General features: G+C 63.2%; 47 protein-coding genes and 2 pseudogenes (1 of these 49 running past the window's edge). 20 read left to right on the top strand and 29 right to left on the bottom strand.

The features are described 5' to 3' along the window. Positions 1-295: 295 nt before the first annotated feature. The 4 genes from B9A15_RS16135 to B9A15_RS16120 all read right to left on the bottom strand — a co-directional run bounded on the left by B9A15_RS16135 (position 296) and on the right by B9A15_RS16120 (position 4,962). A complete protein-coding gene (locus B9A15_RS16135) occupies positions 296-916 on the bottom strand; it encodes a PQQ-dependent catabolism-associated CXXCW motif protein (RefSeq protein WP_084411543.1) in 621 nt (206 codons plus the stop codon). Further along, positions 913-1,881, bottom strand: a complete 969-nt coding sequence (locus tag B9A15_RS16130) for a substrate-binding domain-containing protein (protein ID WP_084411542.1) — start codon at positions 1,879-1,881, stop codon at positions 913-915. Before B9A15_RS16130 ends, B9A15_RS16135 begins: the two co-directional genes overlap by 4 nt. A gap of 1 nt (position 1,882) precedes the next feature. After that, positions 1,883-2,677 (bottom strand): c-type cytochrome, encoded by a 795-nt coding sequence (locus B9A15_RS23460; protein WP_244556991.1) that lies wholly within the window; start codon positions 2,675-2,677, stop codon positions 1,883-1,885. Between the two features lie 440 nt (positions 2,678-3,117). Continuing rightward, positions 3,118-4,962, bottom strand: a complete 1,845-nt coding sequence (locus B9A15_RS16120; RefSeq protein ID WP_084411541.1) for a methanol/ethanol family PQQ-dependent dehydrogenase — start codon at positions 4,960-4,962, stop codon at positions 3,118-3,120. Between the two features lie 761 nt (positions 4,963-5,723). Here B9A15_RS16120 and B9A15_RS16115 point away from each other — a divergent pair. Further along, positions 5,724-6,659, top strand: a complete 936-nt coding sequence (locus B9A15_RS16115) for a quinoprotein relay system zinc metallohydrolase 2 (RefSeq protein ID WP_084411540.1) — start codon at positions 5,724-5,726, stop codon at positions 6,657-6,659. Between the two features lie 233 nt (positions 6,660-6,892). Then, complete coding sequence (locus tag B9A15_RS16110) at positions 6,893-7,762, top strand: quinoprotein dehydrogenase-associated SoxYZ-like carrier (protein WP_244556990.1); 870 nt, start codon at positions 6,893-6,895, stop codon at positions 7,760-7,762. 135 nt (positions 7,763-7,897) lie between these two features. On the opposite strand, the gene B9A15_RS16105 is transcribed toward B9A15_RS16110, so the two are convergent. Together B9A15_RS16105 and B9A15_RS16100 are read right to left on the bottom strand one after the other, a co-directional pair. Then, positions 7,898-8,866, bottom strand: coding sequence for an exopolyphosphatase (locus B9A15_RS16105; protein WP_084411538.1), 969 nt, complete (start codon positions 8,864-8,866; stop codon positions 7,898-7,900). 164 nt (positions 8,867-9,030) lie between these two features. Next, positions 9,031-9,408 carry a DMT family transporter gene (locus B9A15_RS16100; RefSeq protein ID WP_425292965.1) on the bottom strand — a complete coding sequence of 126 codons (378 nt, stop codon included), beginning with the start codon at positions 9,406-9,408 and terminating at the stop codon, positions 9,031-9,033. Between the two features lie 168 nt (positions 9,409-9,576). Between B9A15_RS16100 and B9A15_RS16095 the strand changes: the two genes are divergently transcribed. The 3 genes from B9A15_RS16095 to B9A15_RS16085 all read left to right on the top strand — a co-directional run bounded on the left by B9A15_RS16095 (position 9,577) and on the right by B9A15_RS16085 (position 13,803). Then, positions 9,577-11,238, top strand: coding sequence for an electron transfer flavoprotein-ubiquinone oxidoreductase (locus B9A15_RS16095; RefSeq protein WP_084411537.1), 1,662 nt, complete (start codon positions 9,577-9,579; stop codon positions 11,236-11,238). Between the two features lie 218 nt (positions 11,239-11,456). Further along, on the top strand, positions 11,457-12,788 hold the full coding sequence (locus B9A15_RS16090) for a UDP-glucose dehydrogenase family protein (RefSeq protein WP_084411536.1): 1,332 nt from the start codon (positions 11,457-11,459) through the stop codon (positions 12,786-12,788). A gap of 13 nt (positions 12,789-12,801) precedes the next feature. Then, a complete protein-coding gene (locus B9A15_RS16085) occupies positions 12,802-13,803 on the top strand; it encodes an NAD-dependent epimerase/dehydratase family protein (protein WP_084411535.1) in 1,002 nt (333 codons plus the stop codon). Positions 13,804-13,873: 70 nt separating this feature from the next. Here the strand turns inward: B9A15_RS16085 and B9A15_RS16080 are convergent, their stop codons facing one another. The 11 genes from B9A15_RS16080 to gltX all read right to left on the bottom strand — a co-directional run bounded on the left by B9A15_RS16080 (position 13,874) and on the right by gltX (position 28,548). After that, positions 13,874-16,321, bottom strand: a complete 2,448-nt coding sequence (locus tag B9A15_RS16080) for a methyl-accepting chemotaxis protein (RefSeq protein ID WP_170923333.1) — start codon at positions 16,319-16,321, stop codon at positions 13,874-13,876. 278 nt (positions 16,322-16,599) lie between these two features. Next, positions 16,600-17,826, bottom strand: a complete 1,227-nt coding sequence (locus B9A15_RS16075) for an extensin-like domain-containing protein (RefSeq protein ID WP_244556989.1) — start codon at positions 17,824-17,826, stop codon at positions 16,600-16,602. Between the two features lie 125 nt (positions 17,827-17,951). Next, positions 17,952-18,590 (bottom strand): histidine phosphatase family protein, encoded by a 639-nt coding sequence (locus B9A15_RS16070; RefSeq protein WP_084411532.1) that lies wholly within the window; start codon positions 18,588-18,590, stop codon positions 17,952-17,954. Then, on the bottom strand, positions 18,587-19,408 hold the full coding sequence (gene fabI / locus B9A15_RS16065; RefSeq protein ID WP_084411531.1) for an enoyl-ACP reductase FabI: 822 nt from the start codon (positions 19,406-19,408) through the stop codon (positions 18,587-18,589). Before fabI ends, B9A15_RS16070 begins: the two co-directional genes overlap by 4 nt. A gap of 269 nt (positions 19,409-19,677) precedes the next feature. Further along, positions 19,678-20,664, bottom strand: a complete 987-nt coding sequence (locus B9A15_RS16060; protein WP_084411530.1) for a DnaJ C-terminal domain-containing protein — start codon at positions 20,662-20,664, stop codon at positions 19,678-19,680. A gap of 177 nt (positions 20,665-20,841) precedes the next feature. Then, entirely contained in the window at positions 20,842-21,744 is a 903-nt protein-coding gene (locus B9A15_RS16055; RefSeq protein ID WP_084411529.1) for an ABC transporter permease, read from the bottom strand. Between the two features lie 4 nt (positions 21,745-21,748). After that, the gene (locus B9A15_RS16050) at positions 21,749-22,714 is read right to left on the bottom strand and encodes an ABC transporter permease (protein ID WP_139798438.1); all 966 of its coding nucleotides are present in this window, start codon (positions 22,712-22,714) and stop codon (positions 21,749-21,751) included. Between the two features lie 4 nt (positions 22,715-22,718). Beyond that, positions 22,719-24,002, bottom strand: a complete 1,284-nt coding sequence (locus tag B9A15_RS16045) for an ABC transporter substrate-binding protein (protein WP_084411554.1) — start codon at positions 24,000-24,002, stop codon at positions 22,719-22,721. Between the two features lie 57 nt (positions 24,003-24,059). Continuing rightward, on the bottom strand, positions 24,060-25,088 hold the full coding sequence (locus tag B9A15_RS16040; RefSeq protein ID WP_244556988.1) for an ABC transporter ATP-binding protein: 1,029 nt from the start codon (positions 25,086-25,088) through the stop codon (positions 24,060-24,062). Between the two features lie 466 nt (positions 25,089-25,554). Then, a complete protein-coding gene (gene gltA, locus B9A15_RS16035) occupies positions 25,555-26,847 on the bottom strand; it encodes a citrate synthase (RefSeq protein ID WP_084411528.1) in 1,293 nt (430 codons plus the stop codon). Positions 26,848-27,126: 279 nt separating this feature from the next. Beyond that, complete coding sequence (gltX, locus tag B9A15_RS16030) at positions 27,127-28,548, bottom strand: glutamate--tRNA ligase (protein WP_084411552.1); 1,422 nt, start codon at positions 28,546-28,548, stop codon at positions 27,127-27,129. Positions 28,549-28,714: 166 nt separating this feature from the next. Between gltX and B9A15_RS16025 the strand changes: the two genes are divergently transcribed. Next, positions 28,715-30,997 carry a ComEC/Rec2 family competence protein gene (locus tag B9A15_RS16025; RefSeq protein WP_084411527.1) on the top strand — a complete coding sequence of 761 codons (2,283 nt, stop codon included), beginning with the start codon at positions 28,715-28,717 and terminating at the stop codon, positions 30,995-30,997. On the opposite strand, the gene lexA is transcribed toward B9A15_RS16025, so the two are convergent. The 6 genes from lexA to B9A15_RS15995 form a co-directional block, all read right to left on the bottom strand. Next, positions 30,991-31,719 (bottom strand): transcriptional repressor LexA, encoded by a 729-nt coding sequence (gene lexA, locus B9A15_RS16020; RefSeq protein WP_084411526.1) that lies wholly within the window; start codon positions 31,717-31,719, stop codon positions 30,991-30,993. The two genes, B9A15_RS16025 and lexA, sit on opposite strands and share 7 nt — an antisense overlap. A gap of 94 nt (positions 31,720-31,813) precedes the next feature. Continuing rightward, on the bottom strand, positions 31,814-33,019 hold the full coding sequence (locus tag B9A15_RS16015; RefSeq protein WP_084411524.1) for a molybdopterin molybdotransferase MoeA: 1,206 nt from the start codon (positions 33,017-33,019) through the stop codon (positions 31,814-31,816). Then, positions 33,016-33,558 carry a cyclic pyranopterin monophosphate synthase MoaC gene (gene moaC / locus B9A15_RS16010; protein ID WP_084411523.1) on the bottom strand — a complete coding sequence of 181 codons (543 nt, stop codon included), beginning with the start codon at positions 33,556-33,558 and terminating at the stop codon, positions 33,016-33,018. The genes B9A15_RS16015 and moaC overlap by 4 nt, the downstream gene beginning before the upstream one ends. Continuing rightward, a complete protein-coding gene (trpC, locus tag B9A15_RS16005; RefSeq protein ID WP_084411521.1) occupies positions 33,555-34,367 on the bottom strand; it encodes an indole-3-glycerol phosphate synthase TrpC in 813 nt (270 codons plus the stop codon). Before trpC ends, moaC begins: the two co-directional genes overlap by 4 nt. Continuing rightward, positions 34,364-35,395 (bottom strand): anthranilate phosphoribosyltransferase, encoded by a 1,032-nt coding sequence (trpD, locus tag B9A15_RS16000; protein ID WP_084411519.1) that lies wholly within the window; start codon positions 35,393-35,395, stop codon positions 34,364-34,366. Before trpD ends, trpC begins: the two co-directional genes overlap by 4 nt. Further along, positions 35,392-37,281: a peptidyl-prolyl cis-trans isomerase gene (locus tag B9A15_RS15995; RefSeq protein WP_084411517.1), complete on the bottom strand. Its 1,890-nt coding sequence runs from the start codon at positions 37,279-37,281 to the stop codon at positions 35,392-35,394. The genes trpD and B9A15_RS15995 overlap by 4 nt, the downstream gene beginning before the upstream one ends. Before the next feature lie 229 nt (positions 37,282-37,510). On the opposite strand from B9A15_RS15995, the pseudogene tpiA reads away from it, so the two are divergent. From tpiA to kdsA, 5 genes and pseudogenes are all read left to right on the top strand, one after another. Next, positions 37,511-38,266 (top strand): annotated as a pseudogene (tpiA, locus tag B9A15_RS15990) (triose-phosphate isomerase); the annotation flags it as partial. A 190-nt stretch (positions 38,267-38,456) separates the two neighbouring features. Then, a pseudogene (gene secG / locus B9A15_RS23455) lies at positions 38,457-38,906 on the top strand (preprotein translocase subunit SecG); the annotation flags it as partial. A 495-nt stretch (positions 38,907-39,401) separates the two neighbouring features. Beyond that, positions 39,402-41,030, top strand: coding sequence for a CTP synthase (locus tag B9A15_RS15980; protein WP_084411511.1), 1,629 nt, complete (start codon positions 39,402-39,404; stop codon positions 41,028-41,030). Between the two features lie 14 nt (positions 41,031-41,044). Further along, positions 41,045-41,890 carry a VOC family protein gene (locus tag B9A15_RS15975; RefSeq protein WP_139798436.1) on the top strand — a complete coding sequence of 282 codons (846 nt, stop codon included), beginning with the start codon at positions 41,045-41,047 and terminating at the stop codon, positions 41,888-41,890. Beyond that, positions 41,887-42,720 (top strand): 3-deoxy-8-phosphooctulonate synthase, encoded by an 834-nt coding sequence (kdsA, locus tag B9A15_RS15970; RefSeq protein ID WP_084411507.1) that lies wholly within the window; start codon positions 41,887-41,889, stop codon positions 42,718-42,720. The genes B9A15_RS15975 and kdsA overlap by 4 nt, the downstream gene beginning before the upstream one ends. A gap of 28 nt (positions 42,721-42,748) precedes the next feature. Here kdsA and B9A15_RS15965 read toward each other — a convergent pair whose 3' ends face one another. Beyond that, positions 42,749-43,927, bottom strand: a complete 1,179-nt coding sequence (locus B9A15_RS15965; RefSeq protein ID WP_084411551.1) for a glycosyltransferase family 4 protein — start codon at positions 43,925-43,927, stop codon at positions 42,749-42,751. Positions 43,928-44,060: 133 nt separating this feature from the next. Here B9A15_RS15965 and B9A15_RS15960 point away from each other — a divergent pair, with 133 nt between their 5' ends. The 5 genes from B9A15_RS15960 to B9A15_RS15940 all read left to right on the top strand — a co-directional run bounded on the left by B9A15_RS15960 (position 44,061) and on the right by B9A15_RS15940 (position 47,745). Continuing rightward, positions 44,061-44,591 (top strand): DUF3429 domain-containing protein, encoded by a 531-nt coding sequence (locus B9A15_RS15960; protein ID WP_084411505.1) that lies wholly within the window; start codon positions 44,061-44,063, stop codon positions 44,589-44,591. A 276-nt stretch (positions 44,592-44,867) separates the two neighbouring features. Next, on the top strand, positions 44,868-45,695 hold the full coding sequence (locus B9A15_RS15955) for a ferredoxin--NADP reductase (protein WP_084411503.1): 828 nt from the start codon (positions 44,868-44,870) through the stop codon (positions 45,693-45,695). Between the two features lie 102 nt (positions 45,696-45,797). Next, positions 45,798-45,962, top strand: coding sequence for a DUF1328 domain-containing protein (locus tag B9A15_RS15950; RefSeq protein WP_084411501.1), 165 nt, complete (start codon positions 45,798-45,800; stop codon positions 45,960-45,962). 310 nt (positions 45,963-46,272) lie between these two features. Then, the gene (locus tag B9A15_RS15945) at positions 46,273-47,217 is read left to right on the top strand and encodes a ring-cleaving dioxygenase (RefSeq protein WP_084411500.1); all 945 of its coding nucleotides are present in this window, start codon (positions 46,273-46,275) and stop codon (positions 47,215-47,217) included. A 306-nt stretch (positions 47,218-47,523) separates the two neighbouring features. Further along, positions 47,524-47,745 (top strand): hypothetical protein, encoded by a 222-nt coding sequence (locus B9A15_RS15940; RefSeq protein WP_084411499.1) that lies wholly within the window; start codon positions 47,524-47,526, stop codon positions 47,743-47,745. A 159-nt stretch (positions 47,746-47,904) separates the two neighbouring features. Here the strand turns inward: B9A15_RS15940 and B9A15_RS15935 are convergent, their stop codons facing one another. From B9A15_RS15935 to B9A15_RS15920, 4 genes are all read right to left on the bottom strand, one after another. Then, positions 47,905-48,504: a glutathione S-transferase family protein gene (locus tag B9A15_RS15935; RefSeq protein ID WP_244556987.1), complete on the bottom strand. Its 600-nt coding sequence runs from the start codon at positions 48,502-48,504 to the stop codon at positions 47,905-47,907. Positions 48,505-48,724: 220 nt separating this feature from the next. Continuing rightward, on the bottom strand, positions 48,725-49,771 hold the full coding sequence (locus tag B9A15_RS15930) for a quaternary amine ABC transporter ATP-binding protein (protein WP_084411550.1): 1,047 nt from the start codon (positions 49,769-49,771) through the stop codon (positions 48,725-48,727). Beyond that, the gene (locus B9A15_RS15925) at positions 49,764-50,651 is read right to left on the bottom strand and encodes an ABC transporter permease (RefSeq protein ID WP_084411496.1); all 888 of its coding nucleotides are present in this window, start codon (positions 50,649-50,651) and stop codon (positions 49,764-49,766) included. Before B9A15_RS15925 ends, B9A15_RS15930 begins: the two co-directional genes overlap by 8 nt. Before the next feature lie 328 nt (positions 50,652-50,979). Further along, complete coding sequence (locus B9A15_RS15920) at positions 50,980-51,978, bottom strand: ABC transporter substrate-binding protein (protein WP_084411494.1); 999 nt, start codon at positions 51,976-51,978, stop codon at positions 50,980-50,982. A gap of 389 nt (positions 51,979-52,367) precedes the next feature. Between B9A15_RS15920 and B9A15_RS15915 the strand changes: the two genes are divergently transcribed. From B9A15_RS15915 to B9A15_RS22645, 4 genes are all read left to right on the top strand, one after another. Next, on the top strand, positions 52,368-52,784 hold the full coding sequence (locus tag B9A15_RS15915; RefSeq protein WP_084411492.1) for a hypothetical protein: 417 nt from the start codon (positions 52,368-52,370) through the stop codon (positions 52,782-52,784). Between the two features lie 235 nt (positions 52,785-53,019). Next, on the top strand, positions 53,020-53,907 hold the full coding sequence (ttcA, locus tag B9A15_RS15910; protein ID WP_084411490.1) for a tRNA 2-thiocytidine(32) synthetase TtcA: 888 nt from the start codon (positions 53,020-53,022) through the stop codon (positions 53,905-53,907). 109 nt (positions 53,908-54,016) lie between these two features. Beyond that, positions 54,017-54,859 (top strand): inositol monophosphatase family protein, encoded by an 843-nt coding sequence (locus B9A15_RS15905; protein ID WP_244556986.1) that lies wholly within the window; start codon positions 54,017-54,019, stop codon positions 54,857-54,859. Between the two features lie 186 nt (positions 54,860-55,045). Continuing rightward, positions 55,046-55,204: a DUF3563 domain-containing protein gene (locus B9A15_RS22645; protein ID WP_139798434.1), complete on the top strand. Its 159-nt coding sequence runs from the start codon at positions 55,046-55,048 to the stop codon at positions 55,202-55,204. A gap of 202 nt (positions 55,205-55,406) precedes the next feature. Here the strand turns inward: B9A15_RS22645 and gap are convergent, their stop codons facing one another. Next, positions 55,407-55,853 carry the end of a type I glyceraldehyde-3-phosphate dehydrogenase gene (gene gap, locus B9A15_RS15900; RefSeq protein ID WP_084411488.1) on the bottom strand. Its footprint extends 561 nt past the window's final position, so only the last 447 of its 1,008 coding nucleotides appear in the window; the start codon falls outside the window, past its right edge — the gene reads right to left on this strand; its stop codon occupies positions 55,407-55,409.

Raw genomic sequence — 55,853 nt, 5'->3', positions numbered from 1 at the left:
GAAAGTCGCAATCATCGCCGTCGCCAGAAAGCTTCTCACCGTCCTCAACGCCATGCAGAGAGACAAAAAGGCCTTCGCATGAACACAGTTGCCATGCCTCTGCGGTGTTCACATCGGTTCACCTTCGCGGCCATGTCGTGACGCTCATCCTCGAACGAACAGTCGCGTCAACGGGTGCGGCATGGGTTCCCGCGCCCTTTGGGCGCGAGGATGACGAAGCGTTGGAGGATTTGCGTTGCTCTGGACGTTCATGGAGCCGCGACGAGGCCACATCCGGGACCGCCGCGCGGCGCGCCTATTCGTCCGGGCGCTGCTTCGGCTCGGCTCGGTCGAGCGGGTAGCCGGCTTCCGCCCAGCCATCGGTTCCATCCGGGTACCAGTGGATGGCCGTATAACCGTCTTTTATGGCGCGTTTGGCGGCGTTCCAGCTCATCCAGCAATCGCGCTGGCAGTAGAGGACGATCGGCTTCGTCTTGTCGCTGCCGGTCACTTCGGCAAGGCCGTCAAAGAGATAGCGTTCCATGACCGGCGCGAGCTCGCCATAGCCGGTATCGACGAGCCAGACCGAGCCGGGAATGTCGTCGCGCGGTTTGGGGCGCCAGACCGTGCCCTCGGGGAGACCCTTCGGCTTCGGCGCCCGGGGCAGAACGTCGACGAAGGGGACACCCTCGTCATGAAGGCGTTTGGCCTCTGCCGTGTCGATGACCGTTCCGCCTTGAAGCGTGGCGGGAACCGGCGCCCGGTATTCGTCCATCCGATAGCCGTCGGGCTCGGCGACGGTTGTCGCTGCTCCCCCTGCCGCTCCGGCCGCATGGGCCGGCGACAGGCTCGCGCCAGCGCCGGCAATGACCCCTGCGAGAAGCAGAAGGGCCGATGCAGTGATGGCGAGAGCCGATTTTGGGGTAGGGCGCTTCATTGCGTCTTCGTTTTGCCTGTCGAGTCGCTACCCGTCTTCGCGGCGGTATCGGTCGCCTGTTCGCTGTCGTTCCCGCTTCCAGTGCCGGCCGCCGCATCCTTGGACGGTTGGATCAGCTGATCGTCTTCGGTCAAAAGCGGCACGCCGTAGGACAAGAGAATGTCGTTGATGGCGTCCTGGTTGTCACGAATGGCGACGTTCAGGGTCCGCTTCCACTGCTGATCGGCGGGCCTGACGCCCATGGTGATGCGGAAGGTAGTCGCAGGACCGGCGCCCTCATGGATCAGCGGAATGACCTTATAGTCCTTGTTAGACTGCTTGGCATACCAGCCTGCCATCGGGCCCCAGAGGGTCGCGGCATCGATATTGCCCTTGTCGAGATCGTCGATCATCGCCTTGGCCGAATTGTCGATCCGCGTGTCCACCATCAGCTGATAGGGCTTGGCTTTGCCGATGAGACCGGCGCGAGCGAGATAGGTCGCCGGGGGTGTGCCCGCGACGACGCCGACTCGCTTGCCCTGGAGCGCTGGGTCCGACAACTTCTCCACATTGGCGAGATCGCCATCGGCCGGGACGACGAGCGCATAAGCCGTGCGGTAATAGGCGTTGGTGTTCTGGACGAGTTCGTCACCCTGCGGATAGCTCATGATCACGTCGCAGAGCTGCGAGCCGAGGGTCATGCGCACGAAGCCGGTCGCCTGGGGAAAATAGGTGTAGGAGACGGAGGAGCGCCCGAGCTTGCCGGCCAGAAGCTCGGCCACCTTCTGCTCGAAACCGGCCTCGGCCTCGTTGGAGAAGGGCATGTTGTTCGGGTCGGCACAGACCCGGAACACCTCCGGATCGACCAATTCGATTTCGCCGCCGAATTCACGATCCTGTGCGGATGCCGGGCCCGAAACGAGGAAGGGGACCGCAAGCGCCAAAGCGCCTGCAATCCCCGATGCGATGATGGAGCGAATGCTCATATTAGAATCCCAGGCAGTTGTATTCTTCCTGCTGCGCAGCCTTCGTCGTGTCGTTATTCTTCGGACGCTTCGGCTCGCCGCGGCCGACCACGCCGTCAGCACGGGCGCGCAGATAGATATAGATCGGGTCTAGCGAGCACATCACATTGGGGTCCTCACCCCAGGCCGGCATGACCGAATTGCCCGACGTGTTCCACTTGTTCTGCTGACCGGACACGATAATGCCGGCGAAATCGAAATAGTTGAGGGTCTGCAGGGACTCGGTCAGATTCGGCGCGAAGGACGAGCCGAGACCATCGGGACCGTGGCACTGCATGCAGTTCGCCATGTACTTCTTGTAGCCGCGCCAGGTATACCAATCGGCGGTGCCGTCGGCCGAAATCTGGTAGGTCGGGTTGCCAGCCGAATCGGTCGCCTTGCCGAGATCGTCGACGCTCGCGACTTCGTTGCCCTCGCTGACCGTATCCTTGGACGGATGGGCGTCGGGCTTCATGACGTCACCGCCAGCCGCTGCCGTCTCGGACTGTGCCGGTTCGCTGGCCTGAGAATCGGCCGCAGCCGTCGCGTCGCCGTTCTGGCCGCTTGATGCCGGCTCGCTCTGTGCGGGGGGAGGGGCGGCTTTGGTCTCTTGCTGAGCTGTCTTTTCCGAGGACTGGGCCTGCGCGACTTCGGTCGTGTCCGTCTGGCCGCCTTGGGCGCTCTGTCCCGCCGGGATGATTGTCGTGCCCGCAGCCAGGACGAGGCCGGAGGTCGAGAGGAGGAGGGCGCCGGCAATGGCGATGGATTTGCTGTTCATCGGTTTCCTCAGTGACGCGAGCTGGGCTGCGATCTGTCTTCTTGGTTATTCTTAGAGCGGGATGTGAAAGGCAGTTCTGATGTCGTTGCTAGCATCGCGCTCGAAACAAGCAGATAGGACTATCTGGCAAGCGTCGCCTATCTTAGTCGGATTCTAGTCGTAGGGCTATCGATCGATAGTGCCAGATGCTTGGGAATTTCTCCCTTCAACGCGCGGTCGGTTAAGAAGCTGCGCGTTTGATCTCACGCTGTCGTGGTCGGCGAGGTTCTCTAACTTAAGCACCGGTCTTACGCAGGCACCGCCTCTGGAGTCGCCTTGGAGCGATGATGCTGATCAGAGCCGTCTGTCATTCCAAAGGTGGCCGCGACAAGCTGCAGCCTAGGCCTATAGATGTGGAAAGCGGCCGGCCGAGCTGAGCTCGGCCGGCCGCGCTTTAAGGCTTAGTTGCTGGAAGCCGTCTGCTCCGGAACGGTGAAGACCGTCAGCTGGCCACCGAGAGCGGTGTATTTCGACAGCGAGGCGTAACCGCCGACCGCGCCGAGACCGGCATTCGGGTCGGTGAGGCCAGCCGCGAGGCCGATGCCGGCCCAGCCGCCGATGCCCGACAGGACGCCGACATACTGCTTGCCGCTATTCTCGTAGGTCATCACGTTGCCGATGATGCCCGACGGGGTCTTGAACTTGTAGAGCTCATCGCCCGTCTTGGCGTCGACAGCCTTCAGATAGCCTTCGAGCGTGCCGTAGAAGACGATGTCGCCAGCGGTCGCCAGAGCGCCCGACCACACCGAGAACTGCTCGGGCAGCGACCAGACGATCTCACCCTTGCCGGCGTCCCAGGCAATGAAGTTGCCCATGCCGCCATGGCTGTTCGGAGCCGGATACATCGATAGGGTCGCGCCGACATAAGGCTGACCGGCCGTGTAGGCGACGCGGAACGGCTCGTAGTCCATGCAGACGTGGTTGGTCGGCACGTAGAACAGCTTGGTCTCCGGCGAATAGGCCGCCGGCTGCTGGTCCTTGGTGCCGAGCGCCGCCGGGCAGATGCCCGTCGTGTTGACGTCTTCGCCGTTCTGCTCGGTCGAGTATTCGGACACGACCTGCGGGCGGCCGTACTGATCCGAATTCGGGTCCATCACGACTTCGGTCGCCCAGTTGACGGCCGGATCGTACTTCTTGGCGACGAGCAGCTCGCCGGTCTCGCGGTCGAGCGTATAGGCGAAGCCGTTACGATCGAAGTGGACGAGGGCCTTGCGGTCCTTTCCGTCGACCGGGATGTCGGCGAGAATCATCTCGTTGACGCCGTCGAAGTCCCACTCGTCATGCGGGGTCATCTGATAGACCCACTTCGCCTCGCCGCTGTCGGCATCGCGTGCGAAGATGGTCATCGACCACTTGTTGTCGCCCGGCCGCTGGGACGGGTTCCAGGTCGAGGGGTTGCCGGAGCCGTAATAGATGAGGTTCAGCTCGGGATCGTAGGAGAACCAGCCCCAGGTCGTGCCGCCGCCGATCTGCCACTGATCGCCTTCCCAGGTCTTCAGCGAGGAATCCTTGCCGACCGGCTTGCCGAGCTCGGTGGTCTTCTCCGGATTCATCAGCATTTCGTCGTCGGGACCGGTCGAATAGGCGCGCCAGGCCTGCGAACCGTCGCTCAGATTATAGGCCGTCACCGAGCCGCGCACGCCGAACTCGCCGCCGGAAATGCCGATCAGAACCTTGTCCTTGAAGACCATCGGAGCGGCCGTGCCGGTCTCGCCCTTGGAGGGATCGCCGTTCTGGACCTTCCAAACTTCTTCGCCGGTCGAAGCGTCGAGCGCGACGACATTGGTGTCGGCCTGATGCAGGATGACGAGATCCTTGCCGTCGACGCCGGGCGCATAGGCGACACCACGGTTGACCGTGTCGCAGCACATCACCGGAATGACGCTCGGGTCCTGCTTCGGCTCATATTTCCACTTGATCGTGCCCTCGTCATTCAGATCGAGCGCATAGACGATGTTGGGGAAGGGGGTGTGGACGAACATCGTGTCGCCGACAACGAGCGGATTGCCCTCATGGCCGCGCAGCACGCCGGTGGAGAAGGTCCAAGCGGGGACCATCTGGCCGACATTGTCCTTGTTGATCATGTCGAGATCGGACCAACGCTGGTTCGCGTAGTTGCCCGTCGGCATGACCCATTGCGCCGGATTCTTGGCGGCTTCCTGCAGATCACCATTCGCATTCGCGACGCCGCCGACTGCAATCAGCAGGCTGGTCGCGAGGGCGGCCTTGGTAAGCGTTTTGATCATCGAGTGTCCTCCCAAAGGAACCGAAGAAGTGAAAGCATTCGAACCGAGAGTTCGCCCCATCGATAGGTGTCGCTTGGGGGCCTGATCAAGGACCGCTTGCATTCTACTTTTTGATTGGGACGGTTTCCGGCAGCGTGTCACGACCGCCAATAGGGGTCTTGGTGGGCACCGTTGAACATTCGCCCTACCGAGGCCTTCGAAAGTCGCTGTGCTCCCAACACTTGTGCGACCTTTGAAGCCGGAAACCATGGTCGTGATGCTAGAGGCGGTTTTCCAAGGACGCAAGCGAAAAGCGGAATTTTTCCTAGCTGCAGTGCAGCAAAACGCGATTGCAATGCGAAAGAGTGCGGTCTGAATCAGTTTTGTTCGCGTGCGTTGCTTTCTTCGCTTCATACTTTGTTGAGGAACTTGTCGAATTTTCGTCCATTTCCTCGCCCATTTATGGCCGCCTATTTTGAGATATGCCACCCAATACCCGATGCAAGTCTGAAGCGAATACTTGAAGGCACGCGGTTTTAGCGGAGAAAATTACGCGTGAAGCCGGCTGGATTCGCCGATGTGAAAGCGATTTCGGCTGGCGCGGGGCGATAAAGACTTTTCGTTCGGTTCCATTTCGTGAAAAAGCACCTTTTGTCGCAATGTTCGACGTTGGGACCTCATGACGGTAACGGTTCGATCAAAAGAATAGGAGTTTATCTGTCTTTCCGTTTGTAAGTGTCGGAACCTGCGAGGCCTACGACAGAATTCGGGAGAAAAGAGTCATGATCAACGCGTGGACGGCCGTCGTTCTAGCCTTTGTACTTTGGTACGATGCGGCAATCGCGCTGGCGGCGGACAGGGTTGCAAGCTTCTACAGCGAGGTCGTACCTGGCGTTTTCGTCCATGAGGGTGAGGTCGCCGAGACAAGCGCCGCCAATCGCGGAGACATCGCCAACATCGGCTTCGTGGTGGGCGATGATGCTGTGGCGGTGATCGATACGGGAGGCAGTGTCACGGAGGCGCAGGAGGCGCTCGCCGCAATCCGCGCGATCACCGACAAGCCGATCGCCTATGCGATCAATACCCACATGCATCCGGACCATCTCTTTGGAAATCAGGTGTTCAAAGCGGCGGGCGCGAGGATCATTGGGCATGAAAGGCTGGCGCCGGCTCTTGCGGCGCGGGCGGAGAGCTATAGGGCCTCGATGCGCGAGCAATTGGGTCCAGAACTCGCCGACGCGGTTACGATCACGCCGCCGGACGAGGGTGTGTCCGCCGAGCGAACCCTGGATCTTGGCAATCGCCCCCTCGTCCTGAAGGCCTGGGACACGGCGCATACGGACAACGATCTGACCGTCTTCGACGAAAGAACGAGAACGCTGTTTGCCGGCGATCTCGTTTTCATGAAGCATCTGCCAGTGCTCGACGGCAGCCTTCTCGGCTGGTTGCGCCAGACGCCGATGCTCGAAGCGATTCCGGCCGAGCGCGTCGTGCCTGGTCATGGGCCCGCCACGGCGCCCTGGCCGGATGCGATCGAGCCGCAAACCGCTTATCTCGAGGCGCTTGCCCGGGATGTGCGCGTCGCGATCGCCTCCGGCCAGAGGCTGAGCGAGACGGCAGAGACTGCAGCCAAGGCCGAAGCCGAGGCCTTCGAGCTCTCGGAGGATTACCGTCGGCGTAACGCGACGGCCGCCTATGCCGAGTTGGAATGGGAATGAGACGCGGGCCTGCTCGGCTGTGAGCGCTCCGAATGACGTGAACGCGGAAAGGCTTGTCGTGCCGGCCCGGCGCGCTCACAATCGGACCTCAGCTTCAGGTCGATGGGGTGGGCAACCGTCCGGCCAAGACTGGCGTTGGCGGAAGAACCGCCGCACGAGCGTGGTCGCAGCCATGACGACGGTCGCCTGCCACGCAAAGGCGATGCGGCCGGACAATCTTTGGGAGGATTGCCATGAAGACGTTACCCTCCGGTATGGGCCGGAATTTGGCGGCGCGGTGGGGGAGGCCCTCGCAGGTCGCCCTGGTCGCCGCAGCACTCAGCTTCGGCGTCACCAGCGTGAGCCTTGCGGCCAGCGAGCCGAGCCCGGAGGAAGCGGCGGCCGCCGCCGATTCGGCGTGGACCGATCTCAAATTCGATCTCTTCGGCGATCGGAAGCTCGTCGAGGGCACGGATGTGGTCTCGCTCGAGGCGCCCAAGCGCGCCGCCGATCCGGCCATCGTACCGATGACCATCCGCCTCGATCCGGAAAAAGACATTCGCAAGGTGACGCTCGTCATCGACGAGAATCCGTCTCCGGTCGCAGGCACCTTCACCCTTGCGAAAGGGGCGGGCGTGACGGAGCTTTCCACCCGCGTCCGCGTCAATGCTTACACGGACGTTCATGTGGTGGCGGAGGCCGCGGACGGCACGCTCTATGTGACCAAGCAATTCGTGAAGGCGGCTGGCGGTTGCGCTGCTCCTGCGGCGAAGGATCCGGAAGTGGCGGCGCGGGAGATGGGGCGCATGAAGCTCCGCGACTTCGGCGAGGTCGAGGGAGCGGCCGACCGCCGAGAGGCCCAGCTTCAGATCCGCCACCCCAACAATTCAGGGCTCCAGAAGGATCAGGTGACGCTTCTTTATATTCCCGCCCATTTCATCACCGATCTTGACGTGGAGCGGGGCGGTCAGCCGGTCTTCTCAATGACCGGCGGCATCTCGATCTCGGAAGACCCGAACTTTCGCTTCACCTATGAGGGGGACAGCGCCGAGCCCTTCCATGTGAAGGCGGTCGATACGGAAGGCAAAGTCTTCGAGGAGACTTTCCCGGTCACGGCATCCTGACCATTTCGGCGTTCTTAGAGCAGACAAAGCCCCAAGCGCTTCAGATCGTCTGAAGCGCTTGGATGTTGGCGACAGCATAAGGCGCACTGCTCGATGGTGCGGGCAGTGGCGTATGCGTGCCCTTGCGCCTTCGTGTTACGCCGAAAGGCGGCCGGGTTCCTCGGCAAGCCCGTTGTCGGAGCCGCTCAGCGCGCCGATCAGCTCGGCCTTCACGCTCTCGGCTTGCTCGTTCGGAACCTGGCAGGTGCCTGCCGCTTCATGTCCGCCTCCGCCATAGCCAAGGCAGAGTTCGCCCACATTGACGCTCGAGGAGCGATCGAGGATCGACTTGCCGATGGCAAAGACCGTGTTCTGCTGCTTCAGGCCCCACAGGACGTGCATCGAGATGTTGCAGCTTGGGTGCAGCGCATAGATCATGAAGCGGTTGCCGGCAAAGATGGTCTCTTCCTGGCGCAGATCGAGCACGACGAGCGGGCCGTGAACCTCGCTGCAATTCAGGAGCTGGGCCTTGAATCGCTCGTCATGGGCGAAATAGAGATCGACGCGTTCCCTGACATCGGGAAGGGCCAGGACCTCCTCCGCGCTGAAGCTGCGGCAGTGGTCGATCAGCTGCATCATCAGCTGATAGTTCGAAATCCGGAAGTCTCGGAAGCGGCCGAGGCCGGTGCGCGAATCCATCAGGAAGTTGAGCAGCGTCCAGCCGGTCGGATTGACGATTTCCATGCGGGTGAAATCCGCCGAATCGGCCTTGTCGACCGCCGTCATGAGATCGGCGCGGATATTCGGAAAGCGCTCCGCGCCCCCGTAATAATCATAGACCACGCGTGCGGCAGAGGCGGCCTTTGGATCGATGACGCGCCTGTCGCGATCGCCGGTTAGGCGAAGCATCTCGCTGGAGTGATGATCGAAGGCGAGGTGGCACCCCTCGACATAAGGCAGGTTGGTCGTGATGTCCCGATCGGTGATCTCGATCTTGCCGTCCTGCATGTCCTTGGGATGGACGAAGGTGATCTCGTCGATGAGGTCGAGCTCCTTGAGAAGCATGCCGCAGACGAGGCCGTCGAAATCGCTTCGCGTGACGAGGCGGTAGCGGTTGGGGGCCATGGATCAGTCTCTTCCAAGGTTCGAATTGGTCGCGACACTACAAGCCTGAAGTTAAGCTCGGGTTGTCGCACATTCCCTTTTTCGCACCATCCTGTTGGAAAATGAACCGACTTAAGGCCGTCGAGCCTCGAAAACGATCTGCCTCGGCGTTTAAGACTTCGCGCTCAATGGGATACGGAGTGGGAGATAAGATTGATGACGAGGACACCGGCAAGGATCAACGCGATGCCAATCAAACCGGGAAGGTCGATCGACGTGCGAAACCAGACGAGATCGATCAGGGCCAGAAGCACGATGCCGGTGCCGGACCAGATGGCGTAGACGATGCCGACCGGCATGGTCTTGAGCGGCAGAGAGAGAAAATAGAAGGCGAAGCCATAGGCGATGATCGTCACGATGGACGGCGCCAGGCGGGTGAATCCCTCGGTCGTCTTGAGCGCGGTCGTCCCGACGATTTCACAGGCGATCGCGATGAGAAGATAGACATAGGTCATGGCGCGCCAGCCTTTCCAGCCGAGACAAAGGACGGTGGAGGCCTGCATGGGGCGGTCGAAAAAGGCAAGGGCAATCCGAGCGCATCGCCGCGCCTGCTCCTCGTTCCGACGCCCCTGGTTTGACGCGCAAGAGGAACAGCTTAGAACCTGACCAGAGACGCGGTTCGATCAGGTCGCAAGGACAGAAGCCGCAGGACGAAGGGGTGCATAGCCAATATGAGCGAAATGGACGAGCTTCCGGAACGCGAATCGATGGAATGCGACGTGGTCATCGTCGGGGCTGGCCCTGCGGGATTGGCCGCCGCGATCCGTCTGAAGCAGATCGATCCCGAGCTCTCCGTCATCGTCCTGGAGAAGGGCGCCGAAGTCGGCGCCCATATCCTGTCTGGCAATGTGCTCGATCCGTCCGCCCTCGACCGCCTTCTGCCCGAATGGCGGGAGGAGGAGACGCCCATCCGCCAAAAGGTCACCGAGGATCGCTTCTTCTTCTATGGGCCGCAGGGCGCGGTGCGCCTGCCCCACGCCTTGATGCCGCCTTTGATGAGCAATGACGGGAATTTCGTCGTCTCCCTCGGCCTCGTCTGCCGCTGGATGGCGGAGAAGGCCGAGGCGCTCGGCGTCGAGATCTATCCCGGTTTTGCGGCGAGCGAACTTCTGCGCAACGAGGATAATGTCGTCATTGGCGTCGCGACCGGCGACATGGGCGTGACGCGCGAGGGCACGCCGGGCACCCAATATCAGCGCGGCATGGCGCTCTACGGCAAATATGTTCTCTTAGGGGAGGGCGTTCGCGGCTCGCTCGCCAAGCAGGCGATCGCGATCTACGGGCTCGACAAAGGGCGCGAGCCTCAAAAATTCGGCCTCGGCATCAAGGAATTGTGGGAGATCGCGCCGGAGAAGTCCCGGCCCGGGCGGGTCGAACATGCCTTTGGCTGGCCCCTCAAGAACGACACAGGCGGCGGCTCCTTCCTCTATCACCTGGAAAACAACCAGGTCTTTGTCGGCTTCGTCACACATCTCAACTACAAGAACCCCTATCTCTCGCCTTTCCAGGAATTCCAGCGCTTCAAGACCCATCCGGACGTCGCCGAGCTCCTCGAAGGCGGCAAGCGCATCGCCTATGGCGCAAGAGCGATCACCGAAGGGGGCTGGCAATCGGTTCCTCGGCTCGACTTTCCGGGCGGGGCGCTTCTCGGCTGCGCGGCCGGCTTCGTGAATGTCCCGCGCATCAAGGGCGCCCACAATGCGATGGCCTCCGGCATGCTGGCGGCCGAGGCTGCGGCCGAGGCGCTCAAGGCCGGCCGGGCGAACGATCGGTTGACGGCCTATGAGAAGGCCTGGCGCGGCTCGTCCATCGGCCGTGATCTCGAACCGGTGCGCAACGTCAAACCGCTCTGGTCGCACTACGGAACGCTTCTCGGCATCGCGCTCGGCGGTCTCGATATGTGGACGAACCAGCTCTTCAAAGTTTCGCTCTTCGGCACCAAGTCCCACGGCAAACCGGATTATGCATGCCTGGAGCCGGCCGAGAGATTCGCCCCGATCGACTATCCCAAGCCCGATGGCGTCCTCACCTTCGACAAGGCCTCCTCGGTCTATCTGTCGAACACCAATCATGAAGAGGATCAGCCGGTCCATCTGAAGGTGAAGGATGCGGGGCTGCAGCACAGCTCGGAATGGGCGGTCTATGGCGGCCCGTCCCAGCGCTATTGTCCGGCCGGTGTCTATGAATGGGTAGTCGAGGACGGCAAGGAGACCTTCGTCATCAACGGTCAGAACTGCGTCCACTGCAAGACTTGCGACATCAAGGACCCAAATCAGAACATCGAATGGGTCCCGCCTCAGGGCGGCGAGGGGCCGGTCTATCAGGAGATGTGATGAGAGCGGACATCTGAAAGCATCGCTTGCGAATGTCCGCTGACAGCCAGAGCGGCGTCTGAGCACCTCGCCGGACGTGGGTCGAGCCGATGGGCCCGCAAGGGCACAGCCGCCCGGAATTCGCCCGCGCTCGGCGCCGCCTCGTTTGACAAGCGCGCCGAAAGCTGGATTGCCCTCCTCTCGAAAGTCAGACGCCTTCGCGAAGAGGAACGCTTTCCATGAAGATCGCCATGATCGGCTGCGGCTATGTGGGGCTCGTCACCGGAGCCTGTTTTGCAAGCTTCGGCTTTTCCGTCGCATCCGTCGACACGGACGAGAGCAAGATCGCCTCACTGAAGGCGGGCGGCGTGCCGATCTACGAGCCCGGGCTCGGCGAGCTTCTGGAGAGGGGCACGAAGCTCGGCCTCGTTTCCTTCACCACCGATCTTGCCGAGGCGGTGCGGGCGGCCGACGTGATCTTCGTCGCAGTCGGAACGCCGTCGCGGCGCGGTGACGGCCATGCCGACCTCGCTTACGTCTTTGCTGCGGCCGAGGAGATCGGGCGCACGATGGCAGCCGAGCCCGAGGGCGGCTATAAGGTCGTAGTGGTCAAGTCGACGGTACCGGTGGGCACCGGCGACGAGGTGGAGCGCATTCTCGCCCGCCACGTTCCGGCGGAGCGCTATTCCGTCGCCTCCAATCCCGAATTCCTGCGTGAAGGCGCTGCGATCGAGGACTTTAAGCGGCCGGACCGGGTCGTGGTCGGCGTCAATGACGAGCGCGCCAAGGAGGTAATGGCCCGAGTCTATCGCCCGCTCTCGCTCAATCAGGCGCCCGTCTTCTACACAGACCGGCGGACGGCGGAGTTGACCAAATACGCCGCCAACGCCTTTCTCGCCACCAAGATCACCTTCATCAACGAGATCGCCGATCTGTGCGAGGCGACAGGGGCGAATGTCCAGGACGTGGCCCGCGGCATTGGTCTCGACCGGCGTATCGGGCCGAAATTCCTTAATGCCGGGCCGGGCTATGGCGGATCCTGTTTTCCGAAGGACACTCAGGCGCTGATCAAGACGGCGCAGGATTTCGGCGCGCCCATCCGCATCGTCGAGACGGTGGCCAGCGTCAACGATCAGCGCAAGCGTGCCATGGCCAAGAAGGTGGTCAAGGCGCTGGGCGGCGAGATTCGCGGCGCGACAATCGCCGTGCTCGGTCTGACCTTCAAGCCCAATACGGACGACATGCGCGACGCGCCCTCGCTGGCCATTGTCCAGGCGCTGAAGGACATGGGCGCTGAGGTGCGAGCCTATGATCCGGAAGGGATGGAGAATGCGCGCCGGATGATGGAAGGGGTCGACTTCGTGACCGACCCTTACGATTGCGCGAAGGACGCCGACGCAGCTGTCATCGTTACCGAATGGGACGTCTTGCGCGCGCTCGACCTCAATCTTCTGAAATCCTCTTTGAAGAACCCGGTCCTGATCGATCTACGCAATGTCTATGAGCCGGGCGAAATGGCCGCGCGTGGGTATCGCTACGTGCCCATCGGGCGTCCGTCGGTCGAGGCGTGAGGCAAGCGGCGCGATGTCGAGCGATACGATTCTCGTCACCGGCGCGGCGGGCTTTATTGGCTTTCATCTGACGCGCCGGCTCTTGGCGGACGGCTTTCGGGTCGTCGGTCTCGACAATCTCGAGCCCTATTACGATGTCGGTTTGAAGAAGATGCGGCTTGACGCCCTATGCGCAGAGGCCAATTTCGCGTTCCACGATCTCGATCTGTGCCATCACGGGGCGGTTCTCGCCCTCTCCGAGGCGACCCGCCCCGCTTTCGTCGTTCATCTCGCCGCTCAGGCCGGGGTGCGCTATTCGATCGAGGCGCCCCACGCCTATCAGCGCGCCAATATCGATGGCTTTCTGTCGGTCCTGGAGGCCTGCCGGCACCACCCGCCACGCCATGTCCTCTACGCCTCGTCGAGCTCGGTCTACGGCGCCAATCGCAAGGTGCCCTTCGCGGAGACCGATCCGGTCGATCTGCCGGTCTCCTTCTATGCCGCCACCAAGCGGTCCAACGAGATGATGGCGCGGTCCTACGCCCACCTCTATCGTCTGCCTCTGTCTGGCCTCCGCTTCTTCACCGTCTATGGCACCCATGGGCGGCCGGACATGGCCTATTGGAGTTTCACCGAGGCGATCCTAAAGGGCGAGCCGGTCACTCTCTTCAACGAGGGGCGGATGCGCCGCGACTTCACCCATGTGAGTGAAGTGGTCTCCGGAATTGCTGGGCTTCTTGCTCATCCGCCGGGGGAGGGGCGCGTGCTGGCCGACGAAGGCGGCGCTCCGCACCGGCTCTACAATCTCGGCAACAATGATCCGGTGGAGCTGTCGCGCTTCGTCGCCGCCATCGAAAGGGCTGCCGGGCGTCCGGCCGAAATTCGCTATCAGCCCATGCCCGCCGGCGATGTGATCGAGACCTATGCCGATATTTCGCGGCTGGCGAACCTGACAGGGTTCCGGCCAGCGATCTCGATCGAGGACGGTATGGCCGAATTCGTGGCCTGGTATCGAGCCTATCGCAGTTTAAATTGACGCGGCTGAAGGCAACTGTCGTGCGCGGAACTGCGTGACGACCTCCATTGCGCGCGTTGCCTGACTGGCCTCAGGCAGCCCGGCCATAGGCTTCGTTGTGACCCGTTTGCCCCGCATAGCCGCTCGTGCGGAAGCGTTGCATGGAAGCGTCGAGTTCTTCTGTCTCGATTTCCAGCGAACGGCAGGCGGTCGTCGTCTCCTCGACCATCGCCGCGCTTTCCTGGGTCGCTTGATCCATCTGATCGGCCGCGCTGGAAATATCGCGCAGGGAGGCTGCCTGTTCCCGGGCATCGTCCGCGATAAGGCCGATTACCTCGACCATTTGGCCGACCTCCGAGACGATCTGGTCCAGGGCCTTGCCCGAAGCGCTGACGCGTTCGACGCCGACGCCGACCTGCTGGCGAGATTTCGCGATGAGATCGCTGATCTCCTTGGCAGCAGTCGCCGAGCGCTGGGAAAGCTCGCGCACCTCATGGGCGACGACCGCGAAGCCCTGACCGGCTGCGCCGGCCCGAGCCGCCTCGACGCCGGCATTCAGCGCCAGGAGATTGGTCTGGAAAGCGATATCGTTAATCAGGCCAACGATCTGTTCGATCGCGCTCGATGAGGTCTCGATCGCGTTCATCGCGGTGATCGCCTCGGCGACGACCTCGCCGCCCTGTCGCGCCGTGTCGAGCGCGCCATCGGCCGATTGCCGGGCCCGGCGCGCGCCCTCGGCGGTCCGGCCCGAGGCTTCGGTGACCTCCGACAGCGTCGCGACAGTTTCGGCGAGATTGGCGGCTTGACGCTCGGTGCGTTTGGCGAGATCAAGCGAGGCGGAGGAGATTTCGGCAAGGCCGGTTCGGATCGCGCCGGCCGACTGGACAGCCGCACCGATCGTCGTTTCGAGACTGGCGATCGACTCGTTGAAGCGATCCCGGATCGGCTGATATTTCTCGTCGACCTCGCCGACGCGTGCCGAAAGATCGCCACTCGCCAGGGCATCGAGGCCGGCGGAGATCGCGGCGAAGGCATTTGCGAGCGCGCGTGCTTCGGCCATCTGCTCGCTCTCGTGGCGAGCGCGTGTTTCCTCGGCTTCCCGGCGCTGGCGCTCCGCTTCGGCTTCGGCCGCGAGCTTGGCTCGGCCCGTCTCCTGGAAGACAGTGAGCGATCGCGCCATGCCGCCGATCTCGTCGCGGCGCCGGACAAAGGCGGTCTCGACGCTCGTATCCCCATTGGCAAGGCGCAGCATCGCCTGGGTAATCTCGATAATGGGGCGGGCGATCGTGCGAATTAAGATGACGGCGATGGTCACGGTCAGAAGGAGACAGACGAACCCGGCGCCCCACATGAGCCATCCGCTCTGGCGGCTTTGGGCCTGGGCCTGATCGGTCGTGGCGCTCGCCACCTCGACGACGCTGCGCGAAACCGCCTGCGAGGCCTGAATGACGGCCGTAGTGCGCTCGTCGAAATGACCCGTTGCGGCAACGAGAGACGAAAAGCTGTCCTTGAGGGAGTCGACCCCTGAGCCCAGCCCGTCCGCGCCGTTCTTGGCGAGGATTTTGGCAAAGTTCGCTGCTTTGTCGAGCCCAGCCGTGACCGCCTCGGCGGTCTCGTCCGTTTGCGTGATGGCATAGCGCTCGGCGCCAAGGACGGCGTCGCGGATCAGATCGGCAAAGTTGCGGGCGAGCCCCGAAAACACACGCGCTCTGGAGCGCTCGTTATCCTTGTCCTTCTTCAAGGCGAGTTCGGCTTCGGCCATGGTTCCAAGCCGAGTGATCAGCTCCATACTGGCGTCGGCGGTACGCTCGGCAATCGCAACGCTCCTAGGCGTTGCTTGGGAAGACCTCTCAAATTGGCTTTCGAGAGCCTGAAAAGACTGGGCCACCGTTGAAATCACCGATTGGAGATCGGGCGCCCCACCGAGATCGACGATACCCTTCAGCGGCTCGCGCGCTTGGTTCATCAGAGTATTGATTCGTGCTGTCGCATCGACTCCGCCGGACGCCTGCGCTTCCAGCGAGGCAAGCTGAATTTCTTGAACGAGCGTGGCGAGGCGCCCGGCATTCAGTGTGAGCTGGCGCAGTGTGTCGAGGCTGAGGATGGCGTCGGTCGCCTCGCGCTCGGCGGTCTTGGTGATCGCAGCGCCTTTCTGTTCCGCTGCCACCGCCTGGTCGAGAAGCGCGTCGGCCTTGGCTGTGAATGCAGCCTTGGCGTTCTCCAGCGTGTCATTGGCGCTTGCGAGGGCTTTCACCGCCTCCGACATGGCCGTGAGGCGGCCTTCCAACGCCTGGCGAGCGTCCGGCTGGAGCTCAAGTCCCTCGACCATGCCATAGGCATTTTCGAGCGTCATGCTTGCCGCCTCGATCCGTTCAGGATCCTTCTGCAGGAGATATTCCGAGATCGAGCCACCGGCTTCGTTGACCGCGATCAGGACCTCCGAGGCGCTTTCGGTCTGGAACATCGCGCCGCTCAGGGTCGTGATGCCTCTTAGGCCGACGCCCGCAATTGTGAGGAGAAGGATGGTCAGTGCCGCCATGGCGGCGCCGGCTTTCGCTCCAATGGAGTTCAGGCGAAATGGCCATTTCAGCTTCGGATGCGAGGCGCTCATGAGTCCCTGCCTGGTTCTTGGGATGAGTCGTGGAAACATAGAAGCGCAAAAGGTCTTAACGCTGGCATAATTTCGGACCAATTGGTTGGATTGGACGACTATGCCGATTGCCTCGAGCTGCTCCAACATCACAATCTGCACGCCTCGAAACTTGGCCGTGGATGTGTGGCTAGCTCCCTTTTCAGCTATTACGGGAGAGAGGGAGGCTATCGGCAGAAGGTTTTCTTGCGCTCGCGGGCATCGAGATGGAAATGGTGCCGATGGTCCCAATTGTAGCCGGGGCCGAGCACCGTGCCGAACCAGCGACAGGCCGATTTGCGGACCTGTTGCTGGAAGGCGTTCTCGCGCGGCGAGAAGATGCCTTTCTTTTCCACGTCCACCAGATCGCCATTGGCGAGCTTGAAGCCGGCGACATCGAGAGCGTTGCCGGTCGCATGCTGAGACAGGCCACCGGTGCCCGCGACGCGTGAACAGCGATAGGATGACGAGTTGATGAGATGGGTGACCTGGGAGCCGAGATGACTGCGGGCGGCCGGCTTCACCTCCATGTCGACCCAGCGGGAGATGCGGAAGGCGGCGTCGCAATTGAGCGTCGCGGCGGGCCGGATCGCAACGCCTTGCGCGATCTGGGTCACCTTGATCGGCAAGGCGATGCCACAGGACTTGCTGGTCTGGATCGGCGGCAGATCGACGAATTCCACACCGAGCTGCCTCAGGCCGGCCCGGCACAGTGCTTCACGCTCCGACATGTTGCGCCAGCCACTCGGCGTGCGCTCCGGTGTCGCCTTTCGGCGGATCGGCTCTTCGAGAGCCGGTGCGGGCACGGGGCCGAGCGAGGCGATCTCGGAGCGCGGCGCCTGGCGGCGGGGCGACGGCTGCGGTTTGGGGAGATCGGCTTCGGTCAGGGCGCCCGGCGTCACTGCCTTGAGACGGGACCAAGGATCGAGGACAGGTTCATCTGGGATGTATGTGCCGCCGAACAGCGTATCGGCATCGGCGGCCGTCGGGGGCTCGGGCGGTAGCACGTCGGCCTCGCCGGGATCGGCGAAGATCTCGGCTTCCGTTGCTGGTTGCGGCGCCGCAGTCGCGATTGGGCCGCGGGCCGGAGCCGGCGTCGGCACGAGATCGGACTGAAGCTGGCGAATGGGGTCCGGCTGCGGCGCGATCATGCGCGCGGGAGGCGGCGCATAAGCGGACTCGGCCGGCGGATTGCGTGGATCACCGGTAGCGGGCGCGCTAATGCCGAACATGTCGACGGCCGATGCGCTCGGGCGATAGGTCTCGCCCGGTTGTGGCATGCGACCGCCCCAGACGAGGGTGCCGCCGGAGGTCGATCCGGTGGTTTGGGCTGAAACGGGCGCGACGAGGTTCGCCGCCACTCCACTCGTGACGACGAACCCGACCATCCACCCAACGCGAATACGCCTGACCATGCGCTGGCCTTCTATTTCCCTCCGCGGCAACTCGAGCGGAACGGAAACAGGCTTAAGCCAACGCGGTTAGCGAAAGGTAAAACGGCGTCATGAAATTGGTTCGCGTGTGAAAACTCTGGGCGCGATCAGATCCAGATCGGGCATCCGTTCTCGAAGGCCAGCACGCGATCCTGGGGGATGCCGATGGTGGCGGCCTCGTCTTCGGCCAGGCCGCAAACGGCATTCAAGACGGCCCGGGCGATACCGCCATGGGCGACGAGGATGGTCTTCGGCTCGGTGTCGTCGATGACCGGCCGGATGCGGCACACGAGGTCGGCATAGGATTCGCCGGTCTCACCCGGTGTGCGGAAATTCCATTTGTCGGCCTTGCGAGCCCGGTGGCCGTCCGGATCGCGAAGCTTGATCTCCTTGAGCGTCGAGCCTTCCCAATCGCCGAACGACAACTCTTTCAGCCGCGCATCGATGGCGAAATCATCGGGTGCAAGACCGATCTCTCGACGCAGAATCTGCATCGTCTCGACGGCGCGTCCGAGCGGGGAGGCGACGAAACGATAGGCGCCGACATCGTCGCCCAGACGCTCTCGCAGCATCGCGCCGTTGCGCTTGGCCTGTTCACGGCCTCGATCGTTCAGGGGAATGTCGCGCTGGCCCTGGAGGCGTGCCTCGGCATTGTAGTCCGTCTCGCCATGTCGGCAGAGATAGACGTCGCGAAGCCGCTTTGCTGCTGCGGTCAGCTCGGCGAAGGAGTTCGTGCCGTCCCTCATTGATCCTTGACGACCGAGATGTCCGGCGCGTCCACGGCCTTCATGCCGACCGTGTGGTAGCCGCAATCGACATGATGGACTTCGCCGGTGACGCCCTTCGACATGTCGGACATCAGATAGAGCGCCGACTGACCGACTTCGTCGATGGTGATCGTCCGCTTCAGCGGCGCGTTATACTCGTTCCACTTCAGGATGTAGCGGAAGTCGCCGATGCCGGAGGCGGCGAGCGTCTTGATCGGGCCGGCTGAGATCGCATTGACGCGGATCGCCTTGTTGCCGAGATCGACGGCGAGATAGCGCACGGAGGCTTCGAGCGCGGCCTTGGCGACACCCATCACGTTGTAGTGGGGCATGACCTTCTCGGCGCCGTAATAGGTGAGCGTCAGCATCGAGCCGCCATCGGTCATCAGCTTCTCGGCGCGGGCCGCGACCGAGGTGAAGGAATAGACCGAGATGTCCATCGTCTTCAGGAAGTTGTCGCGGCTCGTATCCACGTAACGGCCGGTCAGCTCGTCTTTGTTGGAATAGGCGACGGCATGGACGAAGAAATCGATCTTGCCCCATTTGGCCTTGAGATCGTCGAAGACGGCGTCGATGGTGGCCTCGTCACCCACATCGCAATGACCGGCCACATAGGCGCCCAGCTCTTCGGCGAGCGGTGCGACGCGCTTCTTCAAGGCTTCGCCCTGATAGGTGAGGGCGAGTTCGGCGCCTTCGTCGGCCAGCGCCTTGGCGATACCCCAAGCGATCGATCGGTTGTTGGCGACGCCCATGACGAGGCCGCGCTTCCCCTTCATCAGACCGCTCGTCCCTGCCATTGTCGCCACTCCCTCGGTGCCACTCGTCGTTCTCGCGCGGAGCCTCGGCTTTTGAGAAATCCCGCTTGGTGCGGGATGCCAAAACGCCACGCTCTAAGCGGGCGGGTATGGCACAGGCTTGTCGGGCCTTCAAGAAAGCCCGGGCGCCTTTCGCTCAAGGCGTGGCGGGAGAGACGCAACCGGCTGGATTTGCGAGCCAAATCCAGCCGGATAGACGTCCATTAAGAGAGATCGATTCGATCGCCTCGCGTCAGCGGCTCGCTCGATGGCTATTCCGCCGCCGTCCGGCTCGCGACTTCCCGCTCCAGCACGTCGCGCAAAGGATCGCCGTCCTCCGGCAGAGCGATTCGCACGGTGACCAGAAGATCGTTCCGCGTGCCGATCTTGGTGGTCAAGCCCTTGCCCTTCAGACGGAAGGTTCGACCGGAATCGGTCCAGGCGGGAATGGTCAGATTGACCCGGCCTTCGAGCGTGTCGACGGGAACCTTACCGCCGGCGATCGCGACACGCAGGGGCACGTTGAGATCGAGCCGCAGATCGCGGCCATCCACCTTGAAGCGGTCATGGGGCAGGATCTGGATGCGGACCAGAGCATCGCCCGCCTGACCGGCAGGGCCTGGCGCCGGCTGACCCTGGCCGCGCAGGCGAATGGTCTGGCCGTCCTCGACGCCCTCGGGAAGCTTGATGGCAAGGCGCTTGCCGCTGGAAAACTGAACCTCGATCTTCTCGTCCGAGACGATGTCTTCCAGATTGACCGAGAGAGTCGCCTCGATATCGGCGCCCTTGCGCGAGGCTTCTCGGGCGGCCGAGAAGCCGCCAGCCGCGCCGGCACCCGCGCCAGGCGTCGCGCCCGGTCGCTTGCCGGCCGTCTTGAAGGCCTGGTTGAAGATGTCGGAGAAGATCGAATCGGCGTCGAACTGGGCCGAGCGCCCGGCCGATCGAAAGTCGAAGCCGCTCGCACCCGCGCCCTGCTGGCCACCGCCGCCAAAGGGGCCGGAGCCGCCGCCGAACCCTCCGAAGCCCTGGAATTTCGGCTTGCCATCCCCATCGATCTCACCGCGATCGAACTGGGCGCGCTTTTCCTTGTCGCCGAGGATCTCATAGGCCTGATTGGCTTCGTTGAAGCGCGCCGCGGCCTTCGGATCGTTGGCGTTCGCGTCGGGATGATAGGCCTTGGCGAGCTTGCGGAAGGCGGATTTGATCTCCTTTTCGCTCGCCGATTTGGGAACACCGAGAACGGCGTAGGGATCGCGCATTGCGCTCCTCTTTCCTGAAGTCTCTTCGCATCGCGGACGGACATGGGTCTTCGGGCCGGCTGGAATCCGGTCGGCCAACGTCGCGCAATGATATGGGCTTTGTGCCGCTTTAATGAAAGAGGCAGGGCTTTACGATCAGAGAGGAAAGCGTCGCGAGGGTGGCGGGGACGGGTCTCGCTATCCGCCTCGTTTTGCGAGCCGTTCGCGTCGGCGCTGGAGATAGAAGAACGCGCCCAAGGTGCCGAAGATGACGGTGAAGGAGACCGCCGTCACGGAGGTGCCGAGCGCGTAGATTTCGGGCGTCGTGACGGTGGTCGTCAGGGCGGCGAGTTCAAGCGGCAGGGTGTTGGTGGAGCCCATGGTCTGGCTGGAGCGCGCGATCTCGTCCCAGGACAGGGTGAAGCCGAAGAGCGAGATGCCGATCAGGAAGGGCGCGATCATCGGCAGGACCACATAGCGGAAGCTCTGCCAGTTTGAGGCGCCGAGGTCGCGGGCGGCTTCCTCATAGCTCTTGTCCAGCCGGTTGAAGACCGCAAACATGATCAGAAGGCCGAAGGGCAGGGTCCAGGAGAGATGCGCCCCGAGGCCCGAGGTGAAGAGACCGAGCGAGTTGCCGCGCGGGGCCATAAGACCGATGGCGGCGAGCGGCGGGCGAACGATCTCGTCGATGATGCGGAATTCCAACGCGATGCCGAGCGAGACGACGATCGAGGGCACGATGAGGCTCGCGATCGCCACATAGAACAGGGCCGTCGACCCCTTGAACTTCTTGCGGAAGGCAAGGCCGGCAAGCACCGAGATGACGACGGTCAAAACCATGACGGTCGCGCCAAGGGCGAGCGAGCGGCGGAAGGCCGTGCCGATATCGACCACACCGCCACCGCCCCAGAGCCGCTCGAACCAGTAGAAGGAAAAGCCGTTCATCGGGAAGGTCAGGCCGCCCGATGGTCCCTGGAAGGACAGGGTCAGGATGGTGATCATCGGCCCGTAGAGGAAGACGGCGAAGAGAGCGAAGAAGGTCGCCAGGAGATAGAAGGAGCGCGGACGCTTTTCCTCGCGCGGGACGGTTTTCACGGCCATGGTCTCAAAGCTCCTTGCGAATGTCGACGAGGCGCAGCATGCCCCAGATCGTCAGGAGGACAACGGCCAGAAGCACGATCGCATTGGCGGCGGCGATGGGGAACTGCAGGAAGTTGATCTGGGTCTGGATGACCTTGCCGACCGAGGCGATCTGCTGGCCGCCCATGATGCCGATCGTCAGATAGTCGCCGGTGACGATGGTCACGACGAAGATCGAGCCGATGAGAATGCCAGGTTTGACCAGCGGAATGATGACATTGGTGAGGGTCTGGAAACCGGACGCGCCACCGTCATAGGCGGCCTCGATGAGCGATCGATCGATGCGCATCATCGAGTTGAAGATCGGCACGACCATGAACAGCGTGTAGAGATGGATGAGCGCGAGGGCGACGGCGAAATCGGAATAAAGAAGCCATTCGATCGGCGTGTCGATCAGGCCCGCCGAAACCAGCGTTTCGTTGACGAGGCCGTTGCGACCGAGAAGCGGGATCCAGGAGATCATCCGGATCACGTTCGAGGTCCAGAAGGGGATGGTGCAGATCATGAAGAGGGTGATCTGCATGGGCAGGGTGCGGACGTGGAAGGCGAGGAAATAGGCGACCGTGAAGCCGATGCCGAGGGTCGCCGCCCAGACGATCGCGACGAATTTCAAGGTCGAGAGATAAGTCGCGAAGGTGGTGCAGAGCGCCGAACCGCCCGAAAAGCAGCCGTAAAAGACATCCGTGTAGTTCGTCGTGACGAAGGCTGGCTCGATCGAATATTCGGTGTAATTCCAGAAGGAGACGATGAAGGTCGCCACCAGCGGCAGGACGAAGAAGAGCAGGAAGACGAGCGCCATCGGCGCCGCCTGGGCATAGGCGACCCATCGGGGTGTCCAGCTCGTGCGCCGCACCCGTCCTGCGGCGGCGTCCCGCCTCTTGTCCTGGGGGGCGGCCCCGGCATCTGCCGGAGCCTCCAGGGTCTTGGTCATCGCGTCAGGCTGCAATGAACTCGTTCCATTTGCGGATCATGTAGATGTTCTCGTCCATGACGGCGTTCCAGCAGGCGACGCTGCCCATGCGCTCGTCATAGGAGCCGCCGTCGCGCGTTGCGCCGGCCTTTTCCAGAACCTTTCCGTCGGGGGACTTGATGTCCTGTTCCGCCGGCTGGCCTTCGTACCAGTAAGCCCATTCGTATGGCTCGAGCTCTTCCTTGGTGGTTTCCAAGACAGCCGGGTAGTAGCCCTGACGCGAGAGATGGGCGCCGGCCCAGCCCGACAGGAACCAGTTGATGAACTCGTAGGCGGCATCCTTTTCGCGATCGGCGATGGCGACGGGCAGGCCGAAACCGGACGCCCAGGCGCGATAGCCTTCCTTCAAGGGCTGATACTTGCAAGGGATGCCTTGGGTGCGCACCGCGGTGACCGCCGGCGACCACATGGACTGAATGACGACCTCGCCCGAGGCCATCAGATTGACGCTCTCGTTGAAGTCGGTCCAGAAGGCACGGAACTGGCCGGCACGCTTGGCCTCGATGAGGGCGGCGATGGTCGCGTCGATCTCCTCGCGCGTCATGTTGCCCTTGTCGCCATAGGTCATGTCGCCGCGCGCTTCGATCGCCATCGCCGCGTCCATGATGCCGATCGAAGGAATGTTCAAGATGGCGGCCTTGCCCTTGAACTTCGGGTCGAGAAGCGCGGCCCAGCTATCCACCGGCCCGTCGATGAGATCGGGACGGATGCCGAGCGTATCGGCATTGTATGTGGTCGGGATCAGCGTGAGGAACCCGGTTTCCTCCCCGGCGAATTCCGTCGCCTGTTCGGATGGGAGGTAGAGCACTTCGGCCGGCGCGGTTCCGTCGAGGCCGACCTTCTTGCCGTCCACTGTGCCGTTGCGGATGACCGAGGCGATCTTGTCGGCCAGTTTGATCTTGGAGGCGTCGAGACCCATGATGTTGCCGGAGGGCAGAAGCTTCGGCAGGGCGAAATATTCGGTGTCGACGAGATCGAAGGAATTCGGCTGGGTGATGACGCGCTTGGCGACGTCGTCCGTCGTCACCGCGATATACTCGATATTGATGCCGAGATCCTCACCGGCCTTGGCGGCGATGGCGGGAGACTGGTTCACCGCCGTCGACAGATAGCGCAGGGTCACGGGCTCCTGAGCCAAGGCCGGGGTGGGGAATGTGGAGAGCTTGCCGGCAGCGGCGACGCCCGCGAGGGCGGCCGAGCCCTTCAAAAGCGTGCGGCGCGAGAAGCGCTGATTGGTCGTGTCGGTCATCATCCGTCCCTATGATCTGTTTTGGGAAAAGACATGCGAGGGCCGCGTCGCCGCGGCTCAGGCGGCGAGTTCGTGGCGGTCGCTGGCGTGCCAGCCCACCTGAACCTCGTCTCCGACCGAGACGGGCGCCCGGTCGAATTCGTGTTCTGCAAGGGTTGCGAGAAGGTCCGTGCCGTCCGAGCGGCGCATGGCGACGTGAACGGTCATGCCCTGATATTCGACATCGGTGACGGTGGCCCGCTGGCTGCTCGTCTCGTCAGACGAGACCGTGCCGAGAAGACGCACCTTATCGGCCCGCACCGCATAAGCCCGCCCCGCATCGGAGACCACATTATGGCCGCCCATGAACTGGGCGACGAAGCGGGTCTTCGGCTGGTTGAAGATCTCGCGCGGCGAGCCGACCTGTTCGATCCGCCCGTCATTCATCACCACCACCATGTCGGCAAGCGCCATCGCCTCTTCCTGGCTGTGGGTGACGTGGATGAAGGAGATGCCGAAGTCCCGCTGATACCGTTTCAGCTCGGCGCGCATGCGGATGCGCAGGAACGGATCGAGCGCCGAAAGCGGCTCGTCGAGAAGAAGCACCGTCGGATTGGTGACGAGCGCGCGGGCGAGCGCCACGCGCTGCTGCTGACCACCGGACAATTGGGCCGGCAAGCGGTCGCCATAACGGCCCATATCGACCAGCGAGAGCATCTCTTCGGCCCGCGACAGGCGCTCGGCCTTCGGCGTGCCGGCCATCTTCAAGGAGAAGGCGACATTCTCGCGCACCGACAGATGGGGAAAGAGTGCATAGTTCTGAAACATCATCGCCGTGCCGCGTTTGGCCGGCGGCAGATCGTTGACGATCGTATTGCCGATCATGACGTCGCCATCGGAGATGAATTCATGGCCGGCGATCATGCGCAAGGTTGAGGATTTGCCGCAGCCCGACGGCCCCAAAAGGCAGCAATAGGTGCCGGCAGGGATCTTGAGAGAAACTCGGTCGACGGCGGTCGTATCACCATAGGCCTTGGTGACGGCGGCCAGTTCCAGGTCGGCGGCAAGCGATTGCAAGCGGAAGTCCTCGACGGATGCGTGGTTCACGGCATTTGTCGAGGTGATTTGCAAGGCGCATGCCAGATGGGGCAGGCCACACCACCCGTCATTGTTAGCGGCCGCCCAACGCTTTGGACGTCAGCCGTGCCGAGGCGGTCCCTGGGCCAATGTCGAGCCCTGATCGCAGCGCAGGATAAAGCTCGCGGTTCGGCGGTCATCAAGCTCGACAGCCGATTCCGCACATAAAATGATCAGCGCTGCTTTGTAGTGCTAACTTGGTAAGCAGGGCGGCTTAAAAGGGATGGCTTTGCGCAACGGATTGCTGATCTGGCTCAAGTGCTCTTATGGCGTGCGGTGCGCACCTCAAGCCAGTCACAAAGCGTGCGGCGAAGCATTTGGGCGATCCATCCAAAAAGCGCCGCACTATAAAAAATGCCCCCGACAGGATCGGGGGCATTGGTCTCGTCTGTTCGTGAGGCGCGAGCATCCGCAAGAGGGATGGCGCCATTTGAGATCAGCTGCGCTCGTCGACCGGCAGATAGCCGCGCTGAGGCGCGCCGGTATAGAGCTGGCGGGGACGGCCGATGCGCTGCTTCGGATCCTCGATCATCTCCTTCCACTGGGCGATCCAGCCGACGGTGCGGGCGACAGCGAAGAGCACGGTGAACATCGTGGTCGGGAAGCCGAGCGCCTTCAGCGTGATGCCGGAATAGAAGTCGACATTGGGATAGAGCTTCTTCTCGACGAAATACGGATCGGTGAGCGCGATGCGCTCCAGCTCCATCGCCACTTCGAGAAGCGGGTCGTCCTTGATACCGAGCTCGTCCAGAACCTCGTGGCAGGTCTGCTGCATGATCTTGGCGCGCGGATCGTAGTTCTTATAGACCCGGTGGCCGAAGCCCATGAGGCGGAAGGGATCGTTCTTGTCCTTGGCGCGGCCGATGAATTCGGGAATCCGATCCTTCGTGCCGATCTCCATCAGCATGTTGAGCGCCGCCTCGTTGGCGCCGCCATGGGCCGGGCCCCAGAGGCAGGCGATGCCGGCCGCGATACAGGCGAAGGGATTGGCGCCCGAGGAGCCGGCGAGACGCACGGTCGAGGTCGAGGCGTTCTGCTCGTGATCGGCGTGGAGCGTGAAGATCCGGTCCATCGCCTTGGCCAGAACCGGATTGATCCGATAGGGCTCGCAAGGCACCGCAAAGCACATATGCAGGAAGTTTTCCGCATAAGCGAGGTCGTTGCGCGGATAAACGAAGGGCTGGCCGATATGGTATTTATAGGCCATCGCCGCGATCGTCGGCATCTTGGCGATCATGCGCAGCGAGGCGACCATGCGCTGATGCGGATCGGCGATGTCGGTCGAGTCGTGATAGAAGGCCGAGAGCGCGCCGACGCAGCCCACCATGACCGCCATCGGATGGGCGTCGCGGCGGAAGCCGGTGAAGAACCGGTTCATCTGCTCATGCACCATGGTGTGGCGCGTGACGCGATAGACGAAATCCTGCTTTTCCCGGGCCGTCGGCAGTTCGCCGTAAAGGAGGAGATAGCAGGTCTCCAGATAGTCGCCCTTCTCGGCCAGTTCATCGATCGAATAGCCGCGATGGAGAAGGATGCCCTCGTCGCCGTCGATATAAGTGATCTTCGATTCGCAGGAGGCGGTGGAGGAAAAGCCTGGGTCGAAGGTGAAGAGGCCGGTGTTCTTATAGAGCGACGTCACATCGACGACGTCCGGGCCGATCGTGCCGCTCATCACCGCCATATCGGAGCTATCCGATCCGAGTGTGAACTTCGCCGACTGTTCTGTCATGCGTTTCCCCTTCGTTCCAAGCCGAAAAGGCGGACCTTTTGCGGCGCACAAGGTTGTCTCATGGCTCTGCGTACTGCATCCCACCATGGTGGACAAGCGGGGTCATTTGCACTGCGGCGAGGCCGGCCGGCAATAGGCCGATGGTCGTGCCGGGGTCCCGCAAGGTGAGCTTTGGGCTGGAACGGTCCTCAGCGCCTCCCCGCCAAAGGCCTTCAAAGAACCGGACGTTCGGGTGTGCGGGGCGGCGGAGTTAAGGGCCCCGCCGCCAGTCATACGGCTTTAAGCGGCCTGATCCTTCAGCCGAGCCAGCGCTTCCTCCCGGCCCAGAACCGCGAGAACGTCGAAGACGCCCGGCGACACGCTGCGGCCGGTCGCGGCGGCTCTGAGCGGCTGCGCCAATTTGCCGAGCTTCAGGCCGGTCTCTTCGGCATGGGCACGAACCGCCGCTTCCAGCGAGGCGGCGTCCCAGGTCTCGACGGCTTCGAGCTTCGGCAGGAGGCCCGAGATCGTCTCGCGTCCGCCATCGGCAAGCGCGTTCGCCGCCTTGTCCTCTAGGGCCAGCGGCCGGTCGGCAAAGAGATAGGTCGCGCTGTCGGTCAACTCGACCAGCGTCTTCGCCCGCTCCTTCAGCCCGGCCATGGCGGCCAGAAGCTTTTCGCGCGTTTCCTCGTCGCTCCGGCGCTTCAGGATCTCGCCATTCGGCAGATGGTCACGCTCGGCCATCAGCATATCGACGAGGTCCTGGTCGTCCGTATGGCGGATCCACCAGCCGTTCAGCGCTTCGAGCTTCTGGAAATCGAATCGCGCCGCGCCCTTGTTGATTTGCGGCAGGTCGAACCATTCGACCATCTTTTCGGTCGAGATAATTTCCTCGTCTCCATGAGCCCAGCCGAGTCGCACCAGGTAATTTCGCAGGGCCACTGGCAGGTAGCCCATGGCGCGATAGGCCTCGACGCCCAGCGCGCCATGGCGTTTGGAGAGCTTCGCGCCATCGGGCCCGTGGATGAGGGGGATGTGGGCCATCACCGGCACGTCCCAGCCCATCGCCTTGTAGATGAGGGTCTGGCGGGCGGCATTGGTCAGATGGTCGTCGCCGCGCACGATATGGGTGACGCCCATGTCGTGATCGTCGACGACGACGGCGAGCATATAGGTCGGATTGCCGTCTGAGCGCAGCAGGACGAAATCGTCGAGATCCTTGTTGGGGAAGCGAATATCGCCCTGGACCTGATCGTGGACCAGCGTCTCGCCATCGAGCGGCGCCTTCAGACGGATGACGGGATCGACACCGGCCGGGGCCTCGGACGGATCGCGGTCGCGCCAGCGCCCGTCATAGCGGGGCGGACGCTTTTCGGCGCGCGCTCTCTCGCGCATCTCTTCGAGCTCGGCCTGGGTTGCATAGCAGCGATAGGCTTGGCCCTTGGCCAGAAGCTCTTCGGCGATCTCGCGATGGCGCGGCGCGCGCTCATATTGGGAGACCCAGGGCTCGTCGGCTTCGAGCCCGAGCCACTTCAGACCCTCGATGATCGCCGTCACCGCGGGTTCAGTCGAGCGCTCGCGGTCGGTGTCTTCGATGCGCAGAAGCATCTTGCCGGACTTGGCCCGGGCATAAAGCCAATTGAAAAGGGCGGTGCGGGCGCCGCCGATATGCAGATAGCCGGTGGGCGAGGGCGCAAAGCGCGTGACGACACCATCCGTCATGGACATCTCCGTTCGACTGTGGGTCTCAGGACTACACGCGACCCATCGCAATTTCGGTGCCGGTGTGTAGCATAGGCGCCCAGCGAGACAACCGATCGTGGCTCGCCCGGTGACCGAGTGCCGAACGACGCGCGTCTAGCTGGAGTGGGATGCCCGGAAGAGGCCGATGGATTGGATCTCCCCCACGGACAGGAAAGCTCTCACACTTCGCGTCCCTGACCGCGCGGAGATCGCCGACTGGCTGGCCGGTGAATGGCGTCTGGAAATCGACCGCCGGCGCCTCTTCCACCTCTTGCCGGTCGGCATTGGGACCGGCGCGATCCTGGTCTTTGGTGCAGGGGTCGACATCCATTGGAGCCTTTGGGGAGCGCTCCTCGTCCTTTCCGCTTTCCTGAACAGGCGAGCGCGCGCCTTTGGCGCGAGCGGGGCGCCAAGCCTCTTCCTCCTGGCGGTCGCATTCGGCTGTCTCGCCGGTCAGATCGAACTCGCCACGACGCGGACGATCATTCTCTCCGGCGATGCAACCGTGCGGATCACGGCGCGCGTTTTGTCGCACGAAACGGATGAGCGGGGCCGAGCCCGATACTATCTCAAGCTTCTTTCGACCGAACGACCTGTTCTCTCACGGCCACCGCAGATCGTTCGGATCGTCGTATCCGCCAGACATCAGCCGCTTCGACCGGGCGAAATCTATCGGGGCCTTGTCCGGCTCGGGCCACCCTCCGGGCCTGTTCGCCCGGATGGGCACGACTTCGCCTATCGGCCCTATTTCGAAGGTCTCGGCGCCTATGGCTACGGGCTCGGTGGTCCCGATCCGCCGCCTGCCGATGCGGCCGAGCCTGACGCCTTGTCCGGCAGGGATGCCATCAGCCGGTTCATCGCCGCGTTGCGCGGGGTCGTGACGCGGCGGATCGTCGAGGTCATCGGGGGCGAGTCGGGGGCTGTGGCGGCTGCCCTCGTGACCGGGGAGCGGGCCGGCATCGGCCCAGAGGTCGAAGACTCGCTTCGCGGCACCGGCCTTGCCCATGTGCTGGCGATCTCCGGGCTGCACATGGCCCTCGTCGCCGGCACGGCGATGCTCTTGATCCGAAAAGGACTCGTGCTGCTCGGAGGTCTCAGCCTGGTCCTGCCGGTCAAGAAGCTTGCAGCCCTCGTGGCGCTGGCGGTTTCGACCTTCTATCTCATCCTATCCGGCGCGTCGGTTGCGACGGAACGGGCCTATGTGATGATCCTGATCATGCTCGTCGCCGTCCTGTTCGATCGACAGGCGATCACCTTGCGCAATCTATCGCTCGCGGCGCTCGCCATCCTCCTGGTCACGCCCCATGCGGTCTTGACGCCGAGCTTCCAGATGAGCTTTGCCGCAACCCTCGCCCTTGTCGGTTTGTCGCCGCTCTTTCATCGCGAAACCGAGAACCAGTCCCGTGGGCCGATCGGGCGGCTGATGAGGCGTGTCGGCTTGGTCCTGGGCGCGACCCTCGTCACCGCGCTGGTCGCGGGCCTCGCGACAGCGCCTTATTCCGCCTATCATTTCCAGCGGCTGGCGCCCTTCGGGCTTCTCGCCAATCTCTTGACCATGCCGGTCTTCGGCCTCTGGATCATGCCGGCCGCGCTGATCGGGGTGTTTTTGATGCCGTTCGGCCTCGATGGTCCTGTCTTCTGGCTGATGGGGCTGGGGCTCGATTTCGTCCTCTCGATCGCTTCCTTCCTGAATGCGCGCTTTCCGGATCAGGCGGTGGGGCTGATGACACCTTCTGGGCTCGTGGTCTTGACCGCCGGCCTCCTGATCCTTTGTCTTTCGGCCAGTCGGCTGCGATGGGCCTCGCTTCCGATCCTGGTTCTCGGGCTCCTGCTCGCTCCCGATCGGCGCCCGGATCCCGAACTCGTCATTTATGAGGATGGGCGCGATTTCGCGCTTCTCTCGGCCGATGGGCTGCACTACGGCCGCGAACGCCCCTCGCGCTTCGTCGCCGAAGAATGGAGCCGCATTTACGCGCCGGCGATCTCCGAAACCGCCGAAGGCGAAGGCGCCACTGCGCCAGCCGGGACGATCCCCGGCCTCAACGATTGCGAGACCCGCCTGTGCCACTTTCAAACATCGAGTGGCATACGCATCGCTTTTGCGAGGGACTATCGGCTTTTGGGCGAAGCCTGCGATACGGCCGACATCGCCTTTGTCGCGCGAGCGGCACGCACGAGACAATGCCGCTCTGGCGCGGTTCTTGTGACACTCAGGACGCTCCGACAGACCGGCTCGCTTGCGATCGGCCGAGATATGCCGGGCGGCGCCATCACGGTGCGCCGCTCCATCCCCGAAAGACCGCAGGCCTGGAACGCTCATCGGCTCGCGCCCTGGCCGGAATTCTGGCGAAAGCCCACTGGCGAGAATTCCGCCAACGGCGCCACCGCCGATGACGGCAATGGTCAGGCGAGCGGGCAGCCTCAGTGATAGCGACGGATCAGTCCCACGAGGCGACCCTGAACACGGACGCGGTCGGTGTGGAAGATGCGCGTCTCATAGGCTGGGTTGGCCGCTTCGAGGGCGATCGTATCGCCGCGCCGGCGAAAGCGCTTCAGCGTTGCTTCCTCGTCGTCGACGAGCGCCACGACGATCTCGCCTGCCGTCGCCGTCTCAGTGCGCCGGATAATCACCGTGTCGCCATCGAGGATCCCGGCCTCGATCATCGAATCGCCTTTCACCTCCAGCGCGTAATGTTCGCCGCCGGTGATCATGTCGGGCGGGACCGCGACCGAATGGGTGTTGTGCTGGATGGCCGAGATCGGAACACCCGCCGCGATACGGCCCATGACCGGAACGCTGATCGTGTCCGAAGCGGGAGCCTTGTCACGCTCCGGCGCCTTCGTGGCAGCTGGTGGCTGGCCCTTCGAGCCCTGAATGACGCTCGGCTTGAAGCCGGTCGTGGGCGGCGTCGGGGCATGGCGCGGCGACTGGATGGACTCCGGCAAGCGCAGCACTTCCAAGGCGCGGGCGCGATTGGGCAGGCGCCGGATGAAGCCGCGCTCTTCAAGCGCCGTGATCAGCCGGTGAATACCGGATTTCGACTTCAGCTCGAGCGCATCCTTCATCTCGTCGAAGGAGGGCGGAACGCCCGCTTCCTGCAGACGGGAATGGATGAACATCAACAGCTCGTGCTGCTTGCGGGTCAGCATCCGAAGGCCTCCAAAACAGAACCGGATCGACCCTATATGTTCCTTTTGTGTTCCGCAAGTGTTTCTGTGATTCGCATGGCTGGCGTGATACGTCTCAGCTTAGGGGAACAAAGCGGCAGGGTTCGCCCGCTTCGGCGGGATTTGCATTAACCGGACGCAGAAGCAGGGCGTCGGCCTCGGCATAGACCGAAAGGAGCGAGGAATCCTGACGGGGAAGCGGTGACAGAAGCGGGCCGTCCGGTCCCGGCCGGATGACCGAGCGGACGAGATCGGCTCGGCTGCCGTTGGCCGGCATCGCCTCTGCGAGAAACCCATCGGCAAAGAGGGGTCTGTCGGCCAATCCGGCGAGACGACGGATGAGGGGGGCGAGAAACAGCGTTGCGGCGACCATGGAGGAGGCTGGATTGCCGGGCAGGCCGGCAATGCGCATTCCGTCCCTTGCCCCCGCCATGAAAGGCTTTCCGGGGCGCATGGCGACCTTCCAGAAGTCGAGATCGACCCCCTTTTCGGCAAACACCTTTCCAACGAGATCGTGGTCGCCGACGGAGGCTCCGCCGATCGTGACAAAGATGTCGGCCTTCGCTCCGAGCGCTTGGTCGAAGACCGCGTCGATGGCGGCTTCGTCGTCAGGGGCGAGCTCATTGGCGATCACCTCGGCCCCGGCCGCCTCGCAAAGAGCGGCGATCCCGAAGGTGTTGGAGGCGACGATCTGATGAGGGCCGACGGGCTCGCCCGGCAAAACGAGTTCGTCGCCGGTCGACAGAACCACGACCCTCGGCTTTGCGCGGACGACAAGCTCAGGGTGGCCGCCGCTTGCCGCAAGCGCCACAGAGCCCGGGGAGAGGAGGGTGCCAGCGGAAAGCAGCGTTTGGCCTTCCGCGAAATCGACGCCCGCCAGACGGATATGGGCCCCTCGGGCGGGGGCTTCGGTGACCTTGATCGTCGAAGCCTCGACGAGTTCGGCATTCTCCTGGATGAGCACGGTATCGGCGCCCTCCGGCACAGGGGCGCCGGTGAAGATGCGAACCGTTTGACTGTCTTCGATCCTGCCCGAAAAGCCTTTGCCGGCAGCCGATTCGCCGATGACATTGAGATATGATCCCGCTTCCGCATTGGCGGCCTTGATCGCATAGCCATCCATGGCGGAGGCGTTGAAGCCTGGCTGGGTGCGTTGCGCGATCACCGCCTCCGCAAGGACGCGGCCGGAGGCCTGCCTTAGGCCAACCCGCTCGGTGCGCGGAACGGGCTCGGCGCCGGCCAGCACACGCCGATACGCCTCTTCGAGCGGCATCAGGCTCATGAGGGCTGGGCCTCGCTCTCGGCCGTGTCGGGGACGGCCGGAGCCTCGGCATGCCAGTCGCCGGAGCGGCCACCGGATTTCGACAGAAGGCGGATGCCGGTGATTTCCATGCCCCGATCGGCGGCCTTCGCCATGTCGTAGATGGTCAGGCACGCTACCGAGACGGCGGTCAGCGCTTCCATTTCGACCCCGGTCTTGCCCGACACGCGGGCGAGGGCGGTGACCTTCAGACCGACCATCGCGTCGTCCGGCTCCACGTCAACGGTTATCTTGTCGAGAAGCAGCGGATGGCAGAGGGGGATCAGCTCATGGGTGCGCTTGGCGCCCATGATGCCGGCGATTCGCGCGATGCCGATCACGTCGCCCTTCTTGGCTTCGCCGGCTCGGATGAGCGCGAGCGTTTCCGGCGCCATTTTGACGAAGCCTTCGGCCACCGCGATGCGGCGGGTCTCGGCCTTGTCGCCCACATCGACCATGGCGGCGGCGCCGTTTTCGTCGAGATGGGTCAGGCGCGTCTGCGCAGGAGTCTCGTCACTCACTGGGCGGCCTCCGAGCGATGTTGGCCGAGGAGAACGCGGGTCGCGGCCTCCACATCGCTCTGGCGCATCAGGCTTTCGCCGACGAGGAAGGTGCGGATGCCGCGATCGGCAAGGCGCAGGCAGTCGGCATGGGTGAAGATGCCGCTTTCGCCGACAAGCACGCGATCGTCCGGAACGAGCGCCGAAAGCCGTTCGGCGGTCGCAAGGCTCGTTTCGAAAGTGCGAAGATTGCGGTTGTTGATACCGAGAAGCTTCGACTTGAGCTTGAGCGCGCGCTCGGTCTCGTCCTCGTCGTGAACCTCGATCAGGACGTCCATGCCGTGATCGAAGGCGGCCGATTCGAGTTCGCCCGCGAGAGCGTCGTCGACGGCAGCCATGATGATCAGGATCGCGTCCGCGCCCCAGGCCCGCGCTTCGGCGACCTGATAGGGATCGAACATGAAATCCTTGCGCAGCGCCGGGAGAGACGTCGCCGCGCGCGCGGCCTTGAGAAAATCCGGGCTGCCCTTGAAGCTCGGCGCGTCCGTCAGAACCGAAAGGCAGGTCGCTCCGCCCGCCTCATAGGCTGTGGCCAGGCTTGGCGGATCGAAATCCTCGCGGATCGTGCCCTTGGACGGGCTCGCCTTCTTGATCTCGGCGATGAGTGCAAAACCGCCGGCCTCGATCGTCGCTTCGATCGCCTTCAGGAAGCCGCGCGGCGCGCCGGCTTGTGCGATTTCGGCTTCGAGATCGGCAAGGCTCGTCTTCGCCTTGGCGCTGGCGATTTCCTCGCGTTTATAGTCTTCGATCGTTTTCAGGATGTCGCTCACGATGCCTTGCCTCCCAGCCGGTTGGTGACTTCGACGAGGCGATCCAGCGAGGCCTTCGCAAGGCCGCGATCGATGGCGTCGGCCGCCATGGCGACCCCTTCGGCGAGAGTGGCCGCGCGGCCGGAGACGACGAGGGCGCCGCCGGAATTCAAGACGACGATGTCGCGATAGGCGCTCGGCTCGCCATTCAGGACGGCCGACAGCGCAAGGGCGTTGTCGGCGGCCTCGCCGCCCTTGATCGCCGAAAGCGGCGAGCGCTTGAGGCCGACATCTTCCGGGTCCACGGTGAAGGTGCGAATTTCGCCGTCCTTCAGTTCCGCGACCTCGGTGGTGCCGCTCACGGCCATCTCGTCGAGACCGTCGCCATGGACGACCCAGGCCGCTTCCGTGTTCAGCTCACGTAGGGTCTCGGCCATGGGCATCACCCATTCGGGCCCGAAGACGCCGATCAAGAGGCGCTTGACGCCGGCCGGATTGGTCATCGGTCCGAGAAGGTTGAAGAGCGTGCGCGTGCCGAGTTCGCGGCGGGCCGGACCCACATGACGCATGGCCGGATGATGGTTCGGGGCAAACAGGAAGGCGAGCCCGGCTTCCGCGATCGCCTGGGACAGCTGGTCCGGCTTCAGATCGATGTCGATGCCGAGAGCGGCGAGAACGTCCGCCGCGCCCGAGCGCGAGGACAGGGCTCGGTTTCCGTGCTTTGCGACCGGAACGCCGCAGGCGGAGATGACGAAGGCCGAACAGGTCGAGACATTGACCGTGCCGGAATTGTCGCCGCCCGTCCCGACGATGTCGACCGTGCCGGCCGGAGCCTCAACCCGGGCCATATTGGCGCGCATGGCCGAGACTGCTCCGGCGATCTCCTCGACGCTTTCGCCGCGCACGCGCAGCGCCATCAGGAAGCCGCCGATCTGGGCGGGCGTCGCCTCGCCCGACATCAAGATGGCGAAGGCGTCCTCGGCCTCTTTGCGACTCAGCGCCCGTCCGGTCGCGACCTTGGCGAGAAAGGGTTTGATCCGCTCGCTCATCGCACCAGCCCCTTCGCCGCCTCGATCCCCGCCGGATAGACCTGGACCGGATATTCGCCTCTCACCCGCGTCACATAGCTCTGCAGAAGATCGTCCGTCAGCCGTTCGGCCATCTGCTGGCGCTGGCTGTCGGTAACGTTGTCGGCCGGGCTCGCCGGCGGCGCCACCTCGTCGATGCGCAGGACGATGCGGCTGCCGCTTTCGCGCCCCTCCGCCTCTTCGATCGCGCCGCGACCGGCCGAGAAGGCGGCCTCGGTCGCCTGGCGGCCGATCTCGCTTGCCCCGCTCTGGCGGGTAATGCCGAGCGCGGTCTGGACAGTGAGGTCGTTCTCGGCCGCGACATTCTCCAATGGCGTGCCACCGCGGGCAGCGTCGAGCACGGCCTTCGCCCGCTCGCCGACGACACGCTCCGTTTCGGCGGCGCGCCAATCGGCGAGGACCCGATCGCGGACCTCGTCCAGCGTCCGGTCGCGGGCCGGCTCGATCTCGGTCACGTCGAAGAACAATGTGCCATTGCCCGCCGTCTGAAGGGGCGCATTGTCGAAGCCCGGCTCGACCTGGAAGACCTCACCGAGAAGTTCGTTCGAATCGGGAAGGTCGGCGATCCGTTCGCCGTCCTTTCCGCGACCCTGGGCGTCGACGCCTTCATAGGTCTTCACCGGAATTCCGGCGCGCTCGGCGGCCTCTTGGAAGGTCGCGCCGCCCGCTCGGGCATCCTCATAAGTGTCATAGGCCGAGTTCAACGTGTCGGCAGCATTCGCAATGGCAAGATCCCGGCGGATCTGGGGCGCCACCTCTTCGAGCGGCTGGACGCTGGCCGGCTGAATCTCGCTGACCCGCAGAATGGTCGGCCCGAAGCGGCCATCGACGACGCCGGACGTCGCCCCGCTTTCGAGCGAGAAGGCGGCATCGGCCAGGGCCGGATCGGGCAGGCCGTCGCGGGTGACGAGACCGAGGGACAGATCGGCCGGATTGCGTCCGGCATCTTGAGCGATCTCTTCGAAGCTCGCGCCATTGGCGAGTTTTTCGGCCGCGGCATCTGCGGCGGCCTGATCCTGGAAGACGATCTGGTCGACCCGGCGCCGTTCCGGCGTACCATAGCGGCTTTGGAACTGCTCGTAATCGGCCTTGATCGCGTCCTCGGTGACCGAGGCTTCGTCGGCCATCGTCTCCGGCGTCAGCTCGGCGACTTGGAAGGATCGATATTCAGGGGCCGCATAAGTCTCTTTGTTTTCGTCGAAATAGGCCGTCAGCGTTTCCTCGGACGGATCGGCGATCGGGCCGACCGAATCCGGTCCGACGACCACATAGCTGATATTGCGGCGCTCGCCATTATAGAGGCCCATGGCGTCGCGGAAGGCGGTCGGGAGCGTGACACCGTTCGAGACCGCGTCGACGATCTGGGTGCGCGTTGCCGCATCCTGCTGGCTCTCGATATAATTCGCCTCGTTCAAACCGACGCTCGCCAGCGCGTTGCGGAACTGGGCGCGGGAGAAATTGCCGGCGGCGTCCTGAAAGCTCGGATCGTCGGCGATCAGCCGGGCGAGGCGCTCCTTGGAGAGGCCGAGGCCGATCTCGCGACCCTGCTCGGTCAGAACCGCGCCGGAGAGTAACTGGGAGAGGACGCCCTGATCGACGCCGAACATCTCGGTCTCCTCTCGGGTCGGCACGCGGCCGATCTGCTGGGCGATCGAGCGTCGCACTTGATTATAGGCGAGGGCATATTCCTGAAGCGGCACCGAGGTCTCGCCGACGCTGAGGACGGCATTGCTCGCGCCACTGCGGAAGACGTCCCCGATCCCCCAGACGGCGAAGCTGACGACCAGGAGGCCGAGCAGCAATTTGGCTGTCCAGCCCGAGGCCGCGCGGCGCAGCGAATTCATCATGATCTTGTCCTCGATCCTCCCGCGCCGTCGCGTTCCGGCGGCGGTTCGTGTCCGCCCCTATTAGGAAATGGGCCCCGATGGGCGCAAGCGGCCCCGATCGATTGATTGCCTCGCGGATTGATTTCGTGGGGCCTTGCCGTTACGTGCGAGCCGACAAGACGACAAACGAAGACGCCGGAAACGGACTTGCGCCTTGCTTCAGGCATGACGCGGTTTCGCCTCAGGGAGTTTGACGATGACGCTGACACCACTGATCGCCGGCAATTGGAAGATGAACGGGCTTCTGCGGTCGCTGACCGAATTGAAGGGCATCTCCGACGCCGCGAAAGAAGGCCGGATGGAAGGGCTCGACCTTCTCATCTGTCCGCCCGCGACCATGCTTTCGGCAAGCCGGGGCATTCTGAACCGGGTTGCGTCCGTCGGCGGGCAGACCTGTCATGCGCAAGCCTCAGGCGCCCATACCGGCGAGATCGCCGCCGAAATGCTGAAGGACGTGGGCGCGACCTATGTGATCGTCGGCCATTCCGAGCGGCGCGCCGACAATGGCGAGGACGACGCGGCGGTTCGCGCCAAGACGCAGGCCGCCTGGCGCGCCGGGCTGACAGCGATCGTCTGCATCGGCGAAAGCCAGGCCCAGCGCGACAATGGCGAAACCCTCGACGTGCTCGGGACCCAACTGGCCGGATCGTTGCCCGATGGCGTGACGGCGACGAACACCGTCATCGCCTATGAGCCGGTCTGGGCGATCGGCACCGGCCGCACCCCGACCACCGACGACGTGGCCGAGGCCCATGGCTTCATTCGCCAGACACTGACGGATCGGTTCGGAAACGACACCGGCGAGAGCGTTCGCCTCCTTTACGGCGGTTCGGTCAAGCCGAACAACGCCACCGAGCTTCTGAGTGTCGCCCATGTGAACGGCGCGCTTATCGGCGGCGCCAGCTTGAAGGCCGCTGATTTTATCGCGATATGCGAGGCGACGCCGCGAGCCCAAGGCGCGGGTGAGCCGCAGCAGCAGTCGCAACCGGCGTCGGTGGCGACGGACGAGGACAATTTCGACGACTTCGAGCCCGATCTGTCGGAGCTCGAAGCCAGCTTGCAGAACGGCTTGGATTAATCGGGCCGGTTGGTTTAGAAGGCGCGCAATTCCAGCGAAGGCGCGTTCCGGACAGTTCATGGACACAATTCTCATCATCATCCATTTGATGATCGTCGTCGCGCTCGTCATCGTGGTGCTGTTGCAGCGCTCCGAGGGCGGGGCGCTCGGCATCGGCGGTGGCGGCGGCGGTCTAATGTCGGCGCGCGGAGCGGCCAATGCGCTAACGCGCACGACCGCGATCCTGGCGGCCGGCTTCTTCATCACCTCGCTGACCCTCGGCATCCTGGCGCGCTATGGCTCGCAGCCGACCGACATTCTCGACCAGCTGCCGGCCAATCAGGGCCAGGGCCAGAATGGGTCGAGCGATGGCGGCAGCCTCCTCGATCAGCTCGGCGGCTTGCCTGCGGAGGAAAACGGCGGCACGAGCGCTCCTGCGCCGGCTGCCAGTGGCGAGGCTCCGGTGGTTGCGCCGACGACTCCTGCGGCGCCGGCCGACGACAATTCGTCGCTGATCCCCGAATCGACGCTGATTCCGGATCTGACGACGACCCCCGAGGCGAGCGAGAGCGCGCCGGCGGCGGGCGAAACGTCGACAGGCCAGACCTCGACAGGTGCCGCGACGTCGACCGAGACCGAATCGCCATCCACCGAGAGCGACGCTGCGCCGCAGAGCGATACGGCGCCGGTCGGCGAGATCCCGGCCAATCCCGCGCCGGAAGCCGCGAACGCAGCCGACTCCGAGCCCATCGCCCCGGTGGAAGCGCCTTCGGCAGTCGAGCAGGCGCCTGAGACGCCTTTGAGCGACGAGGGGTCCGCGACGACGGGTGAGAGCTCCAATGCGTCGCCGACGGATGCGAATGGCACGGCCGCGCCGGCTACTGGCAATCAGCCGGCCGGTCAGTAAGACGCCGCTCTCACGACGGCGAAATCGACACGGGGCGCGGCGAGCGCCCCGTTTTCTTTGGAAGGGTTCGCTTTTTCGGCTGGAAGAATCCGGGCGAGCGCGATATCGGGAAGGCCCATGGCGCGATACATCTTCATCACCGGCGGCGTGGTTTCATCACTCGGCAAGGGCATCGCTTCGGCGGCCCTCGGCGCACTTTTGCAGGCGCGTGGCTACCGGGTGCGGCTGAGAAAGCTCGACCCCTATCTCAATGTCGATCCGGGCACGATGAGCCCGACCCAGCATGGCGAGGTCTTCGTCACCGATGACGGGGCCGAGACGGATCTCGATCTCGGTCATTACGAGCGCTTCACCGGCCGCTCGGCCAACAAACAAGACAACATCACCACCGGCCGGATCTATCAGGGGATCATCGCCAAGGAACGGCGCGGCGACTATCTCGGCGGCACGGTTCAGGTGATTCCCCATGTCACCGATGCGATCAAGGAATTCGTCCTCGACGGCAATGAGGACTATGATTTCGTCCTCTGCGAGATCGGCGGCACGGTCGGCGACATCGAGGCGCTGCCTTTCTTCGAGGCGATCCGTCAGCTCGGCAACGACCTGCCGCGCGGCGGGGCGATCTACGTCCATCTGACGCTGATGCCCTATATTCCAACGGCGGGCGAATTGAAGACCAAGCCCACCCAGCATTCGGTGCGCGAATTGCGGGCCATCGGCATCGCGCCCGATATCCTGCTCGTGCGCGCCGACCGACCGATCCCCAAGGAAGAGCGCCGCAAGCTCTCGCTCTTCTGCAATGTCCGCGAGACGGCGGTCATTCAGGCCCTTGACGTCGCCACCATCTATGACGTGCCGATCGCCTATCACCATGAAGGCCTCGACACGGAAGTCCTTGCCGCTTTCGGCATCGACCCGGCGCCGAAGCCCCAGCTGCATCGCTGGCATCAGGTGGTCGACGCCATCCGCAATCCGGAAGGCGAGGTGACGATCGCCATCGTCGGCAAATATACGGGCCTCAAGGACGCCTATAAGTCGCTGATCGAGGCGCTCCAGCATGGCGGCATCGCCAATCGCACGCGGGTGCGGCTCGACTGGATCGAGGCGGAGGTCTTCGAACAGGAGGACCCGGCGCCTTATCTGGAGCGAGTCAATGGCATTCTCGTGCCGGGCGGCTTTGGCGAGCGCGGCTCGGAAGGCAAGATCCACGCGGCTCGTTTCGCCCGCGAACGCCAGGTCCCCTATTTCGGCATCTGTTTCGGCATGCAGATGGCGGTGATCGAGGCCGCGCGATCGCTCGCCGGCATCGACAAGGCGTCCTCTACGGAATTCGGCGCCACCGAGGAGCCGATCGTCGGCCTCATGACCGAATGGCTGAAGGGCAACGAATTGGAGAAGCGGGCGGCCGAGGGCGATCTCGGCGGCACCATGCGCCTCGGCTCCTACAAGGCCTCGCTCAAGGACGGCTCGCGCATCGCCGAGATCTATGGCGACACCGAGATCGTTGAGCGCCACCGCCACCGTTACGAGGTCAATCGGGCCTATCGGGAGCGCCTGGAAGCGGCGGGCATGAGCTTTGCCGGCATGTCGCCGGACGGCCTTTTGCCGGAGACGGTGGAGCTTCCCGACCACCCCTGGTTCATCGGCGTCCAGTATCACCCGGAACTGAAGTCCCGCCCCTTCGAGCCTCATCCGCTCTTCACGAGCTTCATCGAGGCGGCGGTGAAGCGGTCGAGGTTGGTTTGACGCGCGGGGCGAAGATGCGCGCGCTCGATCATCTCGTTCTGCCGTTTATCGATCTGGCGCAAGCGCGGGACTGGTTCTCGCGTCTCGGCTTCACTGTCGCGCCGGATGCGCGTCATCCGTTCGGCACCGAAAATGCCTGCGTCTTTTTCGCCGACGGAACGTTCTTCGAACCGCTCGCCATCGGCAGTGCCGAGGATTACGCCCGTGCGCTCGAAGGCGGAAACCTGTTTGTCGAGCGCGACGAGGGTTTTAGGAGCCACGCACCGGATGCTGTCTCGGCGATCGCGCTGAAATCGAGCGATGCTCTGGCCGATCAGGCCCATCTTCGCGCTTCTCAGCTTGGCGAAGACCGCCTGACCGAGTTCGAGCGCGATCTCACTCTGCCGTCGGGTGAAGCGGCTCGTCTGTCCTTCCGGCTCGCTTTTGCGAAATCCTTTGGCGATCAGACGCCGACCGTCTTCTTCTGCGAGGCACGCCATCGGCTGAGCGTCGATCGTTCGGCGCTTCTCGCCCATGCCAATGGGGCCATGTCGATCACAGGCGTTGATTTCGAAGCGGGCGATCTGGAACGTGCGACCCGGCATATCGAGGCTGTCTTCTGCTGCGAGGCGCAGGTCTCACCCGATCGCGGAATCGTCTTCGATCTCGCCGAAACGCGCGTGACGCTTGCGCCGGCCCAAGAGGGCTCCGATAAGGCGGCCCTTCGCGTCGCTGCCGTGACGGTCGGGGTCGACAGTCTTTCGAAAGCCGAGGCCTGCCTGACCGGATCGGACATCCCATATTCGGCGGACGATGAAACCATCACCGTCGCCTTTCCCAATGGCGACGGCCGCCTCGTCTTCGTGGAGGAGCCCGTATGAGCCTCATCCCCCATCCGGTCAGCGCCAAGGGCGTGACCTTTTCCAATGACGCGCCCTTCGCTCTCATTGCCGGACCCTGCCAGATGGAGAGCCGGGACCACGCGATGATGATCGCGGAGAGGATGAAGCGGATCACCGAGGACCTCGGCATCCCTTATGTCTTCAAGGCGAGCTTCGACAAGGCGAACCGCACCAGCCTCAAGGGCAAGCGCGGGATCGGGCTGTCCGGCGCGCTGCCCGTGTTCGAAGAGATCGGCAAGACCTTTGATCTGCCGGTCCTGACCGATATCCACACCGAGGAGCAGTGCCGCGAGGTCGCCTCGGTCGTCGATATCCTGCAGATCCCGGCCTTCCTCTGCCGGCAGACCGACCTTCTGGTGGCCGCCGCCGAGACGGGGCGTGTGGTCAACATCAAGAAGGGCCAGTTTCTCGCGCCTTGGGACATGAAGAATGTCGCGGCGAAAGTGACCGATAGCGGCAATCCGAATGTGATCCTGACCGAGCGCGGCGCCTCCTTCGGATACAACACGCTCGTCTCCGACTTCCGGGGCCTGCCGATCATGGCCGAGACCGGCCATCCGGTGGTCTTCGACGCGACCCATTCGGTGCAGCAGCCGGGCGGGCAGGGCGGTTCGTCCGGCGGCGAGCGCCGCTTCGTCGAGACCTTGGCGCGGGCGGCCTGCGCCGTCGGTGTCGCCGGCCTCTTCATCGAGACCCATGACGACCCCGACAACGCACCCTCGGACGGCCCCAACATGGTCCCTCTGGATCGAATGCCGGAGCTCTTGAAGCGGCTGAAGGCGCTCGACGATCTCACCAAAGGCTTTTGACCGATCGGCGGGCCGTGCTTGCGGCCCGTTACAGAAGCTCGCGCCAGAGGTCTTTGACCGTCTCCATGACATGGCGTTCGGTATAGCCGGTGAGAATCCTCTCCCGCGCGGCCTTGCCCATGGCGGCCACCCTGTCCGGTTCGCCCGCCAATGCTTCGATGGCGCGCGAGAAGGCGGGCGCGTCCTCGGAGGCGAGGACAAAGCCCTCAATCCCGTCGCGCACGAGGTCCCGGCAACCGGGAACGTCGCTCGTCAGGATCGCCCGTCCGCAGGCCGCAGCTTCCAGAAGCGTGCGTGGCAGACCCTCGCCACCGCGTGAGGGAAAGATCGCCGCGTGATGGGCGGCCCAGACGGCCGGGATATCTCGCGTCGGCCCGGCCCAGCCGATGCCGTCTCGCGCGTTCCATTCATCGAGCGTCGCTTTCGGAATCGCCCGCGGATTGTCGCCATCGGGCGCACCGAAGATCGTCAGCGAGACATCGACCCCGCGCTGTCTCGCCATCGTCACCGCCTCCACAGCCGTGTCGACACCCTTCGACCAGACCATCCGCGAGACGAGTGCGAGCCTTAGGCCTCGCCCTTTCGGCAAAGGAGCGGGTGGATAGGCTTGCGGATCGACGCCGGCGCCGCCGACGATGCGGATGCGCTTGTCGTCGGGGCTAAGCCGCAGAAAACGGGCGTCCTGCGCATTTTCTAGAAGAAACCGTGTCGTCTTCGGCGAAAGCGGGCCGGCGATGGCGCGGCCGAGAAGCGCGCGGGCGAGCCGCCCTTTCAGATCCCGCCGGGCACCCAGAAAGCCGAGACCGGTCACGGCTTGGACACTGGGCGGATTGCCGGCCATCCGCCCGGCAAGGCCGGCAATCAGGATCGAGCGGAGCGAGATGGCATGGATGAGGGCGGGGCGCTCGGCTTCGAGGATCGCGCCGAGACGGCGAACCGCCTGCATGAGAGAGGCCGGCCCATTCTCCCGCCGTTCGAGGTCGAGCGGCACCAGTCTTGCGCCGGTCGCCTCGATCGCCTTGCGATGGTCGCGGAGGCGGGTCACCACCACGGGCTCGAAACCGGCCTCCACCGCCGCCCGCGCCATCGGCAGAAAATGGGAGGCGAAGAACCAATCCTCCGTCACGACGAAGACAAGCCGTGGGCGGGCACCGGTCGCGCCGTGTGTTGGGTTCGAAAAGCTCGGAGACGAGGTCGTAACGGACATGAGGCAGCGGGCGAACGAGGGAGATGGGACGAAAACGAAGTCGTGCCCAGCGCTAGCCGATCGCGCCGACGCCTCCAAGTGTCGTCGCGACAAAGCGCTTCGAAAGAGCGACGAGAGACGAAGGATGAGCGACATGACGCCTGATCGCGGCACGGATCATATGGAGCCTGTGAAGGGCGGGCGGCGCGTGAGCGCGAGCGAACCGGCCGAGACGCCGATGGACGGGCTTTTCTTCGGCGTCGTCGCCATGCTGCCGCTGCTTGCCGGCGGCATCGGCCTCTTCGTTCTGCCCGACAATTGGTCCTTCCTGACCCTCAATCTCACACTCTTCTGGGGCGCGGCGATCCTCTGCTTTTTGGCGGGCGTTCGGCGCGGCGTCAGTTTCCGCCAGCCAGGCGGGCCGAAAGTCACTCAGATCGCGATGATGCTGTTCCTGTTCATCGCAGGCTATGGCGCCATCGTCGCCACGGTATGGGCCTTTCCCCGTCTCGCCATCGGTCTGGAACTGGCCGGCTATCTGGCGCTTGCGATCCTCGACCCGCTCAGCGCGCGAGCCGGCCGGGCCCCGCTTTATTTCGCGAGCTTTCGCCCCTGGCAGATGGCGATCCCGCTGGTCTCGCTCCTCCTCGTCGGCGCCTATGTCCTGACGAGCCCGTTCTTCTGACCCTGCGGATCGCACTGAGCGGAGTGAGCCAAGCATGGCAGCAAACGGCGCGAAGACCGCTCTTGGCAGAAATTTGTCCCTGTCAGTGCGGAAACTTTAGGACGGAAACCGGTGCGAAGCCGGCTGTCTTCGCCTATGTTCCGCGCCAAGTAGAGAGCGTTTTCGAAAATGCTCCGCCCGATTTTCAGGAAGAACGGGTCCATGGCACTGCCGACCGGGCGCATCAGCGCCCTTGGCCGCTCGCATCGGACCCGACGAACAGATCAGAGGTTGTCCATGAGTTCCGTTGCCGAAACCGTCGAGGCCGCACCCGCCGGGGAATTCCCGATTCCCGCCAATGTCTTTGCCGAGACGGTGACGTCGGTCACCCATTATACCGACCGTCTGTTCGCCTTCCGCATGACCCGCCCGCAGAGCTTCCGCTTCCGCTCGGGCGAATTCGTCATGATCGGCTTGCCCAACGCGGAAAAGCCCGTCTTTCGCGCCTATTCCATCGCCAGTCCGGCCTGGGATGAGGAGTTGGAATTCTTCTCGATCAAGGTGCCGGGCGGACCGCTGACCGAGCATCTGCAGAAGATCAAGGAAGGCGACACCGTCCTCATGCGCAAGAAGCCGACGGGGACGCTCGTCCACGATGCGCTGAAGCCGGGCAAGCGCCTGTTTCTCTTCTCCACCGGCACCGGCATCGCGCCCTTCGCTTCCGTGATCCGTGATCCGGAGACCTATGAGAAGTTCGATCAGGTCGTTCTCACCCAGACCTGCCGGCTCGATGCCGAGCTGTCTTATGGCCGCGAGCTCGTCGCCCATATGCACAGTGACGAGATGATGCAGGAGGTCATGGCGGGCAAGGATCTGAAGTTCCACGCCACGGCCACCCGCGAAGGCGAGACGAAGGGCGAGCGCATCACGACGCTGATCGAGAATGGCAAGCTGTTCACCGATCTCGGCATCGCGCCGCTCGATCCCGCGAACGACCGGGCGATGATCTGCGGCTCCATGGCGATGCTGAAGGACACCGAGGCCTTGCTCCAGGCCAAGGGGTTCGAGGAAGGCGCCAACAACTCCCCTGGCACCTATGTCGTGGAGCGCGCCTTCGTTGACTGATTGGCGCTCGCTACTGTTCGAGCGCAAATGGGGAGCGCAACTTTTTCTTCGGCTGGCCGTTACAATGGCAACGGAATTGTTCGTAGAAAAGGAGTGCCAGCCATGATCGGTTGGGCTATTACGTTCCTCATCATTGCTCTGATTGCCGCTGTACTGGGTTTTGGTGGTATTGCGGGCACTGCGGTCGGCATTGCGAAGATTATCTTCTTCGTCGCAATTGTCCTTTTCGTCATCTCTCTGATCTTTGGTCGCCGCCGCGCTCTATAAGCGCTGTTTAAGACCGATCAGGCTTGCAATGTTGAAAGCCGTCCATCTTCGCGATGGGCGGCTTTCGTCTTTTTAACTCAGCCACTGCCATTTCGTGAGATGCGAAAATAGCGACGATGGGCACTCAATATTGCCGTTCGATCGTCTGCGGCAGGTCCGACAGTGGCATAAAACACGCGTCGAGCGGGCAGAAAGAGTGTCGGTCGCGGCCATCAGTCAATCAGAGTGGTTGACGGCCCGTTTCCTGCCGGCCCTCTGGCCGTTGGGAGCCGCGTTGCCCATTCTTTGCCTAACAGGGAAGGAATGTCTCATGAGCTTGCAACTGACGGGTTTTCATCATCTGACGGCGATCACGGCCGATGCGCCGGGCAACCGTGCTTTCTACACCGGAACATTGGGCCTCCGGCTCGTCAAGAAGACCGTGAATCAGGACGATACCAGCGCCTATCACCTCTTTTACGCCGACGGCAAAGCCTCGCCCGGCACCGACATTACGTTCTTCGACTGGCCAGCCCCGCGTGAGCGGCGAGGCACGCGGTCGATCGCGCGCACTGGATTTCGCGTGAGCGGCGAGGCGACGCTGGGTTATTGGCGGGAGCGCCTGACGGCGGCCGGGGCCGAGGTCGGCGACGTGACCGAGATCGATGGGCGGGCGAGCCTCGATTTCGAGGACAAGGAAGGCCAGCGTCTTCGATTCGTCGATGACGGCGGCGCCGGCTCGTTCCATCCCTGGGAGGCAAGCGATGTGGCGCCCGAGCGCCAGATTCGTGGCCTTGGGCCAATCGTCATCTCCGTTCCTGATCTCGAACCGACCGAGATCGTGCTGACGCGCCTCATGAATATGGAGAGGCTGCGAAGCTACCAGGACGGTGAATCTGAGATCACCGTCTTTAAAATGGCCGAGGGCGGGCCCGAGACCGAACTGCACGTCGCGGTCGAGCCCCATCTTCCCGTTGCGAGCCAGGGCGCCGGCGGCGTCCACCATGTCGCATTCCGGACACCTGACATCGACAGCCTCCACGAATGGACGGCACGGCTCGCGGCGGTCCGCCTGCCATCGAGTGGTGAGGTCGAGCGCTATTATTTCCGCTCGCTTTATTTCCGCGAGCCAGGCGGCATTCTGTTCGAGATCGCCACGGATGGTCCGGGCTTTGCCGTCGACGAACCGGAAGAGAGCCTTGGCGAGCGTCTTGCTCTCCCGCCGTTCCTGGAGCCGCATCGGACTAAGATCGAGGCCAATCTCAAGCCGCTTTGAGAACGGCCGTTCCGTCAGGTCCAACTCCCTTGCGAGTAGCGAAAGAGGTTAAAAAAGTCTTAAAGAAGGTGAAGCTGAGAGGTTTATTATTTGCCTTCGTTCAAAGACTTGTCCTGTTTCGCGCAAGCCTCTTTGCCATAGTGTTGCCGCATCACCTCTCGCAAGGAGCGCGTCGATTGGCTCGCTCTTTCCGGCAAAGGGCGGGAGCGAGCCTTTCGGCGCGATAACGCCGTCCTTGAAGGCCTCTTGGTGCTTCGCGGCGAATGGCGCAGGACGGTGGATGTAAAAAAGGGGGACGGGCAACTCATGAGCTTCACGACGCAGAGGAACCCGGCGCGCCTCGACGACGAGACCGTTCTCTACGAGGCGGTCACTGCGCTCGCTCGCGAAGGCTATGGGCGCGACGTGATCGAGAAGGCGCTGATCGCCTACGCCCCCGTCGATCTCGATCTCCTCGCAGACTGCTATGTGCGGGTCCTGCGCGACATCACCCGTGAAGCGGCAAGCCTTGCGGCACGGGTTGCCTGACACCCGTTACAGTCCGGCAAATGATAGATGCCGGGTTCGATCCTCAACCCTTGTCCAACCATGTGGGATAAACGCGGCAAGGGGCGGACGAACCGAAGGCGATCGCACAGTTTATAACTCTGCGAATGCGTCGGTAACTCACAAAATCTCGGAAATGGATCAGCCGCTCATCGCGCGCTGATAGGCCGGGCGAGCTGTCAGGCGTTCGAGATAGGCGCTGATGACCGCGCTATCTGCGATGCGCGGCGCGCCGAACATGCGGGCCCAGTTGAGCTGCGCCCCAATATACACGTCGGCGGCGGTGACATGTGATCCGACCAAGACATCCCTTTGCGACAGCGTGGTCTCCAGCGTATCGATCACGCGGTCGAAACTGCTCCAGCCAAGCGATCTCACCGGCAGCGGCTCGGACGTTTTGATCATCAATTCCATAGCTAGCGCCGGCTCGAAACAGCTGCCGCCGAAGAACAGCCAGCGATAATAGCTGCCACGCTCGGAGCTGCCGATCGCAGGCGCGAGGCCGGCATCGGGATAAAGATCGGCGAGATAAGCAAGGATTGCTGGCGTCTCCGATACAGCCGTTCCGTCGGCAAGCACGAGAACGGGGATCTTGCCCAACGGGTTGAGCGCAAGAAACTCCGGCTTAGCCGAATCGCCAGCCTCGAAATCCACCTGAACGAGGTCGTATTCGGCGCCGACCTCCTCCAGCATCCATCTGGCGATCGCCGCCCGGCTTCTAGGGTTGTGGTAAAGCTTCAACCGCCCGTCCATCCGAGCCATCTCCTATGGAAAACCGTAGCCAACGATCATCCAGCCGATGTGTGACGTTTGTTCGGCGCTCGGTTGAAAAAAGCGGATACTGGTCTTGGGGGAGGGGGAAGAGAAGCCGCGAGCTACGAAGCTTCTCTCCCATGTCTGATCGTTGCGAAAGGTTCGATCGGCGATAAGCTGACGCCTGATCGGACCAACCAGTCTTCTATCAGGCGGCCATCGCATCCTTCAGAACCGGCGTCGCGATGGCGGCCATCACCTGGCGCATGGTGATCTGGCCGACCGGGCGGCCGTCCCGTATCACCTGGGCATTGACGACATCCGCCTCGCTCATCTGCCGGGCCGCCTCTTCGAGGATCGTGCCCTCCGGCACCTCGATCCCCTGCGCTGGGCTGGCATCCGACACAGGGTCCATGACCGTCTCGACCTTGATGACCCGGCCTCGATTCACCTCGCGCACGAAGGAGGAGATGTAGTCGTCGGCCGGTTTCAGCACGATCTCTTGGCCCGTCCCCTGCTGGACGATTTCGCCGTCGCGCAAAATGGCGATCCGGTCGCCGAGGCGCAGCGCTTCGTCGAGATCATGGGTGATGAAGACGATCGTCTTGTGAAGCTCCTTCTGAAGATCGAGAAGGATGCCTTGCATGTCGGTGCGGATCAGCGGATCGAGCGCAGAGAAGGCTTCGTCCATCAGGAGGATGTCCGCGTCCGTGGCAAGCGCTCTGGCAAGCCCCACGCGTTGCTGCATGCCGCCCGACAATTGGGCTGGATAATTCTCCTCATAGCCCGAAAGCCCCACGCGTTCGATCCAGCGCAGAGCGCCCGTACGCTGCTCGTCTTTCGTCTTCCCCATGACCGCGAGGCCGTAGGAGACATTGTCGATGACCGTCTTGTGCGGAAGCAGGCCGAAACGCTGGAACACCATCGAGATGCGATGGCGACGAAACTCGCGCAACTGCTTGGCCGACATGTCGAGGACGTTGTCGGAGCCGACGACGATCTCGCCGGCCGAAGGCTCGATCAGCCGATTGAGATGGCGGATCAGGGTCGACTTGCCGGAGCCCGAAAGACCCATCACCACCTGAATGCCGGCCGCCGGCATATCGATATTGATGTCCTTGAGGCCGAGCACATGGCCATGTTCGGCCAAAAGCTCCTGCTTGCTCATGCCTGCCTTGACCTTCTCCACCATGGCCCGATCGTCGTCGCCGAAGATCTTGTAGAGATTGCGGACAGAAATCGCGGTCTCAGCCATGGGCGGCCTCCCGGTGGCGCTGAAGACGCCGGCCATAGGCCTGACTGGCGCGGTCGAAGACGATGGCGATGGCGACGATGGCGAGGCCGTTGAGCAGGCCTTGGGTGAAATATTGATTGGTGATCGCCTGAAGCACCGGCTGGCCGAGACCGCGCACGCCGATCAGCGAGGCGACGACGACCATGGCGAGCGCCATCATGATGGTCTGATTGATGCCGGCCATGATGGTCGGCAGCGACAGGGGCAACTGGACTTGCGTCAGCTTCTGCCAGTTTGACGAGCCAAAGGCGTTCGCCGCTTCCAGAACCTCCTTATCGACGAGCCGGATGCCGAGATTGGTCAAGCGGATGATCGGCGGCATGGCATAGATGACGACGACGAGCAGGCCGGGAATGAGGCCGATGCCGAGCAGCATGACGATCGGGATGAGATAGACGAAGGACGGCATCGTCTGCATCACGTCGAGGATCGGATTGATCGCTGCCTGCACCTTGTCGGAGCGCGACATCAAGATGCCGATCGGCAGGCCGATGACGATCGACAAAAGCGTGGAAACGACGATGATCGACAGGGTGCTCATCGTATCCTCCCACATGCCGAAGACGCCGATCAGGATGAGAGCGATCGCGGTCCCGATAGTGATCTTGAGCGATCGGCTGGCGAACCAGACAATGGCCACGATCGCGGCGAGGACGATGAACCAGGGCGTTTGCTGGAGCAGGGTTTCGAACCAGAGCAGGAAGTCGAGAAGCGGGCGGAAGAACGCTTCGATGTCATCGCCGTAAGCGCGCGAGAAACTTCGATAATATTGATCGATGGTGCGGGAGAGAAGGCGCAGATCGCGCCCGGGAAGCTGAGGAAATTCGGTCAGCCAGTCCAAGTGTCAGGTCTCCTGTGGCCGCCTTGGCGAGCGCGGAACCGATCATCGGGATCAATGTCCCTTTTTGAACGATCGGTTGTCTGCACGTCTCAGGAATTTTCGCCGCATAGTCAGTTCGCGCGCGAAAAAGGGCGGCTTCTGTGTGATGCGCTTCTGCCGCGACCTTTCCGGTCAGGAAGGCGGTGCGACGCGAAAAATCGGCCGCCCCAGAAGGGACGGCCGAAAATGATGAAAGCGATGTTGGAGCGATGGAGGCGGGATCGACGCCGCAAGGCCTGTGAAGAAGGCTGCCGCGAGACATGGATGGGCGCCGCCATCGAAGGGCGTCCTAGAGCGAAGCCTTGATCTTCTCGGCGGCTTCCGGCGTGACCCACTTCGTCCAGATGTCCGGGTTGTTTTCCAGGAAGTAATAGGCGGTGTCCTCACCGGTCGCCTGATTGTCTTCCTTCCAGGCAAGCAGCTTGTTGACCGTGTCGTTGGCCCAGGCGCGGGTATCGAAATAGTCCGAAACGCCGTTTTCCATCTCCTGCACGGCAGGCGTGGTGATGGTGTAGACTTCCGATTTCGTCCAGGCATTCTTCTTCGGATCGGGGCAGTCGGCGACCGTCGTGCAGTTCTGCCACTCGCTCGCGTCATATTCGACGTCGAAGGGAAGCCGCTTCATCGGATACTTGCCGAGAATGGCGGTCGGTGCCCAGTAATAGCCGATCCAGGGCTCCTTGCTCTCATAGGCACGAGCGATCGAGCCGTCGAGGCCGGCGGCCGAGCCTGTGTCGACCAAGGTCCAGCCCTTTTCGGCGCCGTCATAGGCCTTGAAGAGATTGGTCGTGGTGATCTGGCAACCCCAGCCGGCCGGGCAATTATAGAACGCGCCCTTGGAAGGGTCTTCCTTCGACGGGAAGAGCTCCGGATGGTCGAAGGCATCCGCGACGGTTTTGATCTCGGGGTGAGCCTCGGCGAAATAATCCGGGATCCAGAAGCCTTCCTCGCCGCCGTCCGAGAGAACCTCGGCGCCGAATTTGACGGTGCCTTCATCGGCCGCCTTGTCGATCTGCTCGCGGAACTGGTTGACCCACATTTCCGGCGCGACGTCCGGCTGCTGCTTCTCGGTCATCGACGCGAAGGTCGGCATCGTGTCGCCCGGCACCAGCTGGGCGCTGCAATCATAGCCTTCTTCGAGAATGATCTTGTCGATGGCGGCCATGACCTCCGCCGAGGCCCAGTTCATGTTGGAAATCGTGACGTCGCAGCCGTCCTGCGCGTGAGCGCTCGATGCGAGACCGAACAGCCCTGCGGCAAGAACAGTCGATGCGAGAAAGCTTCTCATGATAGGTCCTTGTTTGATCGTTTCACGGAAGTCGTTTCGTCAGGTCGTCCAGTTTCGATCGCTTACGATCCGAGATGACTACTCTGCCCTATTGAGGCGCGACCTGCCGTCTCCCTTCGGCCAAAGTCTGTCAGGCGCGCCGAACCTAGGACAATCTCCCGAAGATGCCAAGGCGATCTTGCCCGTCTGAGGATGATCTTTTGGTCGCGGTTTCGCCGCCTTCATGCCGCATCTGCTTCATTCCTCGCTCGGCCCTGAACTCCAGGGTTTAGGAATTCGTGCGCGGCTATGTTATATTGCACTGCACAATAGATGGGCCTCGTCGCCGGCCGGCTTCCTCCATGCGACCATGCCCGGCTTTCGACCCATCGCTTGCAGAGAGGCCAGTCATGAACAAACATGTGGGCGTCGACACCGAAATCAACGAGATGATCGCCCTTGCCGACGATGTTTCAGAGCGAGCCGAAAGCTGGGCGGACGGCATTGCCGATTGGATGACCCTCATGCATCTGACGCCATTCGTTCTGGGCGTTCGCGTGCCCAAGCTGATTGCCGAAACGCGCGTCTATTCGCCCTTCGATCGCGAGGAAACGCGGCTTGCCGTCTGCGAGAAGGTCGAGGCCGTGGTCGAGGGCGCTTTCGCGCTCCAATTGAGCTGTTATGCCTCGCTCCTGCAATTCCAGGCCTCGGCGATGGAGGGGCGATTCCTGATGAGCGACGTCAGGCGCAGCTTCGACGAAATCTCCTCCTCGGCCCTGACCCCCGCGGTCGAGCGCCTGCGGTCCAACGCGGAAAGGCTTGGCTGAGGCGCCCTTGCAAAACGGGAGCTTGCCTCCTCGGCACTGCTCGCGGGTGCCGATTGCAGCGGATGAACGTTTGGCCGAAGCTGCGGATCGAACGGCGCCCCTTTTCCTTCGATCTTCTTGGGGTTAGACCCCGCTCATGCGGAGCCGAAGGGCGGAGCGGGCGGATCGGACAGGATGGCGAACGATCCCGCAAGCTCTTGAAGCGCTCCGCAGGTCCGATGGAGAGGAGCTGCGCATGCTGGACGATATCTCTTTGGCGCCAAACCATGCGGGCTCTGAGGATGAGGGCTCCGGCCCGGAGGGCGGCCATCCGCTCTTTGCATCCGCGCCGTCGAGCGTCGGCTTCAAGAAGCTGCGCAAACGGCTCGTGCGCGAAATGCGCGAGACGATCGAGACCCATGGCATGGTCCGGCCTGGCGCGCGATGGCTCATCGGCATTTCGGGCGGCAAGGATTCCTATTCGCTTCTTGCCCTTCTGCATGATCTCAAATGGCGCGGTCTCCTGCCGGTCGATCTTCTCGCCTGCAATCTTGATCAAGGCCAGCCGAATTTCCCCAAGCACATTCTGCCGGAATGGCTCGATCGCTTCGGCATCGAGCATCGGATCGAATATCAGGACACCTATTCGATCGTCACCGACAAGCTACCCGAGAATGCGACCTATTGTTCGCTCTGCTCGCGGCTCAGGCGCGGTCATCTCTATCGCATCGCGCGCGAAGAGGGCTGCGAGGCGCTGGTTCTTGGCCATCATCGGGAAGACTGTCTCGAAACCTTCTTCATGAATCTCTTCCATGGAGGCCGGCTGGCGGCGATGCCGGCCAAGCTCGTCAATGACGAGGGCGATCTCATGGTTCTTCGCCCGCTGATCCGCTCGGCCGAGGACGATCTCGCCCGCTTTGCCGAGGCGATGGCCTTCCCGATCATCCCTTGCGATCTCTGCGGCTCCCAGGATGGGCTTCAGCGCAATGTGACGAAGGCGATGCTCGACGATCTCGAAAAGCGCTTCCCCGGCCGCAAGGCGGTGATGATGCGTGCGCTCGCCCATGCAAGGCCGAGTCATCTTCTCGACCCCTCGCTCTTCGACTTTGCTTCGCTTCGGCCCGATCAGGCCCTAGATTCCTGACCGAGGCTTTTCGGACGACGGCCACGGCCGACGAGAAACCGAGCCGGCCGTCCTTGAACCCTCTTGCCGGCGTTGACCCGCCATCACGAAACCAAGGAGTGATCCCCCAGTGTCTCAGGCCCCCATCGACATCGAACGCCTCGTCTCGATCATGCAGGAGGCCGGGCGGACGGAGGTCATGCCTCGTTTCCGCAATCTCGGCGCGGGCGATATCCGCGAGAAGACGTCTGCGACCGACATCGTGACCGAGGCCGACGAAGCGTCCGAGGCTCACATCCGCAAGGCTGTTCAAGAGCTCGCCCCGAACGCGCTCTTCGTGGGCGAGGAGACCGTCGCCAAGGACCCGTCCGTCCTCGACAAGCTGAAAGGCGCGGATCTCGCCGTCGTCGTCGATCCGATCGACGGCACGTCCAACTATGCCGCCGGCGTGCCTCTCTTTTCAGTGATGGCTGCGGTCATTTCCAAAGGCGAAGTGGTGGCCGGCGCGATCCACGACCCGGTCTCGGGCGACACGGTCATGGCAGAGCGCGGGGCGGGCGCCTGGTGGGATCTCGGCAAGGACGACAAGCGCCGCATCAAGGTGGCCTGGCCGGTCCCGCTCGACGAGGCGGTCGGCATCGTCAGCGCGACCTATTTCGAGGAGAAGGCCAAGCACGCGCTGCTGCCGCGCCTCGAAAACGTGAAGATCTTTGCCAATTACCGCAATGCCGGCCATGAATACAAAATGCTGGCAACGGGCGGCGCCCATTTCGTCCTTTATTCGCGCACCATGCCCTGGGATCACGCGCCGGGCGTGATGATCGTTCAGGAGGCAGGCGGCCATGTGGCCTTTGACGATGGCACGCCCTACGATCCCACTCGCTATGACGGCGTTCTCTTGAGCGCCTGCAGCCGGCAGACCTGGAAGAGCGCGGCCTCGCAGCTTCTGGGCGTCGGGGCGGAGATGGTCTGACCGGTCGATGCGAGGGGGGCGCGCGACCCCTCGGCGCGTCCGCCCGCCGGGCGCGTTAAGCGGTCTTTAATCCGCTATGCATGGAGTGGATTGTTGCGCTGCAAAATGAGCATTGGTGGAGCGCGCTAATCGCTCCTATCTTCAGGTCACACAAGATGAGACCAGAAGAGAGAAGGAGTTGAGACCATGGCTGGACCGATCAGCAAGCTCCGTAAGGCTATCAAGACGTTCCGCGAGTTCGATCCCGAGATGGAATATCTGAACGGCGCGGTGTCGCATTACGATCTGGAGCGCCGCCAGCGCGAGATCGACCAGGGCCGCTTCCGCAACCGCCCGCAATTCTGAGCGGATGCTTTCAGGCGGGAAAGCCGCTTATCGGACCGCGCAGAATGATATGATCGCTTGAGAAGGCCGGGCCTAGAGGCGCCGGCCTTTTTGTTTTGCCCGTAAGCTGCGATCGAACCGCAATGACGAAAAAGGCACGAGGAGCCGAAGCTCCCCGCGCCTTTTCTTAGATCGGATGACAAGTCCGAGCGACGAATGAGCGTCAGCCCGCGTTGTGAAGCGCGATCGCCGTGTCCGACATGCGGTTCGAGAAGCCCCATTCATTGTCGTACCAGGACAGGATCGAGACCATTGTGCCGTCCATGACCTTGGTCTGATCCATGTGGAAGATCGAGGAATGGGGGTCGTGGTTGAAGTCGATGGAGACGTTCTTGTCGTTCGTATAGCCGAGAATGCCCTTGAGTGGGCCGTCGGCGGCCGCCTTGATGGCCTCGTTGATTTCGGCAACGCTCGTTTCGCGCTTGGCGATGAACTTCAGGTCCACCACCGAGACATTCGGCGTCGGCACGCGCATGGCAAAACCGTCCAGCTTGCCGTTGAGCTCGGGCAGGACGAGGCCGACGGCTTTCGCCGCGCCCGTCGAGGTCGGGATCATCGCAAGGCCGGCGGCGCGGGCGCGGTAGAGATCCTTGTGCATCGTGTCGAGCGT

The organism is Fulvimarina manganoxydans, from assembly GCF_900176465.1.
In the GTDB taxonomy this organism is placed as follows: Bacteria; Pseudomonadota; Alphaproteobacteria; order Rhizobiales; family Rhizobiaceae; genus Fulvimarina; species Fulvimarina manganoxydans.
Note: the sequence above shows the minus strand (reverse complement) of the source record. Positions and strands in the feature narration are given on the sequence as shown.

Coding starts and splice junctions, on each gene's coding strand:
- B9A15_RS15920 (WP_084411494.1), bottom strand. CDS start 51,978: ATGAGAAGCTTTCTCGCATCGACTGTTCTTGCCGCAGGGCTGTTCGGT.
- B9A15_RS16130 (WP_084411542.1), bottom strand. CDS start 1,881: ATGAGCATTCGCTCCATCATCGCATCGGGGATTGCAGGCGCTTTGGCG.
- B9A15_RS15955 (WP_084411503.1), top strand. CDS start 44,868: ATGAGTTCCGTTGCCGAAACCGTCGAGGCCGCACCCGCCGGGGAATTC.
- B9A15_RS16045 (WP_084411554.1), bottom strand. CDS start 24,002: ATGACCGACACGACCAATCAGCGCTTCTCGCGCCGCACGCTTTTGAAG.
- lexA (WP_084411526.1), bottom strand. CDS start 31,719: ATGCTGACCCGCAAGCAGCACGAGCTGTTGATGTTCATCCATTCCCGT.
- B9A15_RS16055 (WP_084411529.1), bottom strand. CDS start 21,744: ATGGCCGTGAAAACCGTCCCGCGCGAGGAAAAGCGTCCGCGCTCCTTC.
- B9A15_RS23460 (WP_244556991.1), bottom strand. CDS start 2,677: ATGAACAGCAAATCCATCGCCATTGCCGGCGCCCTCCTCCTCTCGACC.
- ttcA (WP_084411490.1), top strand. CDS start 53,020: ATGCTGGACGATATCTCTTTGGCGCCAAACCATGCGGGCTCTGAGGAT.
- B9A15_RS15930 (WP_084411550.1), bottom strand. CDS start 49,771: ATGGCTGAGACCGCGATTTCTGTCCGCAATCTCTACAAGATCTTCGGC.
- B9A15_RS15915 (WP_084411492.1), top strand. CDS start 52,368: ATGAACAAACATGTGGGCGTCGACACCGAAATCAACGAGATGATCGCC.
- B9A15_RS16070 (WP_084411532.1), bottom strand. CDS start 18,590: ATGAGGGACGGCACGAACTCCTTCGCCGAGCTGACCGCAGCAGCAAAG.
- B9A15_RS16110 (WP_244556990.1), top strand. CDS start 6,893: ATGAAGACGTTACCCTCCGGTATGGGCCGGAATTTGGCGGCGCGGTGG.
- B9A15_RS16085 (WP_084411535.1), top strand. CDS start 12,802: ATGTCGAGCGATACGATTCTCGTCACCGGCGCGGCGGGCTTTATTGGC.
- B9A15_RS16105 (WP_084411538.1), bottom strand. CDS start 8,866: ATGGCCCCCAACCGCTACCGCCTCGTCACGCGAAGCGATTTCGACGGC.
- B9A15_RS16115 (WP_084411540.1), top strand. CDS start 5,724: ATGATCAACGCGTGGACGGCCGTCGTTCTAGCCTTTGTACTTTGGTAC.
- B9A15_RS15950 (WP_084411501.1), top strand. CDS start 45,798: ATGATCGGTTGGGCTATTACGTTCCTCATCATTGCTCTGATTGCCGCT.
- B9A15_RS15995 (WP_084411517.1), bottom strand. CDS start 37,281: ATGATGAATTCGCTGCGCCGCGCGGCCTCGGGCTGGACAGCCAAATTG.
- B9A15_RS16060 (WP_084411530.1), bottom strand. CDS start 20,664: ATGCGCGATCCCTACGCCGTTCTCGGTGTTCCCAAATCGGCGAGCGAA.
- B9A15_RS15975 (WP_139798436.1), top strand. CDS start 41,045: ATGCGCGCGCTCGATCATCTCGTTCTGCCGTTTATCGATCTGGCGCAA.
- B9A15_RS22645 (WP_139798434.1), top strand. CDS start 55,046: ATGGCTGGACCGATCAGCAAGCTCCGTAAGGCTATCAAGACGTTCCGC.
- B9A15_RS16120 (WP_084411541.1), bottom strand. CDS start 4,962: ATGATCAAAACGCTTACCAAGGCCGCCCTCGCGACCAGCCTGCTGATT.
- B9A15_RS15965 (WP_084411551.1), bottom strand. CDS start 43,927: ATGTCCGTTACGACCTCGTCTCCGAGCTTTTCGAACCCAACACACGGC.
- B9A15_RS16075 (WP_244556989.1), bottom strand. CDS start 17,826: ATGGTCAGGCGTATTCGCGTTGGGTGGATGGTCGGGTTCGTCGTCACG.
- fabI (WP_084411531.1), bottom strand. CDS start 19,408: ATGGCAGGGACGAGCGGTCTGATGAAGGGGAAGCGCGGCCTCGTCATG.
- B9A15_RS16050 (WP_139798438.1), bottom strand. CDS start 22,714: ATGACCAAGACCCTGGAGGCTCCGGCAGATGCCGGGGCCGCCCCCCAG.
- B9A15_RS15980 (WP_084411511.1), top strand. CDS start 39,402: ATGGCGCGATACATCTTCATCACCGGCGGCGTGGTTTCATCACTCGGC.
- B9A15_RS15940 (WP_084411499.1), top strand. CDS start 47,524: ATGAGCTTCACGACGCAGAGGAACCCGGCGCGCCTCGACGACGAGACC.
- B9A15_RS16100 (WP_425292965.1), bottom strand. CDS start 9,408: ATGCAGGCCTCCACCGTCCTTTGTCTCGGCTGGAAAGGCTGGCGCGCC.
- B9A15_RS16090 (WP_084411536.1), top strand. CDS start 11,457: ATGAAGATCGCCATGATCGGCTGCGGCTATGTGGGGCTCGTCACCGGA.
- kdsA (WP_084411507.1), top strand. CDS start 41,887: ATGAGCCTCATCCCCCATCCGGTCAGCGCCAAGGGCGTGACCTTTTCC.
- gltX (WP_084411552.1), bottom strand. CDS start 28,548: ATGACGGATGGTGTCGTCACGCGCTTTGCGCCCTCGCCCACCGGCTAT.
- B9A15_RS16080 (WP_170923333.1), bottom strand. CDS start 16,321: ATGGCGGCACTGACCATCCTTCTCCTCACAATTGCGGGCGTCGGCCTA.
- B9A15_RS16095 (WP_084411537.1), top strand. CDS start 9,577: ATGAGCGAAATGGACGAGCTTCCGGAACGCGAATCGATGGAATGCGAC.
- B9A15_RS16025 (WP_084411527.1), top strand. CDS start 28,715: ATGGATTGGATCTCCCCCACGGACAGGAAAGCTCTCACACTTCGCGTC.
- B9A15_RS16015 (WP_084411524.1), bottom strand. CDS start 33,019: ATGAGCCTGATGCCGCTCGAAGAGGCGTATCGGCGTGTGCTGGCCGGC.
- gltA (WP_084411528.1), bottom strand. CDS start 26,847: ATGACAGAACAGTCGGCGAAGTTCACACTCGGATCGGATAGCTCCGAT.
- B9A15_RS15945 (WP_084411500.1), top strand. CDS start 46,273: ATGAGCTTGCAACTGACGGGTTTTCATCATCTGACGGCGATCACGGCC.
- B9A15_RS16135 (WP_084411543.1), bottom strand. CDS start 916: ATGAAGCGCCCTACCCCAAAATCGGCTCTCGCCATCACTGCATCGGCC.
- B9A15_RS15960 (WP_084411505.1), top strand. CDS start 44,061: ATGACGCCTGATCGCGGCACGGATCATATGGAGCCTGTGAAGGGCGGG.
- trpD (WP_084411519.1), bottom strand. CDS start 35,395: ATGAGCGAGCGGATCAAACCCTTTCTCGCCAAGGTCGCGACCGGACGG.